Below are 43,152 nucleotides of genomic sequence, written 5' to 3'. Positions count from 1 at the left end.
TGAATTTTATATATAATAAAAAATTATTTTATAAAATCATCTTCAGTTTTCAAAGAAATAATTCAAATAATGTAAAATTAAAAGACAATTAATTATAACATACAAAAAAAATAATTTCAATATTATTTATATTAATTTTTTTAATAAAATGAATTATATCAAATGTATATATACAAAATTAAAAAATTATAAATATAAATATTAGTAAAATGTATATTAATGATTCATTTTGATGTTGATGCTCTTTTATATAATATTTAATATTTTAAAAAATAAATGGCTTATTTTTATACATAAAAAAAATCATTAATAAATAAAAAAATAAAAAAGAATTTATAATATCTTTTTTATTTTTTCTAATAATAATAATTCATATAAAAAAATTTATATAAAAGATTATCTTATAAAATAAATTGTATAGCAAAACAAAAATTAGTTAACTACTGTATAAATCTCTTTAAGTTTTGTTTCTGCTTTCTTAATATCTTCTATATTATTTTTATCATTTTTAAAAGAATTTAAATTTCGATAAATACTTTTTAATTTACCTAATTTTGAAACGAATTCTTTACCAAGGTTTTGATAAATATTTTCTAAATAAATTATTTCTTTATTAAAATAATCGTAATCACTTTTAGCTTTTTCTATTTCGTTTTTAATATTACTCAAAGATTGAATTTTTTCTTGTCTTTCGACATACATTTTGTCTAATTCTTTTTGAAATTCAATATGTTCCGAATTTTTCCAAAAACGATCTTTTTTCTGCCAAATCATTCTTTCTTCTTCTGTTTTATCTAATTTTTTTTGAGAATCTATATCTTCTTTATTTAAAGTTTCAAAGATAGAAATTAATTTTTGAATTTTATTAAAACAAAAATCTTTTTGTTTTTTCAAATTATTAATTTTTGTGAAATATTCTTCTAAATCTTTTTCTAAAAAATCAGCTATTTTATTATCTTTTTTATATTGTTGATATAATTCATATTCTTGAAAAGTTTTATGTTTTGACAATTCAAAATTTTCGCTATCTTTTTCATTTAAAATAGAATCAATTATTTCTTGAAAATCTTTTTTAGTAATTTCTTTTTTATATAAATTATCTATCAAATTTAAAATCTTAATTTTAATATATTTATTAAATAAATTTTCTAAATTTTCTATTCTTATGGAAAAATGTAACAATTTGTTTTCATCAATAATTTTATTATTATTAATTTCATCATTTAGAATATTTATATCTCTTTTAAATTTTTGAAAAAAATCACTATTAATATAATTAGTAGCTATTATTTTGTTAGAAACTACAACATCTTTACTTTGAATCATATCTTTTATTTTTTGTTCTAAATTATTTGTTTGAAATAAAATTTCAAAAATTTTATTTTTAAGATTCGAATTAGAAATTATAATTTGATTATCATTATTATTATTATTTCTAAATAAAAAATTTTTATTATTTGGATCTATATCTATTAATTCTGAATTCGTTGTTAATATTTTTTTTTCTTCTTTATTTTTAGAATTAGAAATAGAATTTGAAAAATTACTAAATAAGATAACTATTATAAAAGGTACCAATATTAATAATATAATAAATAAAATTAAACTTTTTTTCATTTAAAAAATATTTTCCTAATCTAAAAGGTTTTTAAAAAACCTTACTATAATTATAAATCTTTTTTTATCTTTTAGAAAAACTAATTATTTGATCAAAAGGCATTCCGTTTATAAACAAAAACAAAACTTGAGATAAAAAATCGAAATTATTCATAATTTGTTGAATTTGATAATTGGATAAAGATCTTAATACATATTCTTCGATTCTTATTTTTTCATCATAACCAACACCAATTTTTAATCTTTTAAAACATTCTGTTTTTAAATTATTTATAATATTTTTTAAACCATTATGACCACCATAACCACCTTTTCTTTTTAATTTAAAATCACCTATTTTTAAGTAAATATCATCACTTAAAACTAAAATATCTTCTATATTTATTTTATAAAAAGAAACTATTTTTTTAATTTCTATACCGGATAAATTCATAAATTTATATGGTTTAAATAATATTACTTTTTGATTATTAAATTTTATAAAATAAAAAAAATTAAATTCTTTTTTCTTTTCATATAAAATATTTTTTTCTTTTATTTTTTCTAAAAAAAAATCTATCATTAAAAATCCAATATTATGAGGAGTATATTTATATTTATCTTCTGGATTACCTAAACCTACAATAAGTTTCATTTTTTTACCTTTTTTAAGATTAATATCAAAATAAAAATAAAATTTATTTTTTGAATTTTATTTTACATAAAAATTTAAAAATAGTATCAAAAAATAAAATTATAAAAGTACAAGAAAATAATATCAAATAATGTAAAAAATCTATTTTAACTGTACCGAAAAAATTATTTAAAAAATTAATATTTTGAGAAATTAAAATAAACAAAAAAAGTTCAACAAAAACACCAATATATAACAATTTATTTTTTTTATTCCAAGTCTGCCAAAAATAAAGTTTTTCAGAACGACAAGCAAAAACATTGCCTATTTGAGAAAAAATCACAGAACCAAAAGCCATAGTTGATGCAAACAAAAATTTTTCATTAATAGATATTTCTTTTAAAGATATATTTTTATTAAAAAAATCAAAACCACCATATAACAAAAAGAATATTAAAGCTAATATTGCTTCAACTAATCCTAAACAACAATAACTTCTTTTCAGTAATTTAATATCTAATAAACTATCAGTTTCTTTAATAGGTTTTTGTTCTAACAAATTCGATTCTGGTTCTTCAGCTCCTAGTGATATAGCAGGTAATAAATCTGTAATTAAATCTATAGCTAAAATTTGCATAACATTTAAATAAAGAGGAATACGAAACAATGCCATAACAATAATAGGAAATAATTGAGGAACATTAGAACTTAAAACATAAAACATAAACTTTTTAATATTTGAATAAATACCTCTTGCTTCTAAAACAGCTTTTGGAATAGTAGAAAAATTATCATCCAACAAAATCATATCTGCATAATTTCGTGCAACATCTTTTCCTGTTTTACCCATAGCAATACCAATATGAGCAGCCTTAAAAGCTAGAATATCATTTACTCCATCTCCAATTACACCTACTATTTCTTTATTCGAACGATAAGCTTCTACAATTCTTAATTTATGTTTAGGAGTAGTTCTAGAAAAAAATATAGGTACATTAGTATTCAATATTTTTTCTAATTCTTTTTGTTCCATTTCTTCTATTTCGGTTCCATCTATATTTAAAAAACCATTTTCAGCAATACCAACTTGCTTTCCTATAGAAACAGCAGTAGGACCATAATCTCCAGTAATAACAGTAATTTTCAAACCAGCCTTTAACAAAAGTCTAACTGCATTAAGTACTTCCGTTTTAGGAGGATCATAATGAACACAAAAACCTAAAAAAACCATATTACCTTCATTATTTTTTTGTTGATCTATTTTTCTATAAGAAATAGCTAAAATACGATATCCTTGATGTGATAATTTCTCGTTTTCTTCGATAAAAAATTTTTTTTCTTTATCAGATAAAGAACAAACTTTTTGATCTTTATATTGAGCATTACATTCGCTTAAAATAATATTAGGAGCTCCTTTGACAAATAAATAATCAGAATTTAAATCATAATATTTTTTTTGAGATATATTTTTAACATATACACTCATTTTTTTAATTTCTGAAGAAAAAGGGTTTATTTTTTTAATAAAAAAATTATTTCTAATTTCTTGAATATTTAAACCATATTTAGCAGCAGCAATTAGTATAGAACCTTCAGTAGGATTACCAATTATCTTATATTCATCTTTTATATTATTATTATTATTAATTAGATCAGCTTCCGAACAAAGTATTGAAGCAATAAATAATTTATTCAAAATTTTATTATGTTTTTGTTTGTTTAAATTTAAAAAAGAACCTTTTTTTTGAAAACCATTACCTGTAATATCAACACAACCACAAGGAAATAATATTTTTCTACATGTTAACTGGTTTTCTGTTAAAGTACCTGTTTTATCAGTACATATAACTGTAACGGAATTTAATGTTTCTACCGAAAACAACTTTTTTATTAAAGCTTTTTGTTTAGCCATTCTTTGAGAACCAATAGCCAAACTTAAATTAATAGTAGGTAATAAACCTTCGGGAATGTTAGCTACTAACATACCTAAAGCGGCTATAATAGATGGTTTTAAAACATCTTTAAAAAGAACATAAAAAGAAAATTTATTAATACCAAAAGAATAACGCCAAACACAAACCAAAAAAACAAAAATAGATAAAAACAAAGCAATAATACTAATATTTTTAATAAAATTATTAATTTTTTTTTCTAATGTATTAACCCCTTTATGAATATTGTGGGCTAAAAAAGATACTTCACCTATTTGAGTATTTTCACCTATAGAATAAACAATAGCTTTTGCGCTTCCATGAGCTACTGTAGTTCCAGCAAAAACTAAATTAGGTATTTCAGAAATAACTTTTTTTTGATTCGTATTAGGTTCACAAGTTCTATTTAAAGGAATACTTTCTCCAGATAACATTGAATTATCAACAAAAAAATTATTAGACTCAATAAGTCTAGCATCTGCCGGAATAGTTGTTCCTATTTCTAAAAAAATAACATCACCAATAGTTAATTCTTTAGTATTAATAATTTCTGTTTTACCATCTCTATAAACCTGAATTTTTTTAGGAATCATATCAGTTAAAGAAGACAAAATTTTATCTGCTTTTCTTTCTTGAAAAAAAGCAAAAATACCATTCACAATAACAACTAAAATTATTGATATTCCTATAGGATATTCTTTGATCAAAATAGCCAAAAAACCAGATAATAACAATAAAATAGCAAAAATAGATGTAAATTGTTTAATAAATTTTTTAAAAATATTCTCTTTTTGATTTTTTTTAATTATATTCAAACCATATTTTTTTTGTCTTTTAATAACTTCATCAGAAGATAAACCTATTAAATTAGAATTTAAATATGTAAATGTTTCTTGTGTTGATAAACTACTAATTTTCCAAACTTCTTTTTTTTTATTCATATATTATCTAATTAAACCTCTTTTGTAAAAAATAAAATAAATCTTAAAAAAAAATAATATATTAATTATCTTAATTTTTTGTATTATTATTTTATGTTATATTCTTTTTTCTAACCATAATAGAACATCTTCTAAAGCTTTTTCTTTTTCAATATCATGAAATAAATTATGATAACTTTCTGTATAAGAAAATAGTGTTTTATCTTTTGAAGATATTTTAATAAAAAAATCCTCTATATTCCCATAAGGAACTATTTTATCTTTGATACTGTATAAAAACAAAACATTTGTAAAATAAGCAGAAATATTTTTTTTCAAATACATTAAATTTAACAAAAGTAAATTTCTTAATAAACGAATTGCAACATAATCTAAACGATAAGGATAATATCCTTGATTCAAAGGAATATGAGAAATATAGGGAGAAGAAAAATTAAGTTTTTTTTTTTTAAAAAAACTAAAAAAATAAAAAGGATATCTTAAATATCTTATATTTCTATTAAACAAAATAGGTGCTGAACTTATTATTGCTCCGTCAATATTTCCATATTTGACTAAATAACTATTAACAATAATACCGCCCATACTATGTCCCATCAAAAAAATTTTTAAATTATTTTTTTGTTTAACAAAATATACAAGATATTTTAAATCATCTAAAAAGATATTAAAATTTTCAATATCTCCTCTTTTTCCTCCGCTCTTTCCATGACCTCTAACATCATATAACAAAATATTGTAGTTATGAAAATGAAAAAAATCTAAAATATGATCATAATCTTTTGTATTTTCTCCTAAACCATGAGTAAATATTATATTAGCTTTTGCATTTTTAGCATTTTTAAAATTAACATAAAATATATTTTTATTAAAAAACATACCGAAACTTTCTTTTACTGTATATAGATTATAATACTAATTATTAATTAAAATTAATAAAATATTAATAAAACAAAAATTAAAATTTTAATAAATAATTAAATCCAAAAAAATATTAATTTTGATTATTAATCTTTATTAATTCTTTATATTGTTCCAAATATTCTTTATACTTTTTCTTTTCTTCCTGTACTTTAATTGTATTTGCTTTTTGCAAAAAAAGTTGATTACTTAAAATATTTTCGCTTCTTTTTATTTCTTTTAAAAGAAAATCTTTTTGTAAACCAAAATCTTTTTTTTGTTTATTAATACTTATTGTAGAAAAAAATTCTTTATCTATAAAAATAAATATATTTTTTTTTGCAAATAAAAGATAGTAATTTTGATTTTTTAATTTACTCACAAACTTTATTTCAGAAACTTCTAAAAATAATTCTAATATATCTTTAAATAAACTTATCTCTTTTAATAGACTTTTGTTAGTCTTTATATATAATATTATTGAATTTTTAGCAATATTATAAGATTGCTTAAAATTACGTATTTTTATAATTATTTTTTGTAAAAGAGAAAAACAATCTAAAGACTTTTTATCAAAAAAATTAATCCTAGGCCATTCAGAATTAATAATAGAAATTTCATTATAGAAAAAGTCTTCATAAATTTTATCTGTAATAAAAGGTATAAAAGGGTGTAATAATTTTAAAATATTTTTAAAAATATAAACAAAAAATTTTTGAGAATTTAAATAAAAATTTTTTTTATTAGTAGATATTAATTTAAAAAATTCTATAAACCAATTAGAAAAATCATCCCAGATAAAATTATATAGAAGATTTCCTATAATACTGAATTCATATTTTTCAAAAAGTAAATCAATTTTTTTAATTAATTGAGACAATTTTGATAATAAAGCTTTTTCATTTAACAATAAATAATTTTCATAAAAATTAGTTTCAAAACTAGAAAAACTTATTTTCATAAAACGACTAATATTCCATAATTTATTTATAAAATTCCAACTTGATATAACTTTAATTTCATTAAAAAATAAATCTGAACCTAAAGAAGAATTAGTAGCTAAAAACCATCTTAAAGAATCTGAACCGTATTTATTAATAATATCTATAGGATCAATACCGTTACCTTTAGATTTAGACATTTTTTGTCCTTTAGAATCTTTAACTAAACCATGTAATAAAACATTATAAAAAGGTATTTTTTTAGTTAAAAAAACACTTTGTAAAACCATTCTAGAAACCCAAAATGTAAGAATATCATACCCAGTAACTAAAATATTTGTAGGAAAATGATTTTTAAAAAAATTATTAACATTCTTTTCCGACCAATTCAAAGTACTTAAAGGCCATAAAGATGAAGAAAACCAAGTATCTAAAACATCAGAATCTCTTTTAAAATCCAAATTTGGTTGTTCCTTTTGGACTTTAATTTTATTTCCATTATACCAAGCCGGTATAGGATGTCCCCACCATAATTGACGAGATATACACCAATCTTCTAAATTAATTAACCAATTTTCAAAAACCTTTTTAAATCTACAAGGAAAGAAATTAATTTTATTTTTTTTTAAAACTAAAGCGACAATTTTTTTTGTTTTCATAAACCATTGTATAGATAAAGTAGGTTCTATCATGGAATCAGATAGAACTGAAAAACCAACAGAATGATTATAATCGTCTATTTTAGATATTAAACCTTCTTCTTTTAAATGGACAACTATTTGATTCCTGCATTCCAAAAAATGTAAATTATGATATTGTGATAAAACTACTTTTTCATCCATATTTCCATCTCTTTTAATACAAGGAATAATGTCTAAAGAATATTTTTTACCTAACTTAAAATCGTTTTCGTCATGTGCAGGTGTAACTTTTAAGATACCAGTTCCAAAATTTATATCAACAAAATCATCACTTATAATTTTTATTACTTTTTTAGTAATAGGAACTAAAACTTTTCTACCGATTAAATATTGATATCTTAAGTCTTTAGGATTTATCATTAAAACTTGATCAGAAAATATAGTTTCAGGTCTTGTTGTTGCTACTTCTACAAAATTATCAGTTATATTGTTTTTTTCATCTAATAAAATATACTTTAAATAAAATAACTTCCCTAATATTGTTTTATGTCTAACTTCAATATTAGATAAAGTAGTTTTTAATAAAGGATCCCAATTTATAATTTTATAATCACGATAAATCATTTTTTTTTTATATAACTTAATAAAAACTTCTTCTACTGTATCACTTAATTTTTTATCTAAAGTAAAACTTTCAAATTCATAATTTAACGATAAACCTAAATATGCCCATTGTTTACGAATTTTATTAGCATATTCTTCTTTCCATTTGAAAACGTATTCTAAAAAAATATCTTTTGTAATCTCTTCATCTTTGAAACCGTTTTCTTTCAACTTCTCCTTAATTTTTTTTTGAGTCGCTATACCTGCGTGATCCATACCAGGAAGAAACAAAACACTAAAACCTAACATTCTCTTACGTCTAACAATTATATCTTGTAAAATATTATTCCAAGCATGTCCCAAATGTAATTTTCCTGTAATATTAGGTGGAGGTAAAAGAACTGTAAAATTTTTTGTTTTGTTTTTTATATTAGTTATTTTTGTATCGAAATATTTTTGTTTTAACCATTTTTGATATCTATTTTTTTCTATCGAATGAAAATCATATTTTGCTTTTATCATACTTCTATTTATCTAAATTCTAAAACTCCCGAAATTTAATTTTATATGTTGAATTATTTTTAATACTAAAAATAATTTAAATAATCAAATAATATTTTTTTAAAAAAAAAATAAAATTTAAAACTTTATATTCGTATTAATTAAAATGAATTTATTCTAGATTTAATTATGTCCTGAACCTCTTTTATACCTTCATTTTTTTTGCAAGATATTATAAAAAACTTAGGAATAAAAGATAAATTAAAAGATAAAAAAATTTTTTCATTCTTTTTGATTTGATTTAAAACTTGGTTTTTATTAACTTTATCTTTTTTGTTAAAAAGAATAATAGTATAAAGATTATTTTCAACTAATTTTTTATATATTTCTAAATCTAATAAAGTAGGCCCGATTTGAAAATCCATTAATTGAAAAATAATTTTATTACAAAAATTTGTTTTTGATAAAATATCAATAGTATCAAAAATCATATTTTTCTTTAATTTAATTTTTTTTTGAAAACCATAACCAGGAGAATCTATTAAATAAAAAGAATCATTCAATAAAAAATAATTTAAACAAATCGTTTTTCCAGGTTTTTTAGAAACAAAAGAAAGTTTTTTTCTATTTGTCAATAAATTCACAAAAGTACTTTTTCCTACGTTACTACGACCAATTAATAAAATTTCTGGAAAACTAGGATCAAAATTATTTTTATAATTACTAACACTTTTAACAAATAAAGATTTTTTAATCATCATTACCCTTTAAAATTAAATAAAATTAAAAAAATAAATAAATAAACTAGAAATTAAATATATCAATATAACAAAAATATTATAAATCTTTTCGCATTAATTACTCTAAGTAGATATATATTAATTAATAAATTAATGATAAAATATGAAAAAGTATTAAATAAAATTAATTTAAAATAATTTAATTTAAAATAATTATACATATTATATTTGAGAAAAATTCTATAATTTATACTTTATTTTGTATAATATTTATATATAATTATATAATAAATTTTATAAACAAATAAAAAGAAAGATAAATAATTTATATTTATATTTGAAAAGTAATTTATGAAATTTTATAGAATATAGTTCATAAAATTAAAAAATATTATGAATCTATTTTAAAAAACAAACTATTTATTAAAATATTAAGCATAATTATAGCCAAATTTATCTCACATTTATAAAGGAATATCTAATCATTTTTTTTAATTTTTTATAATATTTTTTTGATAAAAAAATTCAATAAACAAAAAGAGAAAAAATAAAAATATAAAAAAAATATAAAATGATCTATAAATCGAAATCAATGTAATGTAAAAATAAATATAATTGAAATACATCCAAATATAATATGAAAATTATTTTTTGTTTTTTTTGTTAAAAATTTAAAAAATAATAAAAATTCATATATTAATAATTTTAATTAAACTATTTTAATATTTTTTTATAAAAAATTTGTTTTTTATTTTCAATTTTTTTTAATATTTATTTTTTTTATTTATTTAAATAAATAAAAAAAATTTAAAAAAAATAAATTTTACTTTCAATAAATTATTTAAAACAAAATAGAGGTAAAAAAAATAAAATGAGTATTCCATTTCAAGAATTGAATTTACTACAACAAACTAAAGATGCTTTAAAAGCATTAAAATTTGAACATCCAACTCCTATCCAAACATTAGTAATACCAGAAATGATAAAAGGAAACGATATAATAGCTCAATCACAAACAGGGACAGGTAAAACTTTTTCTTTTAGTATTCCTATAATTGAAAAAATAGATGTCAAAATAAAAAAAACTCAATCTTTAGTATTGTGTCCTACAAGAGAATTATCCATACAAGTATTTCATGAAATGAAAAAATTATTAAAATTTAACAAAGAAGTTGAAATAACAGTTATATGCGGTGGAGAATCTTATACAAAACAATTTAAAGCTTTAGAAAATAAACCACATATTATAATAGCTACACCCGGCAGAATAATAGATTTATTAGAAAGAAAAAAAGTTGATTTATCAGAAATTAAAATTTTTACAATAGATGAAGCTGATGAAATGTTAAAAATGGGGTTTCAAGAAGCTTTAGAAACTATATTAAAAAACATTCCTAAAGAAAGACAAACTGTATTATTTTCAGCTACTCTTCCAATTACGATTAAAAAAATAGCTTCTAAATATCAAAAAAATCCTCAAATTTTAAAAATAAAACAAAATAATATAGCAGTACAATCTATAAAACAATTTTATTTTATAGTAAAAGATTTTAACAAAAATAAACTTCTAGTAAGACTTTTAGACCAAAAAAATCCTGATTCTGTCATTATTTTTGCTAATACTAAGAAAGATGTTGACAATATTTCTAATTATTTACAAAATGAAAATTTTCTAGTCAATGCTATTCATGGAGACTTAAAACAAAACCAAAGAAAATATGTAATGGATAATTTCAGAAAAAAAAATATAAAAATATTAGTAGCTACAGATGTAGCAGCTAGAGGTTTGGATATTTCAGATATTAAAATGATTATTAATTATGACTTACCTCATGAAGATGAAATTTATGTACATAGAATAGGAAGAACAGGAAGAGCAGGTAAAACAGGATTAGCTTATAGTTTTATAAATAATACAAAAATAGGTAGATTAAAAAAATTAGAAAATTATTTAAAAGAAAAGATAGTTTTTTTAAATATACCAACTATAGAAGAAATACAAAAAGTTCAAGAAATTGATTTTGAAGAAAAAATAAATAAATTAATAGAAGATGAAACTATATCTAAAGATGAAATCAAAAAAAATAATAATTTTTTAATAGATTCTTTATTAAAAAAATTTAATGAAAGACAAATTATTAATGGACTTTTAAAATATTTAAGGCCTCCACAAAAAGAATACGAACCAATACATGAAATGAAAAATAATTTTATCTATAAAAGAGAAAATTTTAATTACAATAATTTCAATAAAAAATATCAAAATAATCTTCCAAATAAAAACATCAATTTTAAAAATAAAAGAAAAAATATGACGGAATTAATCATTAATTTAGGAAAACAAGATGGAATTAATAATCCTGTGTTATTGTTAAAAATTATGGATGAAAAATTTAATATTTTCACAAGAAATATTGGAAACATAAAACATTATTATGATAAAACTATTTTCGAAGTATCCGATAATTTAGTAGACAAAATTAAATCCAAAAATAACATTTATTTTGAAAACAAACTTTTAAAAATAGAACAACCAAAATAATAATATTTTTTTTATTAATAATTTGTTTATTTAAAATGAAAAAATATAAATATATTTATATTTATATTTTTTTTTATTTTATATTCATTTATATATATTTTTATTGTGAAAAAAAAAATTTAAATATAATGAAATAAAAAGGAGAGAATTTAAAATTAATGCTAAAAAAAACAGAAATAAGAAAAATTCTGGAAATATCTATTCAACAAGGATTTGATTTTGCAGAAATTTTCTTGGAAGATACATATAACAGTAATTTAAAAATAATAAACAAAAAAGTAATATCATACAATAATCAATATATATTCGGAGTAGGAATACGTTTATTAAAAAAAACAGAAGAAGTTTATATTTATACTAATCAAGTAAACTACGAAAAAATAGTAAGTTTGATTCTAAAAGAAACGCAAAATAAAATATCAAATAAAAAATATTCAAAAATAAATTTTAAAAAAGAAAAAATTTTAAAATTCAATGAAAAATTTAAAAAAATAAATATAAAAACAAAGATTAAAAAAATGATAAATTTATCTAAAATAATTTTAGATTATGACGAACAAATCAAAAAAAGCATTATAAATTTAGAAGAAAAAGAACAAAAAATCTTAGTAGCTAATTCTCAAGGAATTTATCAAAAAGACTTTAGACCATATATAAGATGTAGTTTAACATCAATATCAAAAAAAGATAAAAATTTACAAGAATTTCATGATAACATTGGCCTTTCAACTGGTTTAGATTTTTTTGATATTGTAAATTTAGAAGAAAAAGCTAAAAAAGTAGCTTATAATTCCATTGTTTTGTTAAATGCGATAGAATTAAAACCTCAAAAAATGACAGTTATTTTAAATAAAGGTTCTGGAGGGGTTATTTTTCATGAAGCCTGCGGCCATTCTTTAGAAGCTACAGCAATTGCGAAGAATTTATCACCTTTTTGTGGTAAACTCAATAAAAAAATAGCTTCAGAATTAGTAACTGCTTTTGATAATGGTAATATACCTAAATACTGGGGAAAATTAAATATAGATGATGAAGGTATACAAACACAAAATAATCTTTTAATAGAAAAAGGAATTTTAAAAAACTATTTAGTGGATTATCGCAATGGCCTTAAAATAAATATGAAACCAACGGGTTCATCAAGAAGAGAATCTTACAAATATTCGCCTACATCTAGAATGAATTCAACTTATATTGCGGCTGGAAAAGATAAACCAGAAACAATTATAAAAGAAACTGATTATGGACTTTATGCTGAACAATTAGGAGGAGGTACTGTTTTAACTACTACGGGAGAATTTAACTTTATGGTAACTCTAGGTTATTTAATAGAAAAAGGAAAATTAACAAAACCTGTTAAAGGAATGATGTTGATAGGATATGGCCAAGATATTTTGTTAAAAATAGATCGAGTAGGAAATGACTTAGATTTTAGCCAAGGTTATTGTGGTTCTATATCTGGATATGTTCCTGTAGATTTAGGACAACCTACCATTAGAGTCACAGAAATGATTGTGGGAGGAAACAAAAAAAATGAATAATAAAATAGATTATGAAAAATGGTTTCAAAATGCTATTAATGAAAAAAAATTCGAAGCTTTAGAATTTTTAATAAATGAAGATAAAAATTTAACTATAAGTCTAGAAAATAACAAAATATATGAAAAAACTAAAAGTGAATTAATTTCAACTATTATAAAAGGATTATATAAAAATAAAAAATCAAGTATTTATTTAGAAAAAATAGATGATAATATGTTAGATAAAATTTTGAAAATTTTAAAAAAACAAATCAAAGTATCTCATTTTGATTCTCAAGATTATATTTTCAAAGGCAAGATTTCTGATTATCCTATTATTGAAAATCAAAATTTTAATTTTGAAAAAATAGAATCACAAAAAAAACACAATATATTATTCGAATTATATAAAAAAATATCTAAAAACCATTTATGTAAAAAAATAGAAATGATTTCTTATAGCGAAACACATTCTAAAAAAAAAATAATCAACTCAAAAGGTTTAAATTTGGAATCAGAAGAAAATTTTGTAACAATATATATAACATGTATTTTTGAAAAAAATAATCAAATAGAAGAAATTTCAGAATATTTTATAGTTAAAAAATTTGAAAATTTAAATATAGAAGAATATGCAAATCAAATAATAGAAAAAGGTGAAAAAAAAATAGGCGCTACTTCTATCCAATCAGGTTCTTATTGTACAGTTTTTTCTAATAAAACTTTTGCTAAACTTCTTAAAAGTTTTAGTAGTGTTTTTAGCGGTTTAAATGCATATCGTAATTTAACTAAATTCAAAAATAAAATAAATAAAAAAATAGCTTCAAGCAAAGTCACTATCATCGATGATCCTACAAAATCTTCTGCTTTTTTTCAATATAGTTTTGATGATGAAGGTATACCAAGTAAAAAAAAAATAATTGTCGAAAAAGGAATATTCAAACAATTTATTCATAATTTAAAAACAGCTCATATTTTTAAAACTATTCCGACTGGAAATTCTTTTAATAATCAAATTAAAATGAGTAATTGTTATTTAAAAAGAGGAATTAAAAATTTTGATGAAATGATTTCTCCTATCAAAAAAGGAATTTTAATTGATAATTTAATAGGACTGCATGCTGGTATTAATAATATTACCGGTGATTTTAGTATTCAAGCTGAAGGTTTTAAAATAGAAAAAGGTAAAATAACAAAACCAATAAAAATGATTGTAGTTTCAGGTAATTTTTTTGACATTCTTTCTCGTTTGAAAGAAATTTCTAATGATTTTTTATTTGATATATCAGGATTTGGAAGTTCAAGTGTTTACATAGGCAAATTATCTATAGCAGGCGAAAAATAAAATTATTTTAAATAAAAATACTTTTTGTATAAATTAATTATAAAAAAATTAAAATTTATTTAATTTTTTTTTTTTTTAAAAAAAATAAAATTTATTGACAAAAAAAAAATTTACTATATCATTTTAACTAAATTTTAAAATTTAATTTCTATGAGATAAAATTTAGTACGTTTACGTTTCTTAACAGGATTATTACTTTGTCTCTTAATATATTTTATTTTAAAATTCTAAAAATTTATAAAAAATGATTCAATTTTTCAAATAATTTAATAAATATTTAAAAATTAAAAATATTCTAATAAGGATTAAAAAAAATGATAAATAAAAAAAGAAAAAAACAAAATCAATTTGAAAAAGCAACAAAATTAAAAAAAATGACCTCACAAATAATTTTGATTTCTATTAGTATTGTTATAATACCTTCTTTGGTTTATGCATTAATAGAATATTTTTCCCAAACACAATTTTTTCAAAGAAATTATAAAATGGGGATTGTAAATCAAAAATTTTTAAAAACTAATTTTAAATCAGAATCTTCTTCTAACACAAAACAACTTATAGCTTTAAACATTCCTTTTATAGATACTGATCAACAAACTTACAATATTGAAGAAATACATGAAGTAGAATTAGATCAAAATAAATTAAAAAATCAATTAAAAAGTCAAACAGCATATGACATTTTAAAAAGTAACAGATGGTTAGATATACATTATAAAGTTTATTTAGTATCAAAAAACAATAAACCTGAAGATAATATTTTGATAATAAATTCTAAAGATAATATAGATATAGTAACAGAAATATTTGATGCCAATTCTCCTAATCAAATTAAAGAAACTTCTATTTTACCAATAGAAATATCCTATAAAAAACAAGAAAATACATCTGGAAAATATACAGATTATTTAAATTCATCAGGTCAATTAAATAGACCTGAAATGTTTATTCCTAAAAAATCTAATGAAATTTTTTCACAAGAAGAACAAAACAGATTAAATAATTTAAAAGATATTAATAAAAAAGATCAAGAAATACAAAAAATTGTAGATAAATTAAATATTAAAAAAGGTATCGCATTATCTACTAATGAAGAAAACAGATTAAATAATTTAAAAGATATTAATAAAAAAGATCAAGAAGTACAAAAAATTATAAATGAGTTAAATCAAAAAATAAATAACAACATAAGTAACGAAGAAACAAATCAATTAAATAATCTGAATGATAATAATAAAAAAGAAAATGAAGTTAAAAAAATTATAGATCAATTAAATCATAAAAAATTAGGTCAATTAAATCATGAAGAATTTCAAAGATTAAACAATTTAAATGATATTAATCAAAAAGAACAGGAAACAAATAATATAATTTTAGAATTAGAAACGAAACAAAAAAATTGTTCAGATGAGTATATTTCTTATGATATTAAAATTAATTTTTACGCTAATGAAAGTTTAAATCAAGAAACATTAGAATCTTTCTTTAACGAATATAACTTAAATAATACTCACAGAAATATAAAATATACAGATTTTGCTAATGACGATAATGATACACCTACACTAATGTTTTTAATTGATTATGAATTAGTTGATAATAACGGAAATTCATACACTAACAGCTATAAAGATAACTTTGGTAAAACTGGAATATCTAAAAATTTACCAAAAAATACACAAAAACAAAAAACAAATAAAACAAAATTTAAAATAGTTAACACTTCTAATTCATTACAAAAACAATCAGCATAAATCTATAAAATTAAAATAAAGAAATATACAAAATATTATGTTAAAAATAAAAAATTTAATTAATAAAGTCATAAATATGAATAAAATTTTATTCATATTTATGATTCTTTTAGAACAAAATTTTAATTTAATTCAAGCACAAAAAAATCTATTGTTTAATAATACAAAAAAAATATTTGAAACAAATAATGTTAAATTTATAAAATTAGAAAAAAAAAAATATTTAATTGTTCAAAATGAACTAAAAGAAAAAAATCAAAATATTGTTCAAAATAATATAAATCAAGAATATTACTTTAATTTTTTTTTCTGCCAAAATTTTGAAAATGAAGCAGAATTACTTTCAATACAAAAAAATAATAAAAAAAATGACTTAAATTCTGTTTTATATATTGATAATGAAAAAATTTCTCATAAATTATTTAAAAATAAAAATTCTTATATTCATATAAAAACTAGATTTTTTTTAAAAAAAACAAATATGAAAAATAATGATTATTATGAAAATGAAAAAATAATAAAGCACAATATTACAAATCAATTTGATATAGAAGTTTTTTTTAAAAAAAATAATGAATGGAAACAAAAAACAGAAAACAAAAATAAAATACCTATTTTTAAAGGCAAAAAAGAGATTTTAATTAAAATTTTTCATCATAATAAAAATTTAAATAATATAGAAGATCAACTTTATAAAAACCAAAAAATCGAATTATATATTGAATTCGATATAATAAATCAAGATAACGTTATCATATGTAAAGAAATAGAAAAATATAAAATTATTAAAAATATAGAAAAAAATAATGATTCTTTTTTTAAAAAAAAAATAAAAAAATAAATCCCAAAATCATTACAAATCAAAAAAAAATTAAAGAACATGTATTAATTAATTTTAATAAAAAAGAGCAACTATTAAAGGATTTAGAAAAATTCCAAAATTGTAATCTATATAAAGAATTCAAAAAAAACATTGTCTATTATAATCAAAATTTTAAATATGATCTTTTTTTTTGCTACTTAAACATGAAAAATGAAATTAAAATCAACAAATTTAAAAAATTTAATGATATTGATAATAAAAAAAAAACATTTAATTATATAGAAGATTTTATAAATATTCCAGATATAAAAAAAATTTTGATTTTATGGCCTTCAACAATTTATGATGAAGATAATAATAAAACATACTCTGATTCCCATTATATATTTCATATTGATGAAATAGGATCAATAGAAAAAAAAATTGAAAAATATAATTTTTTCAAAAATTTTTTTAATAAAATTTTTAAAATTTTATTATATTTGATTTACACAATAACAAAAAATGAATATATCAATCAAATAAAAAAAAATATTAACAAAAATCAAGACTATTACATATCTTTATATAATCAAAAAGAACTTCTTATAAAAAATAAAAATTTAAATAAATTAAAAATCGAAAATCAAAAAATAAGATTAAAAATTAAAATGAAAAAAAATAATAAAATAAAACAAAAAAAGATATGAAAAAAAACATGATCAAATCAAGAATCTTTTTAATTTTAATTATTCTTCTATTTTTAATAATAAATATATATTACATAAAATATATTGTAAATTATAGTATAGAAAAAAATAATCAACAAAAGTTAAACAAAAATAAAATTGAAGAAATATTAAAAGAAATTATAAATAATAATAATGATTATAATGATATTAATTGCATTGAAAGAGATATCGAAGAAGAACAAGTAAAAAGAATTGTAAACCCTATTATTAAAAAAAATATAGAAAATCAAATTTCAGATGAACTAAATTCTTTAAAAAAAGATATAAAACAAAATAAAGAAAGTATTAAAAAATATCGTAATAAAATAGATAATTTAAACTCTAATAACGAACAAAATTCAAAAAATAATAATTTATCAAATAAATTAAAAGAAACAGAAAAATATTCTGATTTTCATCCAGATACTATTTTTTTTCCTAAAAATAAAAAAAAATTTATTCCTTATGAAGAAATTATTGGAATGCAAAAAGAAAAAGAAGCTTTAGAAGAATTTTTAGATTATTTACAAAATACAGAAAATTATTCTAATGAAAAATTAGGTGTTATAGATAATCCTAAAGGAGTTATTTTATATGGTTGTCCTGGAACTGGAAAAACATTATTAGCTAGAAGTTTATCACTTAAAGCAGGAGATCAAGTATCTTTTTATGAAATAGCATCTCCAGAATTTTCTTGTTCTTATTTGGGAGAATCACCACAAAAAGTAAGAAACTTATTTCGAGATGTGAGAAATAATAACAAAAAACCTAATATTAAAGCTTCTATTATATTTTTAGATGAATGTGAAGAAATTTTTAAAAATTTATCTAATTTAGGGGAAAACTCTAATAAAGATTTGGCTAATATAGTGAATCAATTCAAAATAGAACTAACAAGCACAGAAAATGATCCTAACAAACCTATTTTAATTATAGGAGCAACTAATCATTTTAATCAATTAGATGAAGCAATTAAATCTCGTTTTGATTATCATATAGAAGTAAAAACATTAAATGAAAATGAAAGAAAAATATTTTTAGAAACTAGAATAAAACAAAGAAAAAATAATTATAATTCAGAAGCTTTTAATTATCTTATTAAAGATATAAATGCTAAAATAGAAAAATTTTCTGAAGAAAAAAAAGCTAATAGAGTATTAGAACAATTATTAAATGCTATTATAAGAAATACAGCTAAAAACAAAAGAAATATCGTATTAAAAGAAGATATACAAAAAGCTTTTGAAAAAATATATAATTTTAATAATTAAAAATAAATAAATTTTATAAACAATAAAAAAATTATAAAAATTAAATTTTAACTTAGAATATATAAAATTAAATTTTTAAACTGATTTAAAGGGCTAATAAAAACTAAAACATTAAAAAAAGATAAAAACAAAATAGAATCAAAACGATCTAATAAACCACCATGTCCTGGTAATATATTATTAAAATCTTTTATATTAAAATTCCTTTTAATTTTAGAAGCTATCAAATCTCCTATTTGAGCCAAAATAGAATTTAATAAAGAAAAAATAAAAAAACATAAAAAAGAAAGAAAATCTAAAACTTTTAAAGAATTAAAAAAAAATAAAAAAACAAAAAATAAAGTACAAATAATACCGCAAAAAAAACCCTCCCAAGTTTTTTTATTACTTATGATTGGACATAACTTTTTTTTACCAAAAAAATAACCACCTAAAAAAGCAAAACTATCACTAGTAGTTGTTATTAAAAAAAGATATAAAAACCAATTATAATTTAAACTAACTAAAGTAAAAAAACAAGAACTAAAAAAAATTATATATATTATTACAAATAAGATATTTTGAAATTGAATCACTTCAAAATCAGAAATAAATAAAAAAAACAAAAAGAAAATAAATAAATATAAAAGAGAAAAAAATAAAAAATAATGATTCTTATATAAGAAATCAATAATTTGATATAACAAAAAATCTTTTTTTTTCATTAAAAAAGTAATTGCTTGGTTATTATAAAAATAATTATTAAAAATAGCAACAAAATGAAAAAAAAACAGAAAACTAAAAAAAATTATATTTTTATTTAAAAATAAATTTTTTTTTTGCTCTTTTAATTTTAAGATATCTCTAGAAGCTAAAATAATAAAAAATAAAATAATGATTAGGAAAGAATAAATAAAAATACTCAAATGAAATTTTCTGTCTATATAAGTAAAAAAATAAAAATAAATTAAATTCAATAAAATCATTAAAATACCAAAATATATTTTTTTAAGACAAATATTATTCTTTTTCATTATTAAATAGTCAATAATTCTTTATTTTTTTTAATTTTTTCTTTTTCTATATTTTGAATCCATTTATTATTTAAATTTTGTATTTTATCCAAAAAAATTTTTTCTGAAGATTTATCCAATTTCATTTTTTTTATTTTATTATTACCGTCTCTACGTAAATTACGAATAGAAACTTTAGTTTGTTCAGCAATTTTTTCTATTTCTCTAGTTAATTTTTGTCTTAATTCTAAAGTAGGTTGAGGGAAAATCAAATCTACAGTTTTTCCATCAGTTTGAGGAGTTATACCTAATCTAGAAGACAAAAGTACTTTCATAATTTCCGGTACTAAACTAATATCAAAAGGTTTAATACATATTTTATTGGGTTTTACAACAGAAATAATACTAATATCTTTTAACAAAGTTTTTTCATTATAATAATAAATTTGAATTCTATCTAGTATTTGAGGATTAGCTATACCAGTTCTTATAGTTTTAAATTCTTCTAACATCACATTATGAGATAACATCATTTTATTTTCTAAATTTTTTAAAATATCTTGTAATAAATCTTCCATTTTAATTCTCCTTAGAGGTAATTATAGTTCCTATTTTTTCATTTAAAATAATTTTTTTAATATTTCCTTTTTTATTCATATCAAAAACAAACAAATTAATATCATTTTCCCAACACAAAGATACCGCGGTCATATCCATTATATTTAATCTTTGATCAATTAAATATTTATAATTAATTTTTTTAAGCAATATTGCATCCTTATATTTTTTAGGATCTTTATTATAAACACCCTCAACACCGTTTTTCGCCATTAATATAAATTGAATATTTAATTCTGCAGCTCTTAAAGCAGCTGCAGTATCTGTAGAAAAATATGGAGAACCTAAACCAGCACCCAAAATAACTACTCTTCCTTTTTGTAAATGTCTTAATGCTCTCATTTTAATATAAGGTTCAGCGATTGTAATAACATGAAAAGCTGTCATAACCCTTGTTTGAATTTGTATTTGTTCCAAAGCATCTTGTAAAGCTAAAGCATTAATTATAGTACCCATCATACCCATATAATCAGACTGACTTCTTTCCATACCTAATTCTTGACCTACAACACCACGCCATATATTTCCAGCTCCAACCATAATAACGATCTCTAATCCTAAATTTTTAATTTCTTTGATTTCTTCAGCTATTTTTTTAACTTTTTGCGGACTAATATTAAAATTATCTCCTTTTAAAGCTTCACCACTCAATTTTAAAAGAATTTTTTTAAACATTGTAACTATTATCTCCTTTTATCTCTTTTTTTATATATTCATATAATTTTGTTAATTTATTTAATAAATAGTCTATAAATAATGGAATAATAAAAAAAATTAATTAACTAAAAAATTTAAAAAATAAAACATTTTTTTAATTTCCTAATTGATAAAGATAAAATTTAATAATATTTACTTTTGCCAATTTTAAATAATCAAAAATTTTTTTATTAGGATCATTATATAAATATTGTTCTAATAAACAAATTTCATTTAAAAAATTATCTAAACGTTTATTTAATTCTTTTTCTATTTTTTGCTTAGACAATTCAGAATATTGATCTTTAATTTCTTCATAAATTTTATTTTTATTTTGATGAATAAAATCAGGGTCTATTTCTTCTTTACAAATAAATTTAGGATTATAAAATGCTATATGAACAGGTAAATCATGTTCAATATTTGAACAATGTTTATTTAAAATAACTAAACAAGCAATTTTATTATAATGTTGATATATTCCAAAACTTTCTTCATTTTTTTTATTAATAATATTAAATCTTCTTAAAAAAATATTTTCTCCAAAAATGGATCTTTGTTCTAATATTATATCTTTAATTTTTTTATCCTCAAAACTATAATTTAAAAAATCATCCATTGCCAAATTATAATTATCACAAAGAAATAATATTTTTTCTAATTTTTTACAAAAATCTAAAAAAAATCTACTTCTAGCAACAAAATCTGTTTCTGTATTTAATTCGAACATAACTGCTTTGTTACCTTTAAAAGAGACATGTACTAAACCTTCTTTTGGCAATATATTTTGTTCCTTCAAATAAATATCTTTTGAAACCATTTTTTGGCGTAATATTTCAATAGCTTTGTCTTCATTACCTTCAACACTTTGCAACATTTTTTTGCAATCAACAATACCTGCTCTAGTTTTATCTCTAACTCTTTTAATCATTTCTATCGTTATCTTCTTCATAATTTTCTCTCACTTTTTAATTTTATTTATTAATATGATTATTTCACTATTATAAAAAAATATATAAAATACAAAAAATGTTAAAAAAAAGATGTTAAATTTATTAACATCCTTCAATTATTCATATTCGTTAGAAAAATAATTTATTTTATTCTTAATAATCAATGTTTATCACTAACATTATTAATGTTATTATCATAAGAAGAATCTAATTTAGTATTATTTTTGTTATAAAAATCTTTATTATTTGAAATATTTTGTTGACTTAATTTATTTCCTTCAATTACTGCATTAGCAATAATAGATGTAATCAATTTAATACCTTTGATAGCATCATTATTAGCTGGAATAATAAAATCAACCAAATCAGGATCACAATTACTATCAACTATACCAAAAACTGGAATGTTTAATTTACGAGCCTCATTAATAGCGATAATATCTTTTTGTGTGTCCACTACAAAAAGAGCACTAGGCAACTTATTCATATTTTTAATACCGCCTAAAAATTTTTCTAATTTTTCTCTTTTTCTAGTTAATTCAACAACTTCTTTTTTAGGTAAATTATTCCATAAACCATCTTGTTCTTTTTTATATAATTCCTTTAAAAAATTAATTCTTTTTAAAATAGTTTGAAAATTAGTAAAAGTTCCTCCTAACCATCTATGTATTACATAATATTGATTAGATCTAATAGCTTCTTGTTTAATAATTTCTTGAATTTGTTTTTTAGTACCTAAAAATAATAATTTTCCATTTTTAGAAGATATTTGAACAATTTGTTTATAAACATTTTCAATAGATAAAATTGTTTTTTTTAAATCTATAATATGAATTTTATTTCTAACAATAGGAATTCCTTCATTAGAAGAAAAAAGAAAAGGTTTCATTTTATAATGGCATTTTCTAGCTGCATGTCCAAAATGGATACCCGATTCTAATAATTGTTTTATAGTTACAACAGCCATATAATATTAAATTAACTCCTTATTATCATTATTAAAACGTATTTTAAGAAAATTATAATCTTAATTTTAACCTATTAATTATAACATATTTTATTTTTTTTGTTATTTCTATTATTGATATTACAAATAAATCAAATTTTAATTATCTATCTGTATAAACTGACCCAATAAAATAATACCAGTAAAAAGTAGTTATTAATAAGTCAAATTGTTTTTTTTAACAAATAAAAAAACAACTTGGCTTTTTTCTTTTGGCTAAAGTGAGGTTGTGAATAAAAAGGAGTTTAACGAAAATGAACGTTTGTGAAGTATTATTAAATCTAAATGATGATAATGTGCTTTGTTTTTTACCCCCTCAAATCATTTATTTTTATCCAGCTCAAAAAGGTTTAGTGAAAGAAGTCATCGTTACTGATCTCGGAACCAAGAAAAATCATTGGTGGTTTTATCAAAATCAAATTTTAAATAAATATCAAAAATATTCTTTAAAACATCAAAAAATAATAGCTTTATTACAGTTCGGTCAATTAAGATATATGGTAACATCATTTATTAAAAACCTGGCCATCTTCATACCGAAAGTTATGATCGTCAGGGTAAGAGGTATTTTCACAGCTTGTCTCTCGCCAATTTTGTAGCCTTCCGGAACCTGGAGATGGAAAAACGACTTTCTTGTTAGATGGTCTCAGTTGATCTCAATGAAGACTTTTTAAACAAAACATCGCACAGTCGAAATTACCCCAGCGGTGTCCGTCAACGCAGATTAGGGGCCGGCTTGTTCGTCCGTAGCGAGATTTTTCGAGTTTATTGATTTTAAGAATTTCGTTCTAAAAGAAATGCTGAAACTCTAACAATGGTACATACTTTGTAACAAGACATGGAGTAGGACCATTGCTTGATAGTTACTAATTATTTAATTAAAAAAATACCTCATATCACCAATATGAAACTACAAAAATGATTTACTATACACCAACTATCAACTTTTTGATATAAACGTATATAATATTTAAATAAAAATAATTGATCGAATAAAAGGAGTTTTTAATAATGTTAAATAAAGTTCAATTGACAATAAGAAGTTTTTTTACTGCTTCTGTTTTATTATTTTGTTTATTATTCATTCCTCATAATTCTATTAAAGCAGAACAAAATTCTGATATTGAGGACTATACTATTGAAGAAATTTTAATGCTTAAAACATTATCAGAAAAAGAAGATTTAATCGATAAACTGCTCATAGATTTAAAAAATATAATTCAAATGAATAATTTTGAAGAAAAAATTCTGAATCAATTTAATCGTTGTATAGAATTTAAACTTTTACTAAGTAGCAAAATTAGTGACTTAATTTCTTGTAATCGTCCAAAAACTTCTTATGCTAGAAAGAATTCAATAGATTCTCTTTTGAAAATTAGTGATCTAATACTTTGTTCTGGTAAAACTTTTTTAAATGATCTAAAATTTCTGGAATTACAATATCTAAAAATAAATTTTATAGAAAAAAAAATTAAAAAATATGAATATGATAAACACCGTAGTCTTTTTAAAAATTTTGATAAACTTAATTTGACAATGTCTGGTCTTATTGAAACTTATGTAAGATATCATGATGATGCTTGCAATTTTATTAATACTTTGTTCGAATTCGAAAAGTTAAAATGAATCATTTATTTTTTCTATTTTAGAAAAAATGAGAAAATAAATAACCAATCCTCTTTTTAGAGGGCTTTTTGTGTTGGGCGAGCGGCGAACACATCTTTTTTTTCTTTTTTTCTTCCTTTTCCTTTTCTTTTTTAATTATTAAATCATTCTTTTTAACTATTTATTCTTTTTTTTATTTAAGAAAGAAGAAGAGGGAAAACGCCTCCCAGCGTTTTTCCCTCTTACTACTTTCGTCATTCTTTTTTTCTTTTTTTTACTTTTTGAAAAGAAATTTAAAAAAAATCTTGACAAAAAGTTTTCTTTTTAATATAATTCTTTTTAATATAATGTAGCTGTGAACGTTAGAGAACATTAGAGAACAGTAATAAATATATATAATTTACTTACTTACTAAAGTAAGTAAATTATATATATTATATGTTTTCTTTTTTCTTTGTTACTTTCTTTTTTCTTTGTTTAAAAAAAATGAAAACTAAATTTTCAAAATTTAATAAAAATATGAAATGTTTTTACGGAAAGAAAATTGAGTAAAAAATATGCTCTATTTTATATGTTTTTAATATCAAATCTCAACGAAAAACTTTTTTAAGTTATATAATAGCAGTTCAAATACCCCTATTTTTTAAAAAAAATTGATTATTTGATTCGATTTTCTTTTTTTTAAAGGATGAATGACGAATAATAGGGATTTTATTATCATATGAGGAATTCAGAAGTCTTATAAAATTCTTTCTCAAAGTATAAAAAAACCAGCTATTAAAGTTGGTTTTTTTACTTTATTTTTACTTAATATTTTTTATATTTATTTTCTTTAAATTTTCTTTTTAGTTTCGTAGATATCAAATAAACAATAAAAGCAATAGCAGGTAAAAAAACATAAATAATATAGAAAAAATTAAACCAAAATAAGTAATCATGCCCAAAAATTGCAATATATAATTTTGATAAAAATGGATATAAAGTTATGGAGATTACACAAGTTTCGATAGTGAAAAACCAATGAATAAAATTTTTCTTTTCTTGACGATTAATATTAGGTTCTATATATTTATTCTTTAAAAAACACGTTTTATATTTTTTATTAAAATGATAATAACAAGGTCTTAAAAAATATTTATAAATTCTCGTAATACTAGATAAGAATAAAAATAATTCACATAAGAACAAAAATGATTCAAACATAATAAACTTTTTAAATACCTTTCTTCATATTATATTTATTCTTATAATAACTTTTTTTAAAAAGTTCGCTATCTTTTTATGTTGACTTTTTTTCTTTTAAGTTATACTACCAGTAGTTAATAAATAAGTTGACTTAGATTATTAAAAATCAAAAGAGTTATTTCTTTTATTTTTGAATCAAAAAAACAACTTTTTATTGGTCTCGTTTTTGATGGTTCACATCAGTTTACCCAAAACGACTTTTGTTTCGGCGAAAACTTTGTTTAAACAACTAAAAGAAAAAATGATAAACCAAATGATAAACAATATATCAAAAAAATTTTGTAGATTGTCCTTTATTAATAAAATTAAAAATTGTTTTATATATTTTTATTTACTAAAAAAATTTAAGGTTATTTTCAAAAATATTCTTTTTTTACTTTTTGATGAAAACGAAAAAAACTAAATTTGAAAAAATTCAAAAAATAAATATTTATTTACTAATAAAATTAATGTAAAAATTCAATAATCTAAACATTTTTAAAAAATTTTTTTAAGAATAATACATAATTTATATAATTGATAAATAATTTAAATCATCAAAAGAAATTAATAATATTTTAATAATATGAATATTAATTATTATGATAAAATTTCTTTTGGAATCGATAATATTATTCCAAAAGGAGTTGTAAAAAAATGAATTTTAATTTCAAAAAATTGAAACTATTCACAAATAATTTTTTATTTTTTATATTTTTGTCTTTTTCTTTTATGAAAATTAATTTCAAATCACATAAAGTTTTTGCTTTAGGAAAAACAAAATTTTTCTCAAATAGCATTTTTATTTTTGAAAAAACAAAAGGAGTAATAGCTTCTGTTATGATAGAAAAACAGAAAAAAATAAATGAAAAAAAAATAATAGAATATATAGAACAAAAAAGAATATCGCAAAAAAGATTATTTCAACATAAAAAAGAAGAATTACAAAAAAGAAGAGAAAAATTTCTATTTCATATAATAATGTCTCCAAAAATAGAATAATTATTCTTTTCGGTTTTTTAAAATTATTTGATATATATTAAAATATTGTTTCTAATTATATTTAGAATCATATTTTAAATCTTTAAAAATTACTTTTTATAAAATAGACATTAAATAAAAATCAAAATAAAATTCAATCTAATTTTTTTTATATATTATATTGATAATTATTATTGAAAAAATTAAATAGTAAAACGATAATAATAGTATTTAGTTACTATTTTTTTTTAAAAAATATTTTAAAAAAACATAAATTTATAAATTTTTGTTTTTTTTAGCATTAAAAACAAATTTATTTTCTTTCGATTTTAGCCAATTAACTATATTAGAGAAATGCTTTACAAAAATAAGAATAGTTATAAAAAAAATAATTAAAATTTCTTTTTTATAGATAGGAAAAAAAGATAAAAAATTAAAATAAAAACAAATACATAAAAAAAAATCGACTAACAAAGTAGAAATTAAAGAAGCTAAAAAAGCATAACCAAAAATTCTTAAAAAAATAATAAAAGATAAAATCCCGAAAAAACCAATAAAAGGATTTATATAAAAAACAACACCCACAGATGTGGCAATAGCTTTTCCGCCCTGAAAATTATTAAAGATAGAAAACATTTGTCCTAACATAACAAAAAAACCAAAATAAATTCTTATCTCTGTTTTATCTATTAAAAAAAAAGAAATATTTTTATAATAACAAACTATTTGCATCAAAAAAAAACCTATAAAAATAGATAAAAATCCTTTTAGAAAATCCAAAATAAAAATTAATAAACCATACTTAAAACCTAAAACACGAGCGGCATTAGAAGCTCCAATATTTTTAGAACCTAATAATCTCAAATCTTTTTTTTTAAAAAATTTTCCAATTATTAAACCTGTAGGAATAGAACCTATCAAATAACAAAAAAATAAAATCATAATAAAAAACCAAAAAAAATTTAATTGGTTCAATTTTAATAAAATTCCTAACATTTAATTAATCTACCTTTGCTTAATATATTTAATTTAATTATTTATTTTTTTATTATGTTAATAAACAAAAAATTAAATACTATTTATTAAAAAATAAACAGACAAAATATGTAATAAATTACCGAAAATAACAAATATATGCCAAACAAAATGATAATATTTATATATTCTGGATTTACTATAGAAAAAAACACCAATAGTATAAAAAATACCACCTAACAATAAAAACAATATAATTTTATAATCCATAAGTAATAAATCTTTTAAAAAAAATAATCCGTTCCATCCTAAAAATAAATATAGAAATAAATGTATATTTTTCCATTTAGTAAAATAAAAAAATTTACCTAAAATACCTAAAATAACTATAAAAGTTTGAATTAAAAAAAATATACATTCTTTACTAAAAACAAAAACAAAATTTTCTTCATCTATATAATCACGTCTTAAAAGTAAAAAAGGTGAAAAACTACCCCAAATCAATAAATAAATACAAATATGATCTAGTTTTTGTAATTTAAATTTCCAATTTTGAGAAGATAAAGAATGATATAAGCAACTAGTAGTATACAAAATTAACATTGTTAAAGAAAATAAAAATAGGGATAAAATATTTCTAAAATTAAAATTTTGTCTATTAATTAACAAATGATAATAAAAGAAAAAAGAAAAAATACTGAAGGGAATCATTATACCATGAGAAATAGCGTTCGCTATTTCTTCTCCTAAAGTTTGTTTTGTTTGATTTTTATATTGATTAAAATTCATAAAATATTTCTTATTTTTCCCCTTTTTTAAAATAGTTAAAATTTTTTATAATTTCTTTTTTTATTTGGTTATATTCACGATCTATTAGTGAATAATTTTGATTTTGAATAAAACTAATTTCTTTTAATTCAAAACGAGGTATTAAATGAACATGATAATGAAATATGGTTTGACCAGCTTCTTTTCCATTATTATTTAATAAATTAATACCTTTAGCATTTAAAGTTTTTATTAAAACTTTACTAATAATCTGAATTATTTCAAACATATGTAAAAAAATATTTTTCGGTATTTCAGTTATAAAAGAATAATCTTTTTTTGTAGCTACTAAAGTATGACCTTTAGTAAATGGATTGATGTCTAAAAAAGCAATAACCAATTCGTCTTCATAAATTATATAACTAGGTATTTTTTTATTTATAATTTCAGTGAAAATAGTTGTCATATCAATCGATCTATAAACTAAACCTTTCTTTTTAGATTGTTTAATAATTTTTTAATATTTTTAAAATTACATTTAGCAATTCTATTTAATATATCAAAACCTTTTTTTTCACAAATTTCTAATAACTGTTGATCCACTTTAAAAGAAGCTCCTAATTTTAAATCAATACTTAATTTTTCACTTAATTGTTGAATTTCTTTTAAAAAAAAATATCTTGCAAGAATAGAAGATACAGCAACACTTAAATATTTAGTTTCAGCTTTAGTACAGAATATTATATCTTTATAAACTATTTTTTCTTTTTTTAAATAGTTAAAATATTTCTCTGGAATAGCAAACTGATCAATTACTACATTAAATTTAACATTTTTATCTATTTTTTTTATAAGTTCTAAAATAGCTTCATTATGTAATAAAGCTTTTATTTTATTTAAATTATTTTTGTTTTGAATAAGTGAATTATATTCTAAAGGATGCAAAATTTTAACAAAATAAGGTATTTTATTCTTATTTATAATAAGTTTTGATATTTTAAAAATATTTTTAGAAGAAAGTTTTTTAGAATCAGTAATATTCATTTTTTTTAGAAAAGCAATATTTTTTTCACTAACAAAAGATGCACAAACTATTATAGGGCCAAAAATATCACCTGTACCTACTTCATCAGAACCAATAAAATTATGTTTTATTAAATCATGATTTTCTTTTTTTTTAAGATCATAAACTTCATCATTAAAATGCAAATTCAACAAATTACAAATAAATATAAAAATTGGTTTTTTATTTAATCCTTGTACAAAACAAGTACCATTCTTAAAAATTGTAATTGTACTATTATCTTTTTTAATACGAAATAAAACATAAATACTTTTGTTTTCTTTTTCATTTAAGATAAAATTTTGAAATTCTTTTCTTATTAATTCGATTTGTTCTAAATTTAATTTTTTTAAAATATAGTTTTCAGACACTAATTTTTTTCCTCAAATCTTTTAAAAAATATTTAAAAAGTTTAACATTATCTGTCCAAATTCCAATTAATTGTTTTTATATTATTTTCTTGTAAATAATTATTAGTTTTGGAAAATGGTCTAGAACCTAAAAAACCTTTATGAGCAGAATAAAAAGAAGGATGGGAACTTTTTATAATAAAGTTACTTTCTTTTATAATATATTTTTCATAATTTTGAGCAAATTTACCCCACAGTATATAAACTACTTTTTTTTTATTATAATTTAAAAAATTGAAAAAATTAATAGTAAAGTTGTGCCAACCAATATGTTGATGACTTAACGGTTTATTTTTTTCTACTGTTAAGATGCTATTAATTAATAAAACACCTTCTAAAGCCCATAAAGTTAAATTATTAGTTTTAGCAGAACAAAAAGATAAATCATTTTTTAATTCTTTGAATATATTTTTTAAACTAGAAGGTGTTTTTTCATTCAAAGTGCTAAAAGATAAACCATGAGCTTGGTTAGGACCTGGATAAGGATCTTGTCCTAAAATAACTACTTTTGTATTATCGAAATTAGTTAACTTAAAAGCTCGGAATATATTTTGAAAAGAAGGATAAATAATTTTACCTTTCTCTAACTCTTTTTTTAAAAATGATAAAATTTTTTTAAAATATAATTTTTTTTTTTCTTGCTTAATAAAATAGTCCCACATTTTTTTAAAAACCTAATTTTTATTTTGTTTGAATTAATTTAATACATTAATAATTTTAATTTTTTTATCAAAAAATAAATAATAAAAAAACAAAAATAAATAACTATAGCACATTTAATTAAAAATATATATTTATGATCTATCTTGAAAATAGGTTTAGCTAAAATATTATTATAATTTATAAATCGATCAAATTCTTCAATATTTTGATTATTATCTCCTTTGGTTGTAACATATCTATTCTTTAAATCATTTTCTACCACTCTATGGATAACTAATATATCAGGAAATTTATTCTTATCAAGCTTAAAAATAATAACATCACCATCTTTAGAATTTAATGTTTTAGATGGTTTTAAATTATAACATTCTTTTTCTGATATTGTTTTAACAATAACATAATCATCTATTTTTAAGGAATCATACATACTCTCGCTGGCCACTCTAAAATAACTAAAATTCAAAAACTTGAGAACTTTTTCTTGCGACATAAATATGCTCAATAACATAAACAAACAACAATAAAATATAAAAAAATAATAAATCCAAAATGAAATTTTATAAATAAAACAAAATATTTTTTTTAAAATAATTAACATGATTTTCTCGACTTTTTTTTATTCTAATAATAATTATGAATAATAATTGTGGTTTAACAAAATTGAAAAATAACAAAAAAATTAATCTATTCTTTTTTAATTTTATTCCAATTAATTTCTCCAAAAATATTCATATTAAAACCTTCAATATTATTTCTTACTAAATTTCTAATTTTATTGATTTGAAATAATGGAATAGCAATATATTTTTCAATTAAAACTTTATGTAATTCTTTTATTTTAGATTCATAATCTGGATTGTTAAAATCTATTGTTTTTAGATAATCAATTTTATCATATATTTCAGGTTCATTCAAACCAGAAACATTTAAATAAGCTTCTGAGTTTGCGGAATTATTTGTATGATTAGAGGAATGAATTTTACCAAAATAAACATTTAATAAATAATGAGGAAAAGTATTTTCTAAATACTCTGTTAAACAAAACATATCAAATTCTCCCGATTTAGCTTTTGCGATAGTTTCATTTTTTTCTAATTGTATCTTTTCTATATTAAAACCTTTTTCGTTAGATAATTTTTCTATAAATTTATTCATAAAACGATTTTTAGTTTCGTCAGCATTAGTAAATAATGCTCTTATTTTAGAATTAGGTTTGGAAGCTTGAATTTTTATATCATTCAAAATAATATCATTAAATTCTTGATCAGAAAAATTACCTCCTTTTAAACGATTATCTGAAAAAACATTTACAACTTGATAATAAGAAGAATCTTCTCCTAAATCATTCAGTATTTCTTTTTTTAAATATGGAGTGAATTCTTGAACAATACTTTTTCTATTTTCAATACTAAGGGTTTTACTATTCAAAATAATATAAGTTAAATTTAAATTAGTATTTTCAACTAATTTTAATTGTTTATTTTTAATCATTTTTTCTAAATATACCTGTTCAATATTTTCTAATATTAGATCTAATTCTCCTTTTTCTAAATTCATATAAAGAGTCTGAATAGAAGGAATAAAATAAATAATAATTTTTTTAATATTCACATCATTATTATTTTTTAATTGGTAATAATCAGAAAAAAACTCTAATTCAATTGTTTTAGTATTAGGATCAAACTTAGTTAATTTAAAACTGCCTAAACCTATATTTCGAAAATTTTGCGGATCTTTATCTTTAACTTCTTTACTTATAATAGGTATCTTGCTTAAATGATGATAATTTAATAAATCTTTATTATTTTTAAACTTAATATAAAATAAATATTTTTTTGTTAGATCATCAGACTTCGCAAATTTATCTATAAAATAAGAATGTTCGTTTTGAGAATCACGATTTAATTCTAAAGTTTCGATTATATCATCATTAGTTAACTCTTTTCCATCATGAAATTTAATATTCGGTATTAAATTAAATTCATAATAACCTTTCCATAAACCTGTTGTAATAGGTTTTTTCGGTATTTCTTCTATTAATTTATTTTTATATTCGGTAAAATAATAACCTTTTTTTTGGATTTCTAAAGGACTGACTAAATATTCATGCATTAAGTTACGAACTTGAGCATTATTAGTTGTATTTTCACCCATCCCAAACATTCCGAAACCATTTTTAATTTCGGTTGAAGTTCCAACCATCAAAATATCTTTTAAATATTCTTTTTTTTCTTGATTTTGATTATTTTTATCTCTAAATCGAAACCATAAAACAAATAAAGCTAACAAGAAAATAAAAAAAATACACTTCCAAAATAAATTATTTTTCATATATTTTGGTTTATTAGAATATAATGTCATCTTTTATTAACCTCTTCTTTATATATTAAAAAATATTAAAAAAAAATTTTATAATGAAATATAATAAATACATACTTTTTATTATAACAATCAATATAAAATATTAAAAATTTTTTAAATTTATTTTTATATATTTTTTAATAATTTTAGAAGTTAATTTCCAAGGCATAGCAACACAATGAATTTTACTTGGAAAAAAAGAAATATTTTTAAAAGAATATAAATCTTTATCAATTTTTTCAGAATCAAATTTTTGATTCTTAACCATTTTCAAAAAATTATCTATTTTAGATATACATAAATCTAAATCAATTTTTTTCAAAAAAAAAGACATCAAAGAAGCTGAGGCAGTTAAAATCACACAACCTTCAGTTTCATATCTAATATCTAAAATATTATCTTGATTAAAAAATATTTGAATTTTAATAAATTCATTACAAAATATATTTTTAGCTTCTAAAATCAAATATTTTTTTTCTTTTTCGTTAAATAATAAACCTTTATTAAAAGGATTATGATAATTATCTAAAATAATTTTACGGTATAATTCATCTATTTTCATAACAAAATTTCTTTTCTCGACTTTAATCAAAAATAATTAGAAAATTAATTTTATTCTTTTTAGTTAATAAAACATATTTATTATCAAAAGCTTTTTGAGATTCTAAAATAAAATCAACTTTTGTAATAGAATTTCCCATAACTTTAATAGAATTTGATAAAATCAATCTTCTAGCTTCATTTTTAGATATTGCGAACTTAGCATACACTAAAGCATCTACTAATAAAATATTCTCTTTGGTTTTATAAAAATCTAAATGCTTTGATAAAAAAATAAAATCATCTAAATCCCATTTTTTCAAATCTTTGTTAAATAAAATATTATTAATTTTAATACATTTTTCTAACTCTTCGTAACCATGCAAAAACATAACAACAAATTTAGCTAATTCTTTTTGTGCTGCTCTTTGTCTAGGATTTTTTTTAGTTTCTTCTTCTAAAAAAATAATCCTATCAGGGGTTAATAAAGTTATTTTTTTTAAAAGATCAATAACATCATTATCACTAATATTTAGTAAATATTGATAAATTTCATAAGAATTACTCTTTTTTTTGTCTAACCATATAGTATTTTTCTCGCTCTTACCAAATTTAACACCTTTAGTATCTAACAAAAGAGGAATGCTGAATCCTAAAGGTTTATTATTTTTTTTTGTTAAACTCATTTTACGAATCAATTCTAATCCACTAGTAATATTTCCCCATTGATCAGAACCACCAAATTGTAATATAACATTAAATTCTTTGTACAAATGATAAAAATCTAATGCTTGAAAAAGCATATAAGAAAATTCTGTATAAGAAATTCCTTTTTTTAATCTTTTAGCTACTATTTCTTTGGAAATCATATAATTAATATTAAATAATTTTCCATATTTTCTAAAAAAAGAAATAAAATCTATTTGAGATATCCAATTATAATTATCTACTAATTTAATTTTTTTATTTAAAAATATATTTTCTAATTGACTTCTAATAGAATTGCTATTATAAAAAATCTCTTCTTTAGACAGCAAAAATCTTTCTTTAGATTCTTTAGGATCACCAATTAAACCTGTACCACTTCCTATCAAAATAAAAGGAAAATGATAATTTTTATAAAATAACAAAATAGTATTGATTTGAACTAAATGTCCTAAAGTAAGAGAATTAGCAGTAGGATCAAATCCACAATAAAAATTTATTTTTTCATTATCCAAAACTTTTTCTAATCTGCTTTCATCGCTACAATCCTTAATTAAACCACGCCATTTTAGTTCTTCAAATAAAGATAACAAATACAAATTTCTCCTTTTATTCTATCTTTTCTCTTTAATCTTAGTAGCTTTTGCAGATAAATAACGAATATAATAAAGTTTAGAACGACGAACTATACCACGTTTTACTACCTCTATTTTTTCATATAAAGGCGAATGTAATGGACAAATACGTTCAACTCCTACTCCTGAATAAACTCTTCTTAATGTAAAAGTTTCTGAAATATTACTTCCTTTTTTTCTAATCACTAAACCTTCAAAAATTTGTATTTTCTTCTTATTGTTTTCTTCAAACTTGATAAAAATTCTAACTGTATCACCAACTGCAAAAAAAGGTACTTTTCTTAAATTTTTTTTATTAACAAAATTAATTAACTCTTGTCCTTTTAAATTCATATTCATGGCTTCTTATAATAATTTCTTCCTTTTAATTATTTTCTATATATATTTTATTCTGTTTTTTTATTTTTTATCTGAATCTTATTTTTTTCTTCTAATAAATCAGGTCTTTTTAATAAAGTATTTTTTAAACTTTCTTTTTTTCGCCATTCTTTAATTTTATTATGATTCCCAGAAATTAGAACAGAAGGGACAGACTCTCCTTTATAAATTTGTGGCCTAGTATATTGAGGATATTTTAATAAACCACCTTGAAAAGAATCTTGCAAATAAGACTCTTTTTTAATAACTCCTGATACAACTCTAGTAATAGCATCAATTAAAATAATAGCAGCAAACTCACCTCCGGTCAAAATATAATCACCTATCGAAAGTTCTTCATCTACAAATTTTAAAATTCTCGCATCTACACCTTCATAATTTCCACATAAAATAATTAATTGTGTATATTTTTCAGCATAATGAATAACTTTTTTTTGTTTCAAAACAATTCCCTGAGGAGACAATAAAATAACCCTACTTCGTTTCTCTCTCTTAATATTTAAAAGACAATCGTATAAAGGAGGAAAAGCAAGTAACATACCACTTCCGCCTCCATAAACAGTATCATCTACTTGATTATGTTTATTATGGCTATATTTTCTTAAATCTAAAATATTTAATATAATTTTTTTCTTTAAATATGCTCTTTTTATTATAGAATGATCTAAAAAAAAATTAAAAAAATTAGGAAAAATAGTTATAATATCAAATATCATTATTAAAAACCTTTATATATTAAAAAAATAATTAAAAAAATACAAACAGATTATGATTATAATAAAAAATCAAAAAACAAAAATTAATTCTAAATTAGAATTAGAAATCAATTTTTTAACATTTTTTTGTTAAATTATTTTTTTTATTCTTTTTTAATAAATTTTTAGTAGTCTTAGTTAATTGAGCTCCAAAAGATAACCATTTTTCTAACTTTTCATTGTATACACTAATAACATTAGATAAAGGATGATAAATACCAATAATTTCTAAAAACTTCCCATCTCTTTTATTACAAGATTCTGTAGCTACTATACGATAAAAAGGTTTTTTATGAGAACCAAAACGTTGTAAGCGAATTTTAACCGACATAATTGTTAAACCTACTTTCTGTTATTAGATATAGATATAATACATAATATAAATGTAATATTATTAAACAATAAAAAAATGAAATACTATTAATCTTCATTCCTAAATATTTTGTTTTAATATTAGATTCTCATTATAAATTATTTTTTTACTATTATAGTTAGATTATAAAAGAAAAAATAATAACTGTCAATATTCAATAAGTAAACCTATAATATAATATATACAAAAAAATAAAATAATTTATTAAAATATATTTAAAATAATTAAAAAAGGATTAAAAAAAATAAATGAGAATTATACCTTATGAACTTTTTGAATATACACCAGAATTATCTATTAAAGCTTTAAGAAAAGAATTCGGAATGTATGACTATTGTTTAAATAAAAACAAAAAAAATAAAGCTATGCAATTTTTTTTAGACATGGGTCGTAATTATTTTAACCTATCTTTTGTTAAATGGATAAAAGAAATGCAAAAAAGAAAATATTATATAAATAGTTTTCATTTATCATATTTACAAAAAATTGAAAATAAATATGAAATAGTTAACACAAATTTATTTCTTATCTTAGAATGTTGTATACAATGGGAAATAAAGAATTTTTTACCTTATAAAAAAAATGTTAGCTGGTTTGAAATTATAAAAAAATTTTTAAATAAAGATATATATTATAATTTTAATTTTAATTTGGATATTTTTGATTCATTAAAAAAAATGTATATTGAACATTTTATGAAATTAAATCAAAAAAAAAATTTTAAACCTAAAAATTTAGATATGACAAAAGTATTTAATTTATTCAGTAGTATGTTATATAACAAGATAAATTAGAAAAAAAAGATTATTTTTTTGAAGAATAAATTTTATTTTGATAACCAATAAAATTTAAAATTTTTTAATATAAAACTCTTAAAAATAGAAAATAAAATAAAAAGAATTAAATTCGAAATCAAAATAGGTAAAAAATTCCAAAAAAACATAAAAGAATAATAAAATAAAGATGATTTTAAACTTTTATTAAAAATATTAATATTATTTCTTAAAATAAAATAATACTTAGTATTAGGACCCCAATAACATAAAAAACCGCAAAAAAATCTAGAAATAGTTTGTATCAAAATTATAATAAATAAAAATAAAAAATTTTTTTTTATATTTTTTTTAATAAAAAATGTAAAAAAACTCGTTAAAGAATAAGATAAAACAGGAATAATAGTACCAAAAAAGATCATATAAAATAAAAGAATTACTTGAGGTTTGTTTAAATAATTGTTAGTAAGAAATTGTATTTGAAACAAATATCTTTCACTTGAATAAACAAAAATATCTATAAAACAATAAAATAACAAAAAAAATAGATGAGAACTAAAATCGAAAAATAAACTCATCATAAAAAAAGGAAAATACCAATAACAAAAATAATTATTTTCTGTATAAAGAGATTTATTAAAAAAAATAGGGCAAAATTTATTTATTTGAGATAAAACAATAGCAAAAGAAACAAAAAAAGAACCTAAAATTAATTTTTGAAGTTTTCTTTTTTTAAAATTAAAAATTTGTTCTATTAAATTCATAAAAAACTTTCTATATAACTAGTTTAAACCCTTTAACTTGATATAAACAAATAACTTATTACAACAAATAATTTCATTTAAATAATAAAATTAATAAAAAAAATATCTTATATTAAGATGAATTAAAAAAACCGTAATATAAAATACTTTTTTATCAATTTGAAAATTAAAAAATAATTAATATTTAGAAAGAAAGATATGAAAAAAATCTAAAAATTTTAGAAAAGCATATGACTTAAAAATATAGAAGAATGAATATAAGGTATATTAATAATCAAATTCAAAAAAGGTTTTTTGGTATTAATAAAACTAAATTTTCTAATAAAAATATTATTTTTATTTTTATTATTTATAATTCCAAAAACACTTTTATTTTTTCTAAATTTTTTTTTATCTTGATGATCAATTATATTTGTATCTTTGCTTTTATTTTTATTTTTTTCTATATCTTTAAAATCTTTTACATCATTATTATCTGTTAAAATATCTTCTAAAATTTCTTTTTCATCTTCTTCTTTTTTCAAACTGTCAAAAAAAAAATTTGATTCTTCAAAATCTTCTTTTTTTTCATTATATTCTAGATCATATAAAATCAAATCTTTTGTTTTAAAACTTTTTGTTTGTTCTTTATTTTCCAAATTTTTATATAAATTCATAATTATAATATCTATATTGTTTGAAATTGCATTATAATTTTCTATTATTGGTTTGTTAAATATAATTAGTTCTTGAGATTTTTTAAAATATTTCAGTCTTTCATCATTTTCTGATAAAGAATCTATTTGATCTAAAGGTATCATATCATATTTATTAATATCATATAAAAATAATAAAGTACCATTTTTTGTTTTATATTTAGAATATAAACCATTAGGTAATAGTCTTTCTGTCATAAAACCTGTTATTGGATCAAAAATTTGTATAGTCCCATCAAACAAAACTTGTTCAATTATTTTTTTATTAAAAATATCAAATTTTTGTTTTTTTAAATTTTTATGATTAATAAATTCTACTTCTAAAATATTTTTATCTTCTAAAAAATGAAAATTCATATTTGAATATAAATTAAATTTATTTATTTTACCTTTTTTATTATTATCAACTAATAATTTTCTTTGTGCAACCTTAATATGTGAAAATTTATTTTGAACCTTTTTAATATAAAAAAATAAAAAAATCGGAATTATTACTAAAACAAAAATTATTAAAAAATTTTTTTTAGATAAAATAGATTTTATAAAATTATTTAAAATAAACATAAAAAAATACTATTTAAACCTCTTTCTAACACTATAATTATATATTTTTTTAATAATTTTTTCAATAGAAAAAATTATATAATTATAATAAAATACTAGAAATTTCCAATGATATATAAGAATTTAAATAATTATAAAATAATATGAAAAAAATCATAAAAAATTAATAATTTAACAAAAATTAAAACAAATTTATTATTATTTAATAGAAAACAATGTGTTAGAATATTTATTGAATAAATAAAAATAACATAAAAAAGGAGAATTAAATTAAAAAAAAAAATGTTTAAAAAATTAGGTTTTATAATAACAATAATTTTAGGATGTTTTATAGGAGCAATACTGTATAAAATAGCTGAAGATAATGAAAAAAAAATTTCTTTAAAAAAAAAACCATTCAATATAAATATGATATTGAATCCACAAGCAATTAATCAATATACAAATGAAGAAGAAGTTAAAAAAGAAAACTTAAAAGACTATATTTTATATAAATGGTTTAGTATTATTAATACTATAGTTGAAAATATAAACTTTTATTTATCTTCCTTTTATTCTGATATCAAACCATATATTTCTTTTTAAAAATTAATAATAATCATCTTTTTTTATCATTTTTTTAATTTTTAAATCTAATTCTTTTTCTTTTAATAATGATCTTTTATCATATTTTTTTTTGCCTTTAGCTAAAGAAATTTCTATTTTGACTAAATTTTTAATTATAAGAATTCTAATTGGTATAACAATAAAACCTTTAGTTTGAATTTTGTTTTTAATTTGTAAAATTTCTCTTTTGTTTAATAAAAGTTTTCTTTCTCTATTTTCGTTATAATTATGAAAAATATTACAAAAAGGATACTTAGAGATTAACATATTTATAATAAAAACTTCATCAAAATTAAATTTAATATAAGAATTATCTAAATTAACTTTACCTAAACGAATAGATTTAACTTCATTACCTAATAACTTAATACCTGCAATATATTTTGTATCTAGTAGGTAATTATAAAAAGCTTTTTTATTAGAAAGAATTGTTTTTATCGTTTTTTTGTTCATTAATATTAAATCCTAAAATAATTATTTATAAATATAACTTTCAATAAAAAAATAAAAAAATTTCAACAAAAAAATAATCTAAATTTAAATAAAAAAAAAGAAATAAACTAATTATTCTATTCTATTTTTTTATTATCAATTTTATTATAATTTAATAGAGATTTTTTAATTGTTAAAAAAGCTTTTTTTTTATTTTCTATTTTTTCAATAATAACTTTTTTATCTTCTAAATCTTTATAGTGCATTAAAAAATGTTTTAATTCTAATAAAAAAGAAGAAGGAATATCGTTTATATCTTGATAAGAATTCATAAATACATCTTTAATTGGAACAGCTATAATTTTTTCATCTAATTCATTATTATCAATCATTTTAATAAGACCAATAGGTCGACATTCTACTAAAATCATTGGATCTAAAATTTCTTTAGATAACACAAAAACATCTAAAGGATCTTTATCATCACAATAAGTAAAAGGAATAAAACCATAATTAGCTGGATATTTAAAAGAAGTAGATAAAAAACGATCTAAAATTAATAAACCTGTCTCTTTATCTAGTTCATATTTATTTTGACTACCTTTGGAAATTTCGATAAAAACAAGAAATTTATCTTCATTAATTCTACAAGAATTAATATTTTGTAAAAATTTCATAATTTATACCTATCCTCATCTTTAATAAAATTTTTTTAAAATAATTATATTAAATATTTATAATCCAAAAAATTATTTTTTATCTGCTCCAAGTAAAATAATTTTTTTATTTAAATATTTTTTTTGTTTAGTTATACTAATAATTAAATGATCTAATAAATTAGATTCATTTATATCTTCAGTAAAAATTAAAATTTTTTTAATTAAATTTAATCTTTCTGTATTATCTTCTTTAATTCTGAAAATTTCATTAAAATAAATATAAAAATTGTTATTATATAAATCTTTTTTCATTTCTAATAAACAACCTATAGTTTTATGCTCTGGTTTCAAAGATATATCTAATCTATATTCTTTTGAAGGTTTTTTATTAATATCATTTTTATCTACAGAAAAATTAATTAAAAAAAATTTAGGAGCAAAACAACGAATTAAATTTTTAATCAAATGAGAAATTAAATTTTTATCTATGGAATCAATATCAATATTTTCAGATATTTTATCGAGTAAATTCTCTATAGAAATGTTTATTTTTTCTGATGATTTTTTATTTTCTGAATCAGATTCATTATAATTAGAATCAAATTTTTTATTTAAATAATTTAAATAATCAAATAAATGTTTTAAAAAAATATCTCTTTCTTCTTTATCTTTTAAATGAGTTATTTCTAATATCAATTCTAATATAGAATATCCAGAAACTTTACAATTACATAAAGATATATTAAAAGAATCTATATATTTTAAATCTTCTTCCTTAAAATAAAAACATCCTAAAGAAGGGTCTTTTTTTAAAAAATAACAAAAATGAGAAGTATCTAGAGCTATTCTATCATATTTTTGATCTATAAATTCTTCTTTAAAATGAAAAAAATCAATAATATTAAATAATAAATTCATTTTAGGGATATGATAATTTATTAAAACAAAAAATAATTGTTTAAGATTCAACCATTCTTTGAAAGAAGAACATGGTAATAATTTTATATTATCTATTCCATAAAAAAAATTAACTTTTTTAGAAAAAAAAGACCCAGAATCATGTTTCCAACCTAAACAAATATATTTTTTTTTAGAATTCAAACGATAAGAACATTCAGCATAACTAGAAATATCGATATCTTCATCTAACAAAAAGTTATTATTCAATTTTTGTTTATTATTATTTTCTATTAAAGGTATTAAAGTATCATCATTATTTAAAACATTTTTATTTTCTATAGCATAGATAAAATTAAAATTAAAAAAAAAATTTATGGATAAAATACAAATTATATGAAACAAAAATAAAATTATATTTTTTTTTAAAAAAAAATTATTTTTTAATTTTTTTTTTAGCATTATTTTATTCTTTCTAATAATATTAAGAAAAATTATTTTTTTAAAAAAAAAATAAAACAAAAAAATATTTTAATTTATTAATAATGGCGGCTCCGGGCAGAATCGAACTGCCGACACGAGGCTCTTCAGATCAGGATAGAAATATTGCGTTTTACCATTGCATTAAATGGAATTATTACAATAAGCCCCCTACACCACCGGACAAG

41 protein-coding genes are annotated in these 43,152 nt (G+C 19.3%); 12 read left to right on the top strand and 29 right to left on the bottom strand.

Annotated elements, in window-relative coordinates; genetic code table 11:
* Window positions 1-432 precede the first annotated feature (432 nt).
* From F1741_RS01905 to yihA, 6 genes are all read right to left on the bottom strand, one after another.
* On the bottom strand, window positions 433-1,617 hold the full coding sequence (locus F1741_RS01905; RefSeq protein ID WP_152309924.1) for a hypothetical protein: 1,185 nt from the start codon (window positions 1,615-1,617) through the stop codon (window positions 433-435).
* A gap of 64 nt (window positions 1,618-1,681) precedes the next feature.
* Window positions 1,682-2,251, bottom strand: coding sequence for an aminoacyl-tRNA hydrolase (pth, locus tag F1741_RS01900; RefSeq protein WP_152309923.1), 570 nt, complete (start codon window positions 2,249-2,251; stop codon window positions 1,682-1,684).
* A 43-nt stretch (window positions 2,252-2,294) separates the two neighbouring features.
* Window positions 2,295-5,102 carry a cation-translocating P-type ATPase gene (locus F1741_RS01895; RefSeq protein ID WP_152309922.1) on the bottom strand — a complete coding sequence of 936 codons (2,808 nt, stop codon included), beginning with the start codon at window positions 5,100-5,102 and terminating at the stop codon, window positions 2,295-2,297.
* 96 nt (window positions 5,103-5,198) lie between these two features.
* Window positions 5,199-5,981 (bottom strand): alpha/beta fold hydrolase, encoded by a 783-nt coding sequence (locus tag F1741_RS01890; protein WP_152309921.1) that lies wholly within the window; start codon window positions 5,979-5,981, stop codon window positions 5,199-5,201.
* Between the two features lie 115 nt (window positions 5,982-6,096).
* On the bottom strand, window positions 6,097-8,709 hold the full coding sequence (locus F1741_RS01885; protein ID WP_244609570.1) for a valine--tRNA ligase: 2,613 nt from the start codon (window positions 8,707-8,709) through the stop codon (window positions 6,097-6,099).
* A 140-nt stretch (window positions 8,710-8,849) separates the two neighbouring features.
* Complete coding sequence (yihA, locus tag F1741_RS01880) at window positions 8,850-9,446, bottom strand: ribosome biogenesis GTP-binding protein YihA/YsxC (RefSeq protein ID WP_152309920.1); 597 nt, start codon at window positions 9,444-9,446, stop codon at window positions 8,850-8,852.
* Between the two features lie 853 nt (window positions 9,447-10,299).
* Between yihA and F1741_RS01875 the strand changes: the two genes are divergently transcribed.
* The 7 genes from F1741_RS01875 (at window position 10,300) to F1741_RS01845 (ending at window position 19,393) form a co-directional block, all read left to right on the top strand.
* Window positions 10,300-11,970: a DEAD/DEAH box helicase gene (locus tag F1741_RS01875; protein ID WP_152309919.1), complete on the top strand. Its 1,671-nt coding sequence runs from the start codon at window positions 10,300-10,302 to the stop codon at window positions 11,968-11,970.
* 158 nt (window positions 11,971-12,128) lie between these two features.
* Window positions 12,129-13,511, top strand: coding sequence for a TldD/PmbA family protein (locus F1741_RS01870; RefSeq protein ID WP_152309918.1), 1,383 nt, complete (start codon window positions 12,129-12,131; stop codon window positions 13,509-13,511).
* Window positions 13,504-14,835: a TldD/PmbA family protein gene (locus F1741_RS01865; protein WP_152309917.1), complete on the top strand. Its 1,332-nt coding sequence runs from the start codon at window positions 13,504-13,506 to the stop codon at window positions 14,833-14,835. Before F1741_RS01870 ends, F1741_RS01865 begins: the two co-directional genes overlap by 8 nt.
* A gap of 314 nt (window positions 14,836-15,149) precedes the next feature.
* Window positions 15,150-16,589, top strand: coding sequence for a hypothetical protein (locus F1741_RS01860; RefSeq protein ID WP_152309916.1), 1,440 nt, complete (start codon window positions 15,150-15,152; stop codon window positions 16,587-16,589).
* Window positions 16,590-16,665: 76 nt separating this feature from the next.
* A complete protein-coding gene (locus tag F1741_RS01855; protein WP_152309915.1) occupies window positions 16,666-17,430 on the top strand; it encodes a hypothetical protein in 765 nt (254 codons plus the stop codon).
* 185 nt (window positions 17,431-17,615) lie between these two features.
* A complete protein-coding gene (locus F1741_RS01850) occupies window positions 17,616-18,101 on the top strand; it encodes a hypothetical protein (RefSeq protein ID WP_152309914.1) in 486 nt (161 codons plus the stop codon).
* Window positions 18,098-19,393 carry an AAA family ATPase gene (locus tag F1741_RS01845; protein WP_152309913.1) on the top strand — a complete coding sequence of 432 codons (1,296 nt, stop codon included), beginning with the start codon at window positions 18,098-18,100 and terminating at the stop codon, window positions 19,391-19,393. Before F1741_RS01850 ends, F1741_RS01845 begins: the two co-directional genes overlap by 4 nt.
* 47 nt (window positions 19,394-19,440) lie before the next feature.
* On the opposite strand, the gene F1741_RS01840 is transcribed toward F1741_RS01845, so the two are convergent.
* From F1741_RS01840 to rpsB, 5 genes are all read right to left on the bottom strand, one after another.
* The gene (locus F1741_RS01840; protein WP_152309912.1) at window positions 19,441-20,406 is read right to left on the bottom strand and encodes a phosphatidate cytidylyltransferase; all 966 of its coding nucleotides are present in this window, start codon (window positions 20,404-20,406) and stop codon (window positions 19,441-19,443) included.
* A gap of 2 nt (window positions 20,407-20,408) precedes the next feature.
* On the bottom strand, window positions 20,409-20,963 hold the full coding sequence (locus F1741_RS01835; protein ID WP_152309911.1) for a ribosome-recycling factor: 555 nt from the start codon (window positions 20,961-20,963) through the stop codon (window positions 20,409-20,411).
* Window position 20,964: 1 nt separating this feature from the next.
* A complete protein-coding gene (pyrH, locus tag F1741_RS01830) occupies window positions 20,965-21,678 on the bottom strand; it encodes a UMP kinase (protein WP_152309910.1) in 714 nt (237 codons plus the stop codon).
* Between the two features lie 136 nt (window positions 21,679-21,814).
* Window positions 21,815-22,651, bottom strand: coding sequence for a translation elongation factor Ts (tsf, locus tag F1741_RS01825; RefSeq protein WP_152309909.1), 837 nt, complete (start codon window positions 22,649-22,651; stop codon window positions 21,815-21,817).
* 161 nt (window positions 22,652-22,812) lie between these two features.
* Window positions 22,813-23,619: a 30S ribosomal protein S2 gene (gene rpsB / locus F1741_RS01820; protein WP_152309908.1), complete on the bottom strand. Its 807-nt coding sequence runs from the start codon at window positions 23,617-23,619 to the stop codon at window positions 22,813-22,815.
* Window positions 23,620-23,912: 293 nt separating this feature from the next.
* Here rpsB and F1741_RS01815 point away from each other — a divergent pair, with 293 nt between their 5' ends.
* Together F1741_RS01815 and F1741_RS01810 are read left to right on the top strand one after the other, a co-directional pair.
* Window positions 23,913-24,257: a hypothetical protein gene (locus F1741_RS01815; protein ID WP_152309907.1), complete on the top strand. Its 345-nt coding sequence runs from the start codon at window positions 23,913-23,915 to the stop codon at window positions 24,255-24,257.
* Window positions 24,258-24,669: 412 nt separating this feature from the next.
* On the top strand, window positions 24,670-25,284 hold the full coding sequence (locus F1741_RS01810) for a hypothetical protein (RefSeq protein ID WP_152309906.1): 615 nt from the start codon (window positions 24,670-24,672) through the stop codon (window positions 25,282-25,284).
* A 786-nt stretch (window positions 25,285-26,070) separates the two neighbouring features.
* On the opposite strand, the gene F1741_RS01805 is transcribed toward F1741_RS01810, so the two are convergent.
* Window positions 26,071-26,466, bottom strand: a complete 396-nt coding sequence (locus tag F1741_RS01805) for a hypothetical protein (protein ID WP_152309905.1) — start codon at window positions 26,464-26,466, stop codon at window positions 26,071-26,073.
* Between the two features lie 678 nt (window positions 26,467-27,144).
* Here F1741_RS01805 and F1741_RS01800 point away from each other — a divergent pair.
* On the top strand, window positions 27,145-27,489 hold the full coding sequence (locus tag F1741_RS01800; RefSeq protein WP_152309904.1) for a hypothetical protein: 345 nt from the start codon (window positions 27,145-27,147) through the stop codon (window positions 27,487-27,489).
* 255 nt (window positions 27,490-27,744) lie between these two features.
* On the opposite strand, the gene plsY is transcribed toward F1741_RS01800, so the two are convergent.
* The 12 genes from plsY to rpsP form a co-directional block, all read right to left on the bottom strand.
* Window positions 27,745-28,464: a glycerol-3-phosphate 1-O-acyltransferase PlsY gene (gene plsY, locus F1741_RS01795; RefSeq protein WP_152309903.1), complete on the bottom strand. Its 720-nt coding sequence runs from the start codon at window positions 28,462-28,464 to the stop codon at window positions 27,745-27,747.
* Window positions 28,465-28,536: 72 nt separating this feature from the next.
* Window positions 28,537-29,232, bottom strand: coding sequence for a PAQR family membrane homeostasis protein TrhA (gene trhA / locus F1741_RS01790; RefSeq protein ID WP_152309902.1), 696 nt, complete (start codon window positions 29,230-29,232; stop codon window positions 28,537-28,539).
* Window positions 29,233-29,242: 10 nt separating this feature from the next.
* Window positions 29,243-29,677 (bottom strand): HIT family protein, encoded by a 435-nt coding sequence (locus F1741_RS01785; RefSeq protein ID WP_152309901.1) that lies wholly within the window; start codon window positions 29,675-29,677, stop codon window positions 29,243-29,245.
* 17 nt (window positions 29,678-29,694) lie between these two features.
* A complete protein-coding gene (gene rnhC / locus F1741_RS01780; protein ID WP_244609569.1) occupies window positions 29,695-30,645 on the bottom strand; it encodes a ribonuclease HIII in 951 nt (316 codons plus the stop codon).
* Window positions 30,646-30,692: 47 nt separating this feature from the next.
* Window positions 30,693-31,346, bottom strand: a complete 654-nt coding sequence (locus tag F1741_RS01775; RefSeq protein ID WP_152309900.1) for a uracil-DNA glycosylase — start codon at window positions 31,344-31,346, stop codon at window positions 30,693-30,695.
* A gap of 38 nt (window positions 31,347-31,384) precedes the next feature.
* Window positions 31,385-31,837 carry a S26 family signal peptidase gene (locus F1741_RS01770; protein WP_193310881.1) on the bottom strand — a complete coding sequence of 151 codons (453 nt, stop codon included), beginning with the start codon at window positions 31,835-31,837 and terminating at the stop codon, window positions 31,385-31,387.
* 194 nt (window positions 31,838-32,031) lie between these two features.
* Window positions 32,032-33,708 (bottom strand): ABC transporter substrate-binding protein, encoded by a 1,677-nt coding sequence (locus tag F1741_RS01765; protein WP_152309898.1) that lies wholly within the window; start codon window positions 33,706-33,708, stop codon window positions 32,032-32,034.
* A gap of 103 nt (window positions 33,709-33,811) precedes the next feature.
* Window positions 33,812-34,270 (bottom strand): iron-sulfur cluster assembly scaffold protein, encoded by a 459-nt coding sequence (locus tag F1741_RS01760; RefSeq protein ID WP_152309897.1) that lies wholly within the window; start codon window positions 34,268-34,270, stop codon window positions 33,812-33,814.
* A gap of 22 nt (window positions 34,271-34,292) precedes the next feature.
* The gene (tyrS, locus tag F1741_RS01755; RefSeq protein ID WP_152309896.1) at window positions 34,293-35,546 is read right to left on the bottom strand and encodes a tyrosine--tRNA ligase; all 1,254 of its coding nucleotides are present in this window, start codon (window positions 35,544-35,546) and stop codon (window positions 34,293-34,295) included.
* A gap of 21 nt (window positions 35,547-35,567) precedes the next feature.
* A complete protein-coding gene (gene rplS / locus F1741_RS01750; protein ID WP_152309895.1) occupies window positions 35,568-35,921 on the bottom strand; it encodes a 50S ribosomal protein L19 in 354 nt (117 codons plus the stop codon).
* Window positions 35,922-35,974: 53 nt separating this feature from the next.
* Window positions 35,975-36,682, bottom strand: a complete 708-nt coding sequence (trmD, locus tag F1741_RS01745) for a tRNA (guanosine(37)-N1)-methyltransferase TrmD (RefSeq protein ID WP_152309894.1) — start codon at window positions 36,680-36,682, stop codon at window positions 35,975-35,977.
* Between the two features lie 115 nt (window positions 36,683-36,797).
* Window positions 36,798-37,052 carry a 30S ribosomal protein S16 gene (gene rpsP / locus F1741_RS01740; protein WP_152309893.1) on the bottom strand — a complete coding sequence of 85 codons (255 nt, stop codon included), beginning with the start codon at window positions 37,050-37,052 and terminating at the stop codon, window positions 36,798-36,800.
* A gap of 290 nt (window positions 37,053-37,342) precedes the next feature.
* Between rpsP and F1741_RS01735 the strand changes: the two genes are divergently transcribed.
* Entirely contained in the window at window positions 37,343-37,888 is a 546-nt protein-coding gene (locus F1741_RS01735; protein WP_152309892.1) for a hypothetical protein, read from the top strand.
* A 32-nt stretch (window positions 37,889-37,920) separates the two neighbouring features.
* Here F1741_RS01735 and F1741_RS01730 read toward each other — a convergent pair whose 3' ends face one another.
* Together F1741_RS01730 and F1741_RS01725 are read right to left on the bottom strand one after the other, a co-directional pair.
* Window positions 37,921-38,631, bottom strand: a complete 711-nt coding sequence (locus F1741_RS01730; RefSeq protein WP_152309891.1) for a hypothetical protein — start codon at window positions 38,629-38,631, stop codon at window positions 37,921-37,923.
* 218 nt (window positions 38,632-38,849) lie between these two features.
* Window positions 38,850-39,890, bottom strand: coding sequence for a hypothetical protein (locus tag F1741_RS01725; RefSeq protein WP_152309890.1), 1,041 nt, complete (start codon window positions 39,888-39,890; stop codon window positions 38,850-38,852).
* 282 nt (window positions 39,891-40,172) lie between these two features.
* Here F1741_RS01725 and F1741_RS01720 point away from each other — a divergent pair, with 282 nt between their 5' ends.
* A complete protein-coding gene (locus F1741_RS01720) occupies window positions 40,173-40,475 on the top strand; it encodes a hypothetical protein (RefSeq protein WP_152309889.1) in 303 nt (100 codons plus the stop codon).
* 3 nt (window positions 40,476-40,478) lie between these two features.
* On the opposite strand, the gene smpB is transcribed toward F1741_RS01720, so the two are convergent.
* The 3 genes from smpB to F1741_RS01705 form a co-directional block, all read right to left on the bottom strand.
* Entirely contained in the window at window positions 40,479-40,949 is a 471-nt protein-coding gene (gene smpB, locus F1741_RS01715) for an SsrA-binding protein SmpB (RefSeq protein ID WP_152309888.1), read from the bottom strand.
* 116 nt (window positions 40,950-41,065) lie between these two features.
* Window positions 41,066-41,605 (bottom strand): inorganic diphosphatase, encoded by a 540-nt coding sequence (locus F1741_RS01710; protein ID WP_152309887.1) that lies wholly within the window; start codon window positions 41,603-41,605, stop codon window positions 41,066-41,068.
* A gap of 72 nt (window positions 41,606-41,677) precedes the next feature.
* Window positions 41,678-42,946 (bottom strand): hypothetical protein, encoded by a 1,269-nt coding sequence (locus F1741_RS01705; RefSeq protein ID WP_152309886.1) that lies wholly within the window; start codon window positions 42,944-42,946, stop codon window positions 41,678-41,680.
* Window positions 42,947-43,152: the final 206 nt, after the last annotated feature.

The sequence above is a fragment of the 'Cynodon dactylon' phytoplasma genome (genome assembly GCF_009268075.1).
GTDB classification, from domain to species: Bacteria; Bacillota_I; Bacilli_A; order Acholeplasmatales; family Acholeplasmataceae; genus Phytoplasma; species Phytoplasma cynodontis.
This window is presented reverse-complemented; position numbering and strand designations above follow the sequence as displayed.

Excerpts from the sequence above, each read along its gene's own strand:
- tsf (WP_152309909.1), bottom strand. The coding sequence starts at position 22,651 with ATGAAGAAGATAACGATAGAAATGATTAAAAGAGTTAGAGATAAAACT.
- yihA (WP_152309920.1), bottom strand. The coding sequence starts at position 9,446 with ATGATTAAAAAATCTTTATTTGTTAAAAGTGTTAGTAATTATAAAAAT.
- F1741_RS01735 (WP_152309892.1), top strand. The coding sequence starts at position 37,343 with ATGAGAATTATACCTTATGAACTTTTTGAATATACACCAGAATTATCT.
- plsY (WP_152309903.1), bottom strand. The coding sequence starts at position 28,464 with ATGTTAGGAATTTTATTAAAATTGAACCAATTAAATTTTTTTTGGTTT.
- F1741_RS01885 (WP_244609570.1), bottom strand. The coding sequence starts at position 8,709 with ATGATAAAAGCAAAATATGATTTTCATTCGATAGAAAAAAATAGATAT.
- rpsP (WP_152309893.1), bottom strand. The coding sequence starts at position 37,052 with ATGTCGGTTAAAATTCGCTTACAACGTTTTGGTTCTCATAAAAAACCT.
- trmD (WP_152309894.1), bottom strand. The coding sequence starts at position 36,682 with ATGATATTTGATATTATAACTATTTTTCCTAATTTTTTTAATTTTTTT.
- F1741_RS01890 (WP_152309921.1), bottom strand. The coding sequence starts at position 5,981 with ATGTTTTTTAATAAAAATATATTTTATGTTAATTTTAAAAATGCTAAA.
- F1741_RS01895 (WP_152309922.1), bottom strand. The coding sequence starts at position 5,102 with ATGAATAAAAAAAAAGAAGTTTGGAAAATTAGTAGTTTATCAACACAA.
- F1741_RS01835 (WP_152309911.1), bottom strand. The coding sequence starts at position 20,963 with ATGGAAGATTTATTACAAGATATTTTAAAAAATTTAGAAAATAAAATG.
- rplS (WP_152309895.1), bottom strand. The coding sequence starts at position 35,921 with ATGAATTTAAAAGGACAAGAGTTAATTAATTTTGTTAATAAAAAAAAT.
- F1741_RS01705 (WP_152309886.1), bottom strand. The coding sequence starts at position 42,946 with ATGCTAAAAAAAAAATTAAAAAATAATTTTTTTTTAAAAAAAAATATA.
- F1741_RS01855 (WP_152309915.1), top strand. The coding sequence starts at position 16,666 with ATGAATAAAATTTTATTCATATTTATGATTCTTTTAGAACAAAATTTT.
- F1741_RS01870 (WP_152309918.1), top strand. The coding sequence starts at position 12,129 with ATGCTAAAAAAAACAGAAATAAGAAAAATTCTGGAAATATCTATTCAA.
- F1741_RS01805 (WP_152309905.1), bottom strand. The coding sequence starts at position 26,466 with ATGTTTGAATCATTTTTGTTCTTATGTGAATTATTTTTATTCTTATCT.
- F1741_RS01730 (WP_152309891.1), bottom strand. The coding sequence starts at position 38,631 with ATGAATTTAATAGAACAAATTTTTAATTTTAAAAAAAGAAAACTTCAA.
- F1741_RS01775 (WP_152309900.1), bottom strand. The coding sequence starts at position 31,346 with ATGTGGGACTATTTTATTAAGCAAGAAAAAAAAAAATTATATTTTAAA.
- F1741_RS01865 (WP_152309917.1), top strand. The coding sequence starts at position 13,504 with ATGAATAATAAAATAGATTATGAAAAATGGTTTCAAAATGCTATTAAT.
- smpB (WP_152309888.1), bottom strand. The coding sequence starts at position 40,949 with ATGAACAAAAAAACGATAAAAACAATTCTTTCTAATAAAAAAGCTTTT.
- F1741_RS01875 (WP_152309919.1), top strand. The coding sequence starts at position 10,300 with ATGAGTATTCCATTTCAAGAATTGAATTTACTACAACAAACTAAAGAT.
- F1741_RS01860 (WP_152309916.1), top strand. The coding sequence starts at position 15,150 with ATGATAAATAAAAAAAGAAAAAAACAAAATCAATTTGAAAAAGCAACA.
- F1741_RS01810 (WP_152309906.1), top strand. The coding sequence starts at position 24,670 with ATGTTAAATAAAGTTCAATTGACAATAAGAAGTTTTTTTACTGCTTCT.
- F1741_RS01845 (WP_152309913.1), top strand. The coding sequence starts at position 18,098 with ATGAAAAAAAACATGATCAAATCAAGAATCTTTTTAATTTTAATTATT.
- F1741_RS01760 (WP_152309897.1), bottom strand. The coding sequence starts at position 34,270 with ATGAAAATAGATGAATTATACCGTAAAATTATTTTAGATAATTATCAT.
- pth (WP_152309923.1), bottom strand. The coding sequence starts at position 2,251 with ATGAAACTTATTGTAGGTTTAGGTAATCCAGAAGATAAATATAAATAT.
- F1741_RS01840 (WP_152309912.1), bottom strand. The coding sequence starts at position 20,406 with ATGAAAAAGAATAATATTTGTCTTAAAAAAATATATTTTGGTATTTTA.
- F1741_RS01770 (WP_193310881.1), bottom strand. The coding sequence starts at position 31,837 with ATGTCGCAAGAAAAAGTTCTCAAGTTTTTGAATTTTAGTTATTTTAGA.
- F1741_RS01725 (WP_152309890.1), bottom strand. The coding sequence starts at position 39,890 with ATGTTTATTTTAAATAATTTTATAAAATCTATTTTATCTAAAAAAAAT.
- F1741_RS01815 (WP_152309907.1), top strand. The coding sequence starts at position 23,913 with ATGAACGTTTGTGAAGTATTATTAAATCTAAATGATGATAATGTGCTT.
- rpsB (WP_152309908.1), bottom strand. The coding sequence starts at position 23,619 with ATGGCTGTTGTAACTATAAAACAATTATTAGAATCGGGTATCCATTTT.
- F1741_RS01710 (WP_152309887.1), bottom strand. The coding sequence starts at position 41,605 with ATGAAATTTTTACAAAATATTAATTCTTGTAGAATTAATGAAGATAAA.
- pyrH (WP_152309910.1), bottom strand. The coding sequence starts at position 21,678 with ATGTTTAAAAAAATTCTTTTAAAATTGAGTGGTGAAGCTTTAAAAGGA.
- F1741_RS01765 (WP_152309898.1), bottom strand. The coding sequence starts at position 33,708 with ATGACATTATATTCTAATAAACCAAAATATATGAAAAATAATTTATTT.
- F1741_RS01850 (WP_152309914.1), top strand. The coding sequence starts at position 17,616 with ATGAAAAATGAAATTAAAATCAACAAATTTAAAAAATTTAATGATATT.
- F1741_RS01800 (WP_152309904.1), top strand. The coding sequence starts at position 27,145 with ATGAATTTTAATTTCAAAAAATTGAAACTATTCACAAATAATTTTTTA.
- trhA (WP_152309902.1), bottom strand. The coding sequence starts at position 29,232 with ATGAATTTTAATCAATATAAAAATCAAACAAAACAAACTTTAGGAGAA.
- F1741_RS01720 (WP_152309889.1), top strand. The coding sequence starts at position 40,173 with ATGTTTAAAAAATTAGGTTTTATAATAACAATAATTTTAGGATGTTTT.
- F1741_RS01905 (WP_152309924.1), bottom strand. The coding sequence starts at position 1,617 with ATGAAAAAAAGTTTAATTTTATTTATTATATTATTAATATTGGTACCT.
- F1741_RS01785 (WP_152309901.1), bottom strand. The coding sequence starts at position 29,677 with ATGACAACTATTTTCACTGAAATTATAAATAAAAAAATACCTAGTTAT.